The sequence below is a fragment of the Bradyrhizobium sp. S3.12.5 genome (assembly GCF_040548225.1).
GTDB classification, from domain to species: Bacteria; Pseudomonadota; Alphaproteobacteria; order Rhizobiales; family Xanthobacteraceae; genus Bradyrhizobium; species Bradyrhizobium cytisi.
Window position 1 is genome coordinate 1 of the sequence record NZ_JBEPRF010000039.1, and the last position, 52002, is coordinate 52002.

Genomic DNA, 52002 nt, shown 5'->3' on the forward strand with positions numbered 1-52002 from the left:
GCTGTCCAATCCCATCCCAAACCTCCGTCCAAGCCGGAGGCTTCTTCGCACGTTCATTCGGATTCTGAAGCAAGGGTATCGGCTTCGCGCTTACGATTTGCGCGCCCAAATTCAAACTTCAGTTCCGCCATCATTCGAGTGAGTAAGCAATTTGGAAAGAATCGCCGACCTGTTATTCGACGGGCCGCGGCTTGGGCACTAGATCCACACTCCGCCAGCGCGGGACGTGCGCCCGTTCGAACGCATGCGAGGGGTGACCTCCTCCAAGTGCATCTCCTCAAAAGCAGCGCGATTGATGCGGAATGTCTCCTCGCAGCCGCGCGTTTCGGGCCACTTCCACCAACCGATCAAGTCGACAGGGCGTGCCGGGAACCTACCGGTCACGCTTTGCCCAACCAATTAACGTCGGAACCACCCACGCTAGATCCATTGTTGGACAATCGTAGCAGCCGTGAGCGACGACCAACCGTAAGCGCTTGGGCGGGACCCTTATTGGGGCTGGCTTGACGATTTGCGGAATCGCCGGGGCATGAGGTCTTCGATCCTGCTAAGAGGATGGCCGTCGATGATCGCCTCGAGTGTTTCGGCGATGTAGGCAGCCGGGTTGACGTCGTTGAGCTTGCGGGTGGCGACGATCGACGCGAGCAAGGCCCAGTTTTCGGCTCCGACCTCATGACCGGCGAAGAGCGCATTTTTCCTGGTCAGGCAGACTGGCCGGATGGCGTTCTCGACCGGGTTGGTGTCGAGGTCGAGGCGCCCGTCTTCGAGGAAGCGGGTCAGCCCTTGCAGTGATTGAGCGCGTAGCGGATGTCCTCGGCGAGCGTCGAACCGCTGGAGATCATCGACAGCTGCTTCTCGAACCAAGGCTTTAAGGCGGCGACCATGGGCAGCGAGTGCTCCCTGCGCGCAGCCAGCCGGATGTCCGGCGATGAACCGCGTACCATGGCTTCGATGGCGTAAAGCTGTGCGATGTGCCGAACGGCAATCGCGAGCTTGAAAGATTTATCGCGGCAGATTCCAGCGCCAAAGGTGCCACGAAATGACTGATCGACCGGTTGGCCTTGGGGCCCTTCCCGCCAACTTGAATCGGCGGGACTCGCGCATTGGTCCCTGGCTTTGGAGCTAGTGAAGGCAACGGGGTCACAACCAAGGGACCGAAGATTGTGTTGAGCAGCATCCCCGGCACCGAGATCGCGCTCTTGAGCGCATTCACTGCGCTATCCGTCAGATTGATCATGGCTATCCTTTTTGCCTGGGTTGTTTGCATAGGAATTGGCAGGTCGCATGCCAGCGCGCCCGAGCTTGACATTGCTCACCTTTTCGAGATCGCCCCTGTTGGCTTTGCGGCGCGTGTAGGGTTGCTGACAAAGGTCTTCGAAGGATTGCGGCGGCTTTGCGTGTCTTCTTTATGGATTCCGCCGATGAAGCATAAGGAACGCGGCGGCAAGCAATTTGCAATAGCGTGTCTAAGCCGGCCGAAGTGTCCGGTGATGAGCTTAGATCGGAAACCACTTGCATGACGAAAACTGCCGAACAACTAGAACACGCATCGGGGGTCTTTGTGGACAACATCTGCGCAGGCAGTGCGCCCATTCAGCTTCTTTTGCACAATGACGGCAAGACGACTCTCGGTTTCGTGGTACGCCTGCTGCGCGAGGTATTCGACAAACAGGAGCGGGATGCCATTGCGCTCGCCAAACTCGTCTTGCAGCATGGCAAGGCCGTCTGCGGACGCTATCCTCCCTCAGTCGCAAAGGCGCTCCTCGAGACGGCGCAAGAGCGTATCCGAGCTGAAGGATGTCCCCTGCTGATCACGGGCGAAGCCGCGGGCGAAGCCGACGGCCCCGACCTGTCCGACGTGCAATTCGAATATGCCTTCGAAGCGCTTGAGTGGCACTTCACCAATATACCGCCGAGCGAACTCGCCACTACTGTGCGGCAATTCCCGGGCCACATGCAGGCCGATGTTCAGGTCGCGATCGATAAGCTATTCGCCGATCCGGTCCGCTTCTTCGGCGCCTATGCAGAAGATAGGTACGAGACGCTTTCATTCGCTCGGATGAAACGGCGTGGACAGGATGCGATTTCGCTGGTGCCGCCGCAATATCACCAGGTTGATACTGGCGAGACGGCGCCGGTCAAATGCCTGTACAATGGACTGTGGCTTTGCCGGGCGAACGAATTGTTCTATGCCGTCGTGCTCTCTACTGAATTAGTGTTCAAGCAAGAGCCGAGGATCTGGATTGAAATCGTTGCCCCTGCGGGGTCTGGCGGCGAAGCCTTGGTTCAGCGCTGCTTTGACGAACTGGAACGGGCGGTACGCGAGGCACGTTCTTATCGCGGCAAGATCCTCTCATTCGAGAAAGGTGCGGATTACAGCGGCCGCTCAAGAGGCATTATGGTGCATCGATTGGCACCAGTGAGGCGCGAGGACGTGATCCTGCGGGAACAGGCTATCAAATTGCTCGATCGCAACGTGTTGAGTTTTGTCGCCACGCGCGGCGCACTCCGCCGATGCGGCCAGTCGACCCGCAAGGGCATCTTGCTCTATGGCCCGCCCGGCACCGGTAAGACCCACACCATCCGCTATCTCGCCACCAATCTACCGGGACACACCACGCTAATCCTCACCGCCGAAGAGGTCGGTGAGCTGAGCGCCTATATGGCGCTCGCGCGCCTGCTGCAGCCTACCATGGTGGTGATCGAGGATGTCGATCTGATCGCCAGCAAGCGCGAAGACTTGACAACATGTGAGGAGGCCGTGCTGAACAAGCTCCTAAATGAAATGGACGGCTTGAAGGACGACGCTGATATCCTCTTCGTGCTCACCACCAACCGCCCCGAGCAACTCGAGAGCGCCCTGGCCGGTCGCCCCGGCCGCATCGACCAGGCGATCGAGATGCCGCTGCCTGATACGACGGGCCGCGACAAGCTGATCCGGCTTTATGGCAAGGGCCTGCTGCTTGAGGCGGAGATCGTAGCCGAGACGGTACGCCGCACTGAGGGCGTCAGCGCCGCTTTCATTAAGGAGCTGATGCGACGCATTGCTCAATCATGCATCACTCGTGACGGCGGAAACTCAGTGACCACAGCTGACATCGAGGAAGCGCTCGACGACATGCTTTTCAGCGGCGGCCGCCTCAACGTAAAGCTCTTGGGTGGGGCCGGAGCGATGGCTGCGGGGTCTGAATGAAGGCGAAGGGAGGAAGATCACCCGCCAAGGGCTGCGCCAACTCCCGCATGCGCCGGGTGTCGACGAAGCGTCTATGATTGATGAGCGGCGAGGCGGTTCGTGAACGCGAACCGCCTCGACAATCGCCCGCTCAACCGTCGCTCGCAATTCCTGTTCCATGCCGGCCTGCCCCCTAAAGGCGGGCTTCGATATCACGAAGGCAACGCCTGCCACAGCCGACATGCAATGAGCAGAGCAGATATGCGGGAGCATGGAACTCTTATCGGAAGAGTAGACTGGAATGGCGCACTTGTCGGACGATCAATTGGAGCTTCGCCATCCGTCAAGGAACGAGAACGGCTGCGGGATTGCGGGCGAAAAGTCCCTCTGCGAAAGCGTCCACCTGGTAGTACATGCGCATGCAGTTTTCTCCGGCCGATGGCATCAGCCGACTCATACCTCATGATGGGTCCGACGAGCCGACAAGACGCGATAACAACTCCTTAGTTGAAGGATCGGCGTTTTCGGGATTAGTGACGTCAATTCGCGGTACGCCGTGCGCCTTGGCAGCTTCAGCCAAGGCTGTGTTTTCGCGCAGCGAGCGTTCCACGAACTTCTCTATTGCGGCTTTCACTTGTTCGCCTTGCTCCGAATACCGGCTCCCATGCACGATACGCTCGCGCAGGACGGGATCTTCAACGTGGACACACAACCAGAGCATCGCCGGTCTCCCAGTCACCTAGGTATTCAGGGCGAAGCGCAGCACTTTCAAATATAAAACCATCTTCCATTTGGGTTGCGCTCTGATCTTCTCCCGAATGATTGGCCGCGTATTCTCATGATGCACCCGGAGAACCGAATGGATCGTGTCATTCGATAGACGATGATAGAATTCTACTACGGCGTCAGGCACGCCGGTCCAAGGTCGCCCTGGGATGAAGCCCTAACATGTCGGTCGAAATCACTGGCAAGCCGGTGGCCAGGCCGATGCGATGCGCACAGGTCGACTTCCCGACATGCGAGGTACCAATCAGGAATAAGCTATTCGGTTGGAGTGTCATTGAACTGTGTCGCTAGTGTCACGAGAGCAGAACCACTGTTTTGGCAAGCCATCGCTTGTCACGAGGAGACCTCGCCAGCTGGAAGAGCCCTCTGTGGGGGCGGCTCGACCACGGCGCACTCCCAACCACGGCAAACGTCAAGTCCCTTCCCCGACAAGTCCACCGCCATCTGGAAGCGATCGAACGGCCTGTCAGATTGTTGATCCGGCTCGAACAGTTCCGCTCGACTGGATTGAACCCTCAAACATGAATTTTGAAAACAACCATGCCGCGTCTCATGATGAGGAATGACTGTACGATACGATATTCGATCCGAGACGAATGGCTGGACGGTCTACGACATCCGCACTGGTTTTGCTGCGCTGATCAATGACGTCGCCCAAAATGGCCTTCCCCTGGAAGACGCCGACGACCTGGCCGATCTGTTGAATCACCTACAATCAGAGCAAGGCTACGTCAGCAGTCATTAAGAGTTTCGCGGGCGCCGCGATTTTCGCTGTGGTCGCCGCCCTTTGGTGTGGGGGAGGATAAACGTGTATCGACGGGAGCTTCCACGGGTTTTCGAACTTCGCGACTTGGTCCAGTATTCATCATCGCGAGACGCGTATTTCCAGAATTTTGAGAAATCGCTGTCGGAGATCCCTCAAAAACTGAAGCAGTTCCCGCGGCATCAAGCGGGACTTGCGATGTCGACGAAGGCCTTGGCCATGCCGTGAAGGCCGAGCGCGTTGAGCTGATCAGCGGTCAAGCCGCCAAGCGGGGCGATTGGCGATGGTGGGGGCATATGATCTGCACCCGCCGACGGTGACAACTGCTGACTCTAGTAGGTTTGTTGTTCCCACGCATGGGCTAGTGACTAGGTCGTTTTGACAGACACGCCTCGCGCACCAACAGTGCAGACCCTGCACAGGAGAACCTCTATGTCGTCGACCGCACTGCGCAGCACCTCTCTTGCGTTGATCCTTTTTGCCTGCGGGATCATGGAGAGCGCGCGGGCAGACAATCCGCCGCCGCGCGCCAATGCCACAACGCCGGCCGGCCAGAACGGCGGCCCCGGCGAACGCGCCGGCCAAGCGCCGAGTACGCCGTCGGCGGCCGAGCAGCATCGCCTGCCGCCGGACTCCAGCACCAGGCAAACGCTTGATCTTCCTGGGCGAACGCTCTCTTTCATCGCGACGGCCGGCTCCATCCGCCTGTTCGACGAGAAGGGCGAGCCGGAGGCCGACATCGTCTATACCTCCTATCAGCTTGACGGCACCGATCGCGGCACGCGCCCGGTAACGTTCTTCTTCAACGGAGGACCGGGCTCATCATCGGCCTGGCTGCAGCTCGGCAATGCCGGACCGTGGCGGCTGCCGATCAATGCAGACGAGGTCACGCCATCCACTTTTCCGGAGGTGAGGCCAAACGCGGAGACTTGGCTCGATTTCACCGATTTGGTGTTTATCGACCCCGTAGGCACAGGCTATAGCCGCTTCGTGGGGACCGGCGATGATGTGCGCAAGCGGCTCTTTTCCGTTGAGGGCGACGTGAACGCGCTCGCGCTGGTGGTCCGTCGCTGGCTCGAAAAGCATGACCGGCTGTTGTCGCCGAAATACATCGTGGGTGAAAGCTATGGGGGCATTCGCGGGCCAAAGGTTGTGCACCAGTTGCAGATGCGGCAGGGCATAGGCGTCAAGGGCCTGATAATGGTCTCGCCAATCTTCGACTACGGCCAATATGCCCGCACTGGCCTGCTGCAATACATCGCAACACTGCCGAGCTATGTCGCGACCCAGCGTGAAGCCGAGGGTCCGGTAAAGCGAGCCGATCTCGCCGACGTGGAAGCTTATGCACGCGGAGAGTTTCTGATCGACCTCATCAAAGGTCAGGCGGACAAGGAAGCGACCACGCGTCTGGCCGACAAGGTCGCGGCGCTGACCGGCATCGATCAGGCGGTGAGTCGCAGGCTCGCGGGCCGCTTCGACCTCGCGGCGTTTCGCCGTGAGTTCGATCGTAAGAACGGCAACTTAATCGGCAGGTATGACGCTTCAGTGCGCGGCCTCGATCCGTATCCGGACTCGGATTTCTATCTTTCCGGCGATCCGTCGAGCGACAGGCTGCTCGCACCTCTGGCCAGCGCCACTGTCGATCTCCTTACGCGCAAGCTAAACTGGCGACCGGACGGCTCCTATGAGCTAGTCAACGGCGCGGTCGGGCAGGCTTGGGATTACGGCCGCGGGCCTCTGGAGTCGCTGTCGGAGCTGCGCCAGATTCTCGCAACGGACCCGAAGATGAAATTACTAGTCGGGCACGGCCTGTTTGACCTCGCCACGCCTTATCTCGGGTCACAGATTGTGCTCGACCAATTGCCGCCATTTGCCTCAGCACCGCGCGTCAAACTCGTAGTCTTTCCAGGCGGCCACATGTTCTATTCACGAGATGGCTCGCGCGACGCGTTTCGTGCAGAGGCCGAAGCGATTATGAAGTAACCCGCACCGCGAACTAGGTCACAAGCAATACCGAGAGGTTCGCGTTGCGCGAGGCAGCTTTACCCTTACGCGGTATTCCGCCGATAGTTCTGGCTACGCCAGCGCCGATCACGCACCGTACCGCCGAGGAAAATTTGGGGCTCGGTTACCTGGCGAGTATTCTCAGAAGCAAGGGGGCGAATGTCCAAATCATCGACGGTTGGCTGGGCGGTCTGACGAGTGACGAGATCACAGATTCGATAGCCCGGCTGCCGGTTCCGCTGTGGATCGGATTTTCCTGCTACCGATCCAATATGGCTCGGGCAATCGAAGTCATGCAGCTGCTTCGTCAGCGTGGTCTACAAACCCCGACGATCGCCGGCGGCTACGGGCCGACCTTTCACCCTGATGAGTTCCTGAACGCTGGGTTCGACGTCGTGGCCCTCGGCGAGGCCGAAGAAACTGTCTGCGAGTTGAGCGAGCACTTCGCATTCGGTAAACTGGACCTCTCCGACATTTCAGGCATCAGCTACAAACACGGCGGAAAGATCGTTCGTAACGGGCTCAGGCCAGCGGCCGCGAACCTTGACGCCATACCTTTTCCTAGCCGCGACACGATCCGCGCCTCACTTGAGCGGCGGAGCGCTGTGCACGTGCTTTCGTCACGCGGCTGCGCGGCCCACTGCACGTTCTGCTCGATCGTTGCCTTTGCGAAGGTATCGGATGGTTCGCATTGGAGGCAGCGTTCGATCGAAAACTTCGTCGACGAGTTGGAGCAGGTTAGCCGCCTTGGGGCGACGTGTTTCAAAGTCATCGACGACAGCCTTATTGAGCCGCCTCGAGACGAGCTGTGGTGCCGTGAACTTGCCGACGATATTCAATCGCGAGGCCTGCGCGTGCGCTTGCGAGGTTCGATCAGAGCGGATCGCGTGACCGACGAGGCAATTAGGCAGCTCAAGCGGGCGGGCTTCTTCGCGTTTTCGTGCGGTATCGAGAATTATTCGGAATCCGCATTGAAGAGGATGGCGAAGAGTGCAAGCGTTGATCAAAACCTGCAAGCCCTTGATGTCTTCAAGAGACACGGCATCTACGTGCAAGCCGGGCACATTCTCTTTGATCACGGCACGACGATGGAAGAGTTGCGGGAAAATCACCGTCGCATGTCGGACTACGTTTGGACGATCAGCAAGGGAATTTTCTCCGAGATGTATGCGGCCGAAGGAACGCCGTTCACGAGGCTGCTGCGAAAACGAAATCTGATCGGCGCCAACGAGGATGGGACTGGCAACCGAAACTATCGTCTGGCCGCCGAAGAAGTGGTTCAGGCCTATACGGGCCTAAAGCGGTGGCACAAGAGCCATCTTCGCCTTTACGACAAAGCGATCGACGCCATCAGTGCGCCAAAGGCACTCGAGGACGAGGAACTGGTCGAATTCCACGCGCTTGCGACCGAACTGCGGCGGCACGACCTCGCCTTCATGGAACTCCTCCTGGACGCCGTTGAGTCGGGTGAGCATGACGTCGATGGCCTTGTTGACGCTCAGGTCGCAGGGAACAAGATCAAATACCAGACGCTGGCGACACGGGTTGACCACGCCTACGCGTCGGCCGGGCTGGTGTATGACGCCGACGCCAATCCTTTCTTCGGATGAGAAGTCTAAAAATGTCAAAGCCATTCGCGATCAGCTTCGACCGGCTCGAACACTATAAGCTCAACGTGGGCCCGGTGCAGGAGTTCGGCGACCTGCCCGAGTGCGAGGTTGCGATCAAGAATATCGGCTGGACGCTGGGGAACGATTGTCCATATCGCTGTACGCACTGCTACAGCATGAATGCTAGGGAGAAGGGGAGCGACCTTACCGTCGAGATGATCGATCGGATAGTCGATCAATTGAAGAAGCACAGCGTTGAAACGGTCAATCTCGGCGGAAATGAACCGCTCTTCACCAACGGGTCGAACCCCAAGGCGACCTTGCTGCCCTACATCATCAGGAGGCTCGCGGACGAGGACATCCTGGTGGGCCTCACGACCAGCGGCATATCGTTGGTGCGGTTGTACAAGGATCACTATCGGGAATTTCGCCTGTTGAACGATTGCGACATCTCGTTCGACTCGCCGTTCGAAGACGAACACAATGAAAATCGGGGAGCTAGCATCTTTCGGCAAGCTGTGGAGGCGCTCGATATCTGCCGCCGCGAGGGCATCTCGCGGGCTTGCATCATGGCGGCGATGAACTGGAACTTCTCCATCGGGCACATTGAAGCACTCGTCAAGTTGGCGAAATCGCACGACGCCAACGTCCGGATCAACCCGATCAAGCCGACCGAGCCCGCGCATATGAGGATCGCGCTTCCGCCGAGCATGTACTATGCCGGTTTCGCCCGGCTGATGGAGTTGTGCGATCCCGTCGACCTGGGCGAACCACCCATCGCGGCGGTGACCAACACCTCGGAGGCTCGGCGATGTCCCTGCGGACGAACGTCATTCAGAATCCACTCGATCTCGCCAGACGGCAAGGTGCATGTGAGTCCTTGCGTCTATCTACATGACTACAAATCGGAATTCGATCTGCTGACGAATGAGCTGTCGGAGATCATTTCCAGCCCGCAATTTCGGGTGTTCAGGCAGCGCAACGCAAATCCGGACCTAGTCGAGGGATGCAGCGGGTGCTCGTTGCTCGCCAAATGCGGCGGGGGATGCGTGGCCAGGTCATATCTGTATCGTCGGCACAACACGGGCGGCACGACCATGCTTGCGCGCGATCCGTATTGCCCGGCGGAGCAAAGGCCACAGCAAACCTTTCCACAATCGCCAGCTCTGAAGAGAGAGGAGCGATTGGTTCACATGGACTACCTTTGTACCTGGATCGGCCAGCCACACTAGCATCTTCTTGACGACATCAAGGGCGGGTTGATGTCTGAGAAACTTGGCAACCAAAGGAGCTGACTATGGGTGACGCACAAGGTGAGCGCGGCAAACCGCTGATCCTCGTTCACGGCGAGGAAAAGCCGCTTCAGGATTGCAAGATCGAGTCCTTCATTCTTGAGAGCGAAGGTGAGATGTCCCTCAAGCGTCGCGTCCGGCGCATGGCGTGGCGTATAGATGCGCCATCCCCCTTGCTCAATGATCCGGTGCTTTGTTCCGATGGCCGAAAGCATGCGCGGGACGGGGACGGATAGGTTGTAGGCGTCAATCAGCGCAGCATAGCCAACAGGAGTTGCCACCTCCGGCAGCCTCCGGTCATGAAAAACACTCACGGGCCCTGAAAACTCTATTTCCATTGTCCCAAATCCGTGAAAAACGTTCTCGGTCGTGAATTTCACTCTCAATTTAGCCCTTCCAGCCGAAAACACCTCATATACAGCGAAAAACACTCGCGCCATACGATAAACGTGAAAAGTCTTCACGCACATAGCGTTGATGTTCCCTCAACCCCGCCTCAACCCGAGTGGATAAGCAGCAACCCAAGTGGGGCGGCCGGCCCTCTTTGAACCGTCCAACGCAGGGCCCCGCGACCACAAGTCGGGGTGGAATTCTTAACAAGATGCAGGATTCTTAACGGAACACGACGTAGATTTTGGAATAAAAAGCGGCGCGATCGCAAATGTTCTCCTTTTGTTCTATGGTGGTGAATGGCCTTCCTTACTGAGCAGGAACTCGAAAGCCTGCGCATTGATCAGAGCGTTTTTCATATTGTCGGCCCGGGAGAGGAACATTTTCAGCTACTAACGGCGTTCGACGCCGGTCGACACGCATCTTTTTTCCTGGGCCGCGTCCGATCGGTCAACAGCGGAAACCGATACGAATTCCTCGCGGACGCGGCGGTGCGGGCGCAACTGGCTCGGATCAGCCGGGACAGGGCAACTTTCCAGGAAGAGAGCGAGAAACTCGCAACAGCGTTCAATGAAGCTCATGGAGGCAGCACGGCTGTCGGCGCCTTCTTGATCTTCTCGCTGTCTTGTTCAGGTGGCCGGTTGTTTGCGCTTCTGAAATTCGAGGACGAAAAGGTTCTCAGTTACGACTACGACGTCAGTCGCGGGCGTTCGGGGAAGCCGAAGCCGACCTTCGGCGAGATTGAGCGGACTTTTGTCCAGAACCGCAACGCCCTGCAGAAAGCCGCGCTCATCAAGTTGGGCAAAGAGCGCGACGAAATCTGCGTTGTCGATCGTCAAAATCCGCAGCGGCCTGCAGCCTATTTCGAACAGTTCTTGCTCGTGCGACGCCAGCGAACGGAAGAGGAGTTGACAAGGACAATCGTCGAGATCACGCGCAACATTGCGCACAAGCACAAAGACATACTTCCGCAGGACGCGATGAAAAATCTGGCGCAACGCCTCTACGACGCCAGCCAGTCCGGCGGTTCCGTCGACGGCGAAAGTGCTGAAAATTGGCTGAAGAGCATTTTCGGGCCGCTGCCTGATGATAGCCCCGTGCTGACAGACTTCAAGGCAAAGCTGAAGCGCGAAGGAATGGCGGGCGAATCGTTCGTGCTCCAAAAGAACGCAATTCAGGCGCCCAAGAACCGTCGCGTCGAGACGGCAAGCGGGGTCAAATTGACCTTCCCTGTCGGTTTGATGTCTTCAGTCATTTCGGTGAACCGCGACAAGGGCGAGATCATCATTAGGGACAAGATCACACTCGATGACTTCGAGCTCAACACATCTGGTCGAACGCGTACGTGAGCTTGTCGCGAACGGCGCCGTGGCGGACGAACGTATTGACGCCCTTGTGTTGCGAGGGCGGCTGCCGTCTGTCGATGCGCAGGTCGCCTGGCTCGGGTTCGTCGACGACGTCCCACCGCCGTTCTCGTCATTGCAAGTCTATAATCCAGCTCTCGGTGGTGATCTCGTTACGGGTGATATCTTTGATTCGACGCGCGAGATCGTGATCACGCTCGGAAAGCCAACTGCCGACGGCTGCGCCTTCTTTATCTTCCAGTCCGACATCCCACATTATTTGGTGCAACGGACTGTGCTCCCGCGCCTCGCGATCGCCGACTTGAATTCCACTCAGGCATTTCGCGCACGAGGATTGGAGTTCGTTTCATGGGATTTCGCGCAAACGCCACCGCCAACGGAGCCTTTGCTTGGGCCTATCGACCCGACTCGCTATGTTCGTGACTTTGTCCCCGACCGTGAAATCGTTACCGATCTCAGTCCCTGGCTGTTATTGGCCGCGCCAGCGGTTTCATCGCCGGCGTATCAAGCTTGGGAAACGGTTTCTGCCCGCAGATTGTTGGGTGGTCTCGTCTCCCGCGCCTGGCTCGAGGATGGCCAGGTCTGGCTGCAAGCGGCAGCGACGCCTCCGATCTATCGCATTAGAGCCGATGATCCTGCCCTGCCCGGCGCTCGTTCTCGATTGACTGAATCCGCCAACTGGGTATTTCTTTCGGGGACAGATGTCGAGGCACGCCACCTGCTCTTTTCCGGCGAGTTGGCTCGGGCGAGCCGTCCTCAGCAAGATCTCGCCACGACATTGGAGCAGGCGCTTGAGGCGGCCAAAGCTGCCTATGAAGCTCACGTCCAATCATCGAGCCGCGAGACTCTGAAGGCACTCGCCGATCTCCGCAAGACCGTGATTGATGAAACTCAGAAGGTAGCACAACGGGCGCAGGATCTTGCGGCTACGCTCTGGCGTGACCTGGCCGTCTCGGCAGCGCCTTTTATACTGAAGATCCTGGGTGATGCGGCCAAGACACCGGGTTCTCTCATCTCTTCCTTATTCTACTTTGCGGCCGCCGTATTCATCGGTCTGTCGTTCGCGTTGCAGTGGCGGATCAATGGCGCGTTCTTCCAAAGCCAAGCCTCGTCCCGACGGAGCTGGATGCAAAGTCTTTTTAGTTACATCTCCGTTCGCGAGCGGGAAGAAATCGCTGAAACGCCGATCGAACAAGCGATGAAGAACTATCGGGAGACCCGCGGCGTACTGGTTGTTGTCTATGGACTATTGATCGGAGCTCTCGTTGCCGCCGGTGTCCACACTCTGCACGATGTAACGCCTTCACCTTCGAGCCCCGCTACAGGCGTCGCGCCCAGCCCAGCACCAATTCCGCCGCCTCCGGCAAAGCCGCCGTAAATTCGAGCCGTTTCAAGATTTCTATTAGCCGCGTATCCGCGATCGAGATCCAACAGGGCTTGATAATAGTCGAATGCAACTGCGATACCGTCAAGATTGCTTAGGTCGACATATCGATTCTACTTACGGACAACCTAGCCGCAAGATAGTAATTCAATCGCTTTCAACAATTTGCGTTACGCCGTTGCGGCATGGTGGATCCAGGCGAGCGATTTCGAACGCCCGCTCGCGGGCGTGCGGATCTGCGCGGCCCCGCATCCAGCCGTGGTCCTCAAGGAAGGCGAGACGACCAACGACATCTTCGCGTTCCTCACGACAGAGCCGAATGCAGAGATCGGCGCCATCCATCCGAAGGCGATGCCGGTGATCCTGACGACGCCGGACGAAGTGGAGACCTGGATGGCGGCTCCTCCAGACGAGGCCTTGAAGCTGCAGTGGCCGCTTTTGGACGGGTCGCTCAAAATCGTCGCCCGCGGCGTCAAGGAAGATCCGGCCGGGTTTGCGCCGTGACCATGTAACCCGAACGGTTGACCTGCTCCCAGATTTGCTCTTGGCGCGTATGATCGGCAGTCACCGAGAACGCCATGAGTTGCTCGAGCGTCATGCCGTCCTCGGCATAGATCTCGTGCAGCTTGTTTGAAACCGAGGCCAGTCGAAGTCGCTGCTTCACGACAGCCGGCGCCATGAAGTGCCTCGCAGCAATCTCTTCTTCTCATGCCACCCCGGTGAGCCCGATGCGGCGGAAGCCGCACGGGCGCAAGCGGAAGAAGCCGCCAAGGCTTGAGCTCGTGGATCTAGATTTCCTCGCGCGCATGCGTTCGCGCCTCATAGATCCTGATCTGAAGCATGGGAAACGCCTCTTGAGTTCTTCTCCACCAGCTCTTGCGCCCTCTCTGTTGCAAATTCGCACTTGAGTCGGCCGTCCACTTCAAGCGCATAACCAGAAGCCGGCAGTTCACGGATAGCTGCAACCATTTCATTCCCAATGTGCATTGAGGCGGTTGGGAATGAAGGGGTAGCGTGAGTCGCCCAAACCGCGCCAGGCCCGAATGCCAAAGGCGGTGATCGGCTATCACACTTGTGGATTGACTAGACGGGGTTGGTTGCTTTCGCCCAAGGCCCGATGCCTTCCACGATGTCGTGATCGAGAAACGTCCTATCACGTCTCTCCAGGGTCCTGTCCATCGCGCGCTTTAATTCCGCCCGGTTGAGCTGCACGTGTGCGAGTTTAAGGGCAACGAAGCCGTCACTGCTGGCTTGTCGTTGCGCGCCATCACGCATCCAAGTCCAGGCACGCGCGTCCGCCGAGCGCAGAAACAGGACCCAAGCGGCATAAGCCTCCACCGCATCCTGAGCTGCGAGATAAATCTGCCACCAATGATGGGCGCAGGCTTCACGCCAGCGCAGTCGCGCGGCCTTGGCGCGCAGATCGGCACTATCCGTGCGCATCTGGCCTTCGGGCCAGGCGTCCGGGACAGGGAGCGCATAACCGGTGCCGAGCCCGTCCAGGAGGGCGCCACGTCGCTGCCGCCAAGCCAGCGACGAGGCATGATCTGCAGCCGCAATATGGGCGATCCAGGCGGCCTTGCCATTGTACGACGCCGCCAAAGCGACATCGAAGAGATTTTGATCTGAATGGCAGCACGGCAGGCTTACAAGTTCCTCCCGAAGCGCGGCGACGGGCGCCGAATCGGGAACGCGAAACACGACATGCAGTATCTCGTCCACACCAGCCGGACCGATGTAGCGTGTTGTCACGGTCCTGCGCAGTGCGCGCCACAGCGCGACACCGCGCGTGGGATCTTGAATGAGCAGCGCCTCACAGAGCGCAAGGAACGCAGTCTCCGCAAGGCGCACGCGTCTGCGGAAATCCGTATCGATGTCGTCCGAGCCTTCCAGCCAGCGATCGATCATGTCGGATGCATGCTGCATCACAGGAACCAGATCGACGGCATCAATATTGGTGAGATAGAGGCTCGCTCCTGATTGCCTTGCTTCCTCGATGCGGGCTGTTGCGGTCTCTACCGCACGTTGGTGAGCCTTGATGCGCGCATCGGCATCGAGCGCAGCGCGGATCGCTGCTGGGCTACTTCGGTCCTGCGGATCTGGCCTCAGCTGCACGAAAACGAAGAACGGTGTGAATCTCTTCTCCGTCCGGTCGACCGTGAGTGTCGAACCAGGGTCCGGTTCTGCGACTTTATTGGCGGCAAGCACGTGACCGAAGATCTCGGCAGCAAGCCGCACCTCAGTAGGATCGGCGCCGCGGACGCGAGCCGCTTCCAGCAGGCGCCACGGCGCAAGCCGCGGCCCCAACTGGTCAAAAGGCAAAGCCGATTCGGCCCTGATAAGTGCGCCAGAGCCATAGTGGTTGACCCAGACATCAGCCGACGGGCTCCAGCCCCAGGCCTTTGCGGCAAGATATCGCCCAAACCGAGCGGCATCGGCCAGCGTCAGCATGCGAAACAGCACGCCTTCCAGCTCATGATCGGGCTGGTCGATCAAACTTATCAGCCACGACCAAGCGCTGTCGCTAAAGCCGCCCGGGTGAACCGACAAGAGTACGACGAGATCACGCCGCTGCTTGGCAGGCGCCGCGCCGTACCGCGCAATCAGGGTGTCAACGTCCGCCGAGGACGGAGTTCGCATGACCTCGGCAAAATCGGCAGGAATGAATTTGAGATCGGCCGCAATGAGCCTATCGTACTGAGTTTGTACATCATCAAGGGACTGCAGTTCGATCTTGAGCAGCTCGCTGGCCGCGATCGCATCATTATTCTCGTCTGTCTCGTGCGCGCTCAGGCGCAAGGCCTGAGCTGCCTGCGCCTCCGCCGTCCCCGCCAGGATGAAAGCCTCGGTGGCGTGAATGGCGCTCCAATAGCGTGACTCCGCCGGACAGGACGCGAAGCTTTCCATTTTGCGGCGTAGCAAATCGGCGAGAGCGTCCGGAGCGCATCGCGCGAGTGCCGGTTGGAGTTGTTCGAAGAACAATTCTTCCGGCATACGTCCCATCTGGCGGTGGAGCTTCGCCACGTCGAAGTCGGCAGCGGCGGAACGCAATTCCTCGACGAATCCGGTTGACGGCTGAAAGGTTGGATCAAGCCACAGCTCGCCCGTACGCTGCAACCGGGTATGGAGAGGCAGCTCCTTGTCCTCAAGCGCAACATGCGCGTGCCGCCGTTCAAGCGCAAAGAAACTCCGGCTCGGGTTCGGCAAGTAGTCTTTCTCGTAGGTGTAGTGCCGGTCGATGTCCGGGTCGAGACTAGCGGCGCATTCCTCGTCAGCTTCCTGTCCGCTGAGCCAGAGCAGGAGCGCCGCGGCCCGTGCAGGAAGCTGCGGATGAATGCCGGATTCGGGCACGCGCGAGCGGATATCTCCGGACAGGCCGCGCAGGGCAACAGCTGTGGGTTCGGGATCGAGCTCATTCAAGTAGCAAAGCCATTTCAGGCCCTGCCAGCCATCGGCGTGTCCGCGAACCGCCGAAGCAACCGTGATGGTTTCGAAACACGGCATGATCTTCGATAGAGGGAACCCTTCGAGAATCGAAGGCGCCGCGGCCTGCAGCCTGCCATCGTCGCGGTCGACAAAACGAAGCGTAACGCCCAGCACCGTCAATGGCCCGGATGAATCGATCCCGACACGGCCGCGGTAACGCTCCGAACGACGCCGTTCGAAATCGGCGTTTGCGTCCGGCCTGTTGTCAATTTCGCGCGATACGATCAAGAACCAGGCACGGACCCGCGCCACGATCGCGCTCAATTGCGCGCCTTCGGTTCGCGGGATGGCACGAAGCGCGTTGACCGCCCACATTCGCGCGGATGCCTGTGCGTGCGCGTCCGATTGTTCCACGGCATCGAGAAGGGCGGCTGGAATGCTCGGTGCCAGGCTCGCAAGCTCTCGGCGGTGGCTATCGGTGACGTTCTGGGTTTGCAGCCACGCCGCGACAAGAACACCTCCGATGCGCGTTGTGAACGGGCCTCCCCGTTCGACAAGGATCGAGACGGCCGCGCGGAGAATTTCTGCGCGCTGATCAAGGCCGGCGATCGGATCCAGCCATTGCGTGACCTCGGCTTCGGCCGCAGCGAAGGTCGCACCATCCATTGCATCGAGATGTGCAAGCAGCGCGGCCCCGAGCGCGTGAGCAACGACGGTCGGACTGAGCTGCATTGCGCCCGAGGGTCCCGGCCGTGCAAAGCGACCGTCAATGATGTCGCTCAGCCGGGCATACACCTCCCGCTCGGAGAGATCGGGCCGGCTTGCCGTTTCGCCGAGACTCTTGAGCGAGAATTCCTGAATACCGCCGCGGTAGCGTCCGGCGACTTCAGCTAGCCATGCACGCCACTCATTTTCGCTGAAGGATTTGCCGGCGCGATCACCGAAGGTGTCGCGCCCATATTCCCACAACAGCCGATGGACGGTGACCTGGCCTGCCTCCACGAGCCGATCGCGAAAGCGGATGACAAGCTTGAACAAGCGCGGGGTGCGGGCAAGTTCGATGAGGTCGGGATGTAAATCTGTCTGAGCAAGTTTCTCGAAAGCGAGCATCTGGTCGAGCTCGCCGCCTGAAGCAGTATCATAGACGTCGACGGCGACGGGTGCTGCCGCAACGACAAGCCCGCGAAGACCCGAGAGCTTGTCTTCAAAATGATATCTGCGCGTGCTGATGATCACGCGTACCCGCCCCTCGAAGGCCACGCCCTGGATGGCCTTGAGGAGCGTCAGCCAAGGAACCGAGGGCTCCTGATTGAGGCCGTCGAACAGCACGGTAAGAACGGGCCCCTCTTCCCTCGGCCGTTTGAGCAGATAGGCAAGACGACGCAACCAATGCTCGGGATCGCGCGTTCCGGTAAGCTCGCAGAGCCGCTCGGCCAAAAAACGCTTGATGGTCGATTCCGAGATCCCGGTCAGACCGGCAAGCGCGGAGGAGGGAACGGTGAGGACAATCGGCTGTTCGCGAACCCGGTCGGTCAGCCAATCGAGCGCGGCCCACGTCTTCCCGACGCCGTCCCACCCGATAATCGCCGCCGGCGCGTCGCTAACGGCAGCACCCCGCCACCAGGCATCCAGCGCATCATGAACCCGCTGGCGCCGAACCCTCTTTTGCTGAGCACCTCCTGCTGCATCCTGCCCCAGTTCGGCGTTCGAAACGCGATGCGAGGTCCAGATGTCCCGCAGCTTGCGGTGCGATTCGGATCGCAGGCTTTCGAAGCCCAGGGACCAGACCTGCAGATTTCGGCGCAGGCTAGCGATGGCCTCACCCATGGTAGGTTGCAGGTGACGTGCATGATTGCCAGCTTCTTGGGAGAACTCGGCTTGCACGAGATCCGGGCCAAATGCGCACAAGGCAGCGAGCGGCGCGGGCTCATGGTCGTTCCAGTCGATGACGATAACGGGAATGCCAAGCCGTTCGCCCTTTTGCACCAGGTCCTGGGCGAGCTGCTCGGGAACGCTGCGCGTCGCAATCAGGACCCATGCTTCCAGCGCCTCGTCGCGTGCCAGCGCGTGATCGATTTCGCCAAGGAGTTCGCGATCGCTCAGGCTGGTATCGTCGCCATATTTCTTGCACTCCAAGCGGAACCGGCGATCCTGCTGGCCGACCGCGCCCGCATCGCCACCATGTTGAAAACCTGACTTGGCCACCGCAATCGAAATGCCGAGCAGCCGGCCCACAAGTCCGGCCGCGAGATTTTCCAGCTTGTGCGCGTTCTTCTCGGCCTGAAGCGCAGATTTCAGTTGGCTCTGATGGGAAAGCTCTTCGGGGGTGAGTGGCATGAGTGATCGGTTGCAACGAATGGGACTTGCGAGACGCGCACTTGGAAATTGTGCTCAGGGCGCGATTAAATTCTAAGCGCCAGGGCAGACCTGAGCCCCGTCGAAGGTAGTAAGTGTTGGCGGCGAGGACACGCTAACTTTCCTCGACGGCCGATGTCATACCAAGTCGCGCCACGATGATTTTACGGCCGGCTCGAGCCACCCTACCATTCTCACATCCTTTGGCTAAGAGACCGGTAGTAGCGGTATTGGCTCGAGCCTGCCGGATGCTCGAACTGAAAGCAACCCGCGAAATTCTCGATCGCCTGCATGACCCCTTTCAGGGACGGTGCCGTGAAGGCATGGGTCTGTCCGGTCGACCAATGCGAGAGGTAATTGCTCACAATGGTTGCTACTGAGGTGTTAAGGCCGGCGAGTTGGGCAGGCTCCAGCACCAGGCGGCCAGCCGCATCGTGGAGATCGACGGCTGCCCTGATGGCGTCTATCAGGTTTTTCGCCATGTGCTTGTCGTCGTTGAAGGCAATGCTGATAGGCACCGGGATGCCGACTTTGGAGATGACCTCCTCGAGCTTGAACTCGAGGTACTGTCTGATACGGGGAGCGGCATCGTCGGTGTTTCCGGTATCCAGAAAGGCGTGAGTCGCATCGCGGATCTTATGGATTGCGCCCGACTGTGGCAGGACCGATGTTCGTGCCGTGCCCTGAACGCACTGATGCCACCAGCCGCCCTCGTTCGCATTTGTGTTGAACAACTTCTCGAGGACAGTGTCGTGGCTGAGAAGCATGACCTGTGGGCCATTGGGGACGCCGGGCCGGGCGAATTGTCCTTTGATCACGTTCATCAGATGGAACTGATGCCCGGAATCAAAGCTCGATGTGACGTCATCGAGAATCAGAAACTTGGCGGCCCCGCCATAGAGCGAGGCGGCGGCCAGGTAGACGCTGATCGCGAAGGCGTTGCGATAGCTTTCGGAGAGAACGGCTTGGGCTGAGATGTCCGGCAGCGTCCAGAACTGAGCAAGCGAGATGGAAAGATCCTCGCTGCCGGCGCGCTTCCTCAGAGCCGGCACGACATCGGTGTACATGATCGCTGCGAAGATATTCCGGCTGACCGGTTCGATCGCGGCGAGCCGACGCGCGCTTGCCGCGGACTCGGCGCTTGCGAAGCAAGAACTGGCCATGTCAAGGAAGGTCTTGACTCGGGCAATTCGCGCAAGCTCCGCAGCGGTGGCGGATTGCTCCCTCAGCGCGGCGCGCAGGTCCGACAAATTGCTTTGGAAACGACGTGCGGCTTCAGCCTTCTCCACCACGGCGGTGAGCTTGTCGGGAAGGCTCCTCTCCAGGGCAAGCTTCCTCTCGGTCAGATCTTTGACATTCGCGACCGCGCGATCGGTAAGCGTCTTCAGCCATTCGGCAAGCGCGCGTGCGCGCGCCCCGTCCAGCGCCCCCTTCAGCCCGACGTCCTTTGTCTCGGCGAGCTGGGCCTGCTCATCTTCCTGGCGGCCCAACCGCTCCAGCTCGTCAAGCTGATTCCAGCCTTGTTCGGTCCACTCGCGAGCCAGATTGGCAGAAGCAGTTTCCACGGCCTCAAACGCCGCGATCTTGTCGCGAACGTGGTCGAGAATTGAACCGGGACCGGATTGATCACATGTCGGGCAGAGGCACTTCTCCACCCAACTGTTATCCTCAAGGATCGTTTCGCTGAGGCCGTAGAGCTGGCGAAACAGATCTCCTTGCGTAAGTTTTAAGGCCGTGTCGCGAGCATCGGCCAGTTCCAAGAGGCGCTTGGCATGCTGTTCGGTTGGCGCGGCTTTCACGGCCTCTGACCACCTCGCTTCGTCGCGCAGGATTTTCGCGAGTTCTGTCCTTGCCTCACCTCCCTCGGCAGCTTTCGCTGCATCGACGCAACTTGAAGGATTGATCTCCTCGAACCTCCGCCCCTCGCAGAGGGGCTTGAGCAGTTCGATGCCACTGAGGGCGGAATGCGCCTTCGCGAGCATCGTCGCCTCGGCTTCGGCTGGATCGTACTCGTCGCCGACGAGCGCCGTGAAGGCCTCCTTGATATTGCCTCGGGCTCGCTGGACGGATACGGCCGCACTATTTTGCTTGGCTTCCTTGCCGGCGACGCCGAAGTGATTATTGAATGCCCTCGTGTTTGTCAGCGAGGCCAACCCTTGTCGCAGCGACGAGTAACGCTTCAGCCCCAGCAGCCCCGCGAAGGACCGGCCGCGCTTCTGGGGCGCAAGATCGATAAAGTCCTGAAATGTCTTTCCATCGAGAAGGACAAACTCGCGATTGAGGTCCGCCAGGATCGCATTTCCGTCTGCACCTGCGCTAGCCGCAACGGTTCGCCCGCCGGCGGCATCGCGCCGGACGGTCACATCGACCTCGGCGCCGCCGCCGGCAGGCACAAGGGTCAGGGTGATCGTTCCCACACCACCAGCATGGAAGCGGTTCAGATAATAAGACGAGCCCTTTTCGGCCGCGGGCAGATCATCGAGCTTGGGAATTCGGCCGGTGATCGCGTAGACCACCGCATCGAAGATCGATGTTTTTCCTACCCCGTTGGGCGCGGAGATGGAATTGACGCAATCCGTCTTGAGTTTGATGACGAGAGGGGCACCCTCGTTGTTGATGCCACGAAAGCCTTCGATGGAGACCTTTTGAAGATACCAGCCGCTCATCGTGCATGGCTTTCCTCAGAGGAGGTCAGCTGGGGTTCGACAGGCGTCGTTGCGATATACAACGTCTCCAGGAGCGCATCGTGATCGAGAGCCACTTCCAGGCTGAGGTTTGACAGTGCCCCCGACAGGACGTCTGCCAGCGGATCATCGATCCGCCTGAGCGCGGTCGAGAGCGCCGACATATTTTCATCAACGGTTTTGCTGTCATCGATTTCGAACGTAATTTCAGTATTCGCCATTATGCTCCCCAAGCACATAGTCGTCCGTCGTCGCCACTCAATGCGGAAACGCAAAATGATCGTTTTGCAACTGCTTTCGCGCACGCAAGTGGTACGGATTCGGCCTCACATTCAACACGCCTAACGCGTTATCCACCTCGCAGGCAGCTTGTCCGTGGTACGTTCCGTCCAGAACTGATTCTAAGCAACCTCCTCAGTCCTGCGACCCGCGCGTCGCAATTCTGTCAAATGCGGCAATCGGCTGAGAACACCGCGCTCCAAACCGAAAGCGGCAAGCCCGGCGCAGCGCCTTGCTCACGTGACGGCGATGCCCCCCTTTGTCTCCCCTTCCGGCCGATGAATGGCGTGGCGCAGCTCGATCACCGCCTCGCCCTCGGCATCTGACAGAAAACTGCAGGTGCGGGAGCTCATTCGGCTAGAATCCCCCGTCGGCACCGCTAGACCGGGCGCCGTCTGCATAAGCTTATCCTGTCGTGAACGAGAAAATCAGCCAAGGCTTGGCTTTGGCGCGCACAGATAAGGCGAATTTTCTAACCTTGACGCAGGACTTCATCGTGAAAATCGACCCCACCGGATCCGCGATGCACGGCAGATGCATAGCCTACGACCCACTCAGCCAATCGGTCATCGCTTTGATGTGCACGGCGAAATCCCTGGCCTCGCTCGGTCCGCCCTTATGATTTATTCCGGCGACCGCGCCGTCGTCGTCGAGCAGCGGCCCGCCAGACATGCCTTGCGAGAGCTTTTGAGTCACTTCGATCAACGGGACGGCGCTCTTCGTGGGCAGCGACGTTATCGATCCGGATCGGACGTTGATCTTGTCGCCCGGCCCGAAGCTCGGAAATCCGAGCGCCGTCGTGTTATCGCCAGCCTTGAACGTACGCTTCGATACATCGAACTCGTAGTACTCGGTGGCGGGTATTTCGTGCGCGAGAACGGCCAGGTCGCGATGCGTGTCATTCTTGGCGACTGTCACCTTGAATTTATTCGAAGGCTTGCTGGGGTGATAGACCGCGATCTCGGTCGCTCCCTCCACGCAGTGCCATGCCGTAACGAGACCTACCGGTTCCAAGAAGAAAGCCGTGCCCTGCGTACTGCCTTCCGTCGTGGCATCGCCCCAATGCTCGACCACCCACACCGCCCGTTCCCTGATCTCGAAAATCGTGGGCAGAATTTCGAGTTTCTCGGAGGGGAAGAGCTTGTTGTAGCGCGAGGCCAGACCACGAAAGATCGGATCCGAAGGTCCTTTAATGTGCCCTACCCAGGATACCCGTCCGCGAAGATGCGATGCGAGGGCTGCTTCGCGACCATACTTGTCCTTGAGAATCTTCTGAGCGACCACAACGCCCTGCGTTTCGGTCACGAATAACGCTGCGCGGATGTTTCGCACGAATTTTCGGTCGACGTTGACGAGCTCGTTGATCTTGAGGCCAGTTACCGTTCGGCGCGAATGCTTGTCGGCGTAGTGGACCTTCTGCGGATTGATCGCGAAGCCGTTGGACCGGAATACTCCGCGAAGCCCATCCTCGAGGAGATCGGGCGAGAAGTTCCCGGCCGGCGGCGGAGGTCCTTCGAACAGCAAGGTCAACGGCTGGTAGCTGGAGAACGTGATGTCGTCGGCGTACCTGGTGTAGATGCAGCGGCTCTCCTTCGCGATCGTTTGCAATTCCTTGTCCATCCGGAAGCAGATCATGTTGGAGATTATGGGACTGCTAGGCGCACTACGCGCCGAGCGCGTGGTCCTGACGGACGGCGGGATCTACGATAATCTCGGTCTCGGCTGCCTCTGGCCAGACCGCTCGCCGGACGTCAGCTTGAACGTGACGCCGGTAGATACGATCATCTGCTGCTCGGCGGGATACGGCCTGCGGCAGGAGCCTCCGAGCCAGTTCATGCTCGCGCGGATGTCGAGTGTCTTCGGCGCGCTTTTCGATCGCGCGCAGAATGCCTCGATCCGCCGACTGCATGAGGCGCAACGCTCCGGGCAGATCAAGCACTTCATTTTTCCCTACCTCGGCCAACTCGATAAAACCTTACCGGACCCACCTTCCGACTTGGTACGCCGGGAGGAGGCTCATTCGTATCCGACCGATTTCAACGCGATGCCGACGGAGTGGATCGACCGGCTTAGTATTCGCGGAGAACAACTGACGTTATGTTTGGCTCGTGCTTATATTCCTCATCTGATCGACAAACCCGCAAGCTGCTGAAATGAGGCCACGTAGGTCAGTAGATAGCTTCCGCCGGTTTCTTCTTTGTGCATCACGCTTCAGCCGGAGGACGCGATCGGCTTATACTCTTGCCAGAAGACGACCTTCATAGCGTCCTTGACCTTCCGAAGCTCCAACCCCTCGTGAGCATCGGGCTTGAGCAATCCAGCGACAATCGAGCCATATCGTGATGCACGCTCGTACTCGATGGCGGCGCTTTCCCGCGTGATATCGCTCGGCGAATTCTTAACCCGGCAGCTTTTGTCGACGTCAATGTAGATCGCGTCCTGTTTTGCTCTGTCCCTCTCGCCGATAGCGACCGCAAGCACGTCCGGCTCATACTCGTTATCATCGAAGAAATTGCCGCGTCGGATCATCTCGAAATAGAGAATATTGAGAGCGCTGCTGATGCGCGACGGGAAACGGTCCCCGAGATCGTATTCTGCCCTAAGCTTGGCTTGGAGTTCCTCGATGGTCTCCCAGTCCGGACTGACGTACTCCATGACGATCGCAAGCAAATGTTTGCAAGCATGGCTTCTCATGATGCGCAACAGGTCCGTATCCCACGGCAGAAGCTCTTCACGCACTATGTAAAGAAGGAAAGCCTTTGCGTACTCCTCCTGCGCCAGCATGCAGATAGCAAGGCGGCCGCCGCCCCGTTCTTGGAATTCGAGCATCAGCGCGTCGTCCATCAAGCGCGATGCATTTGCGAGGCAAGCATCGATCGTGGCTTCCACGTCCGACTTGCGAGGAGTTTTCAAGAGTTTTGCCTTCCGCATTCGTCACACCTCCGGCCAATAAGCCGGGCTAGCTATTGCTTCTCACGATACGTTGGGCTTCCGGCATCGTCGCACAGAATCTAAGCAGATCAACTTGAAGCGCGGTGCTTCACAATGCAAGGCACCCCGCCAAGCGGGCTTCGCCCCCAATCACGCAGCTCGCACCCTGACTAGCGGAGCGACGTAGCTCAGAACCTCATGCCGCTGCCCATCTTGGAAGAGAAAGTGATTGGAGCCTCCCTGGCTGAGCTTCTCGCGGAGCGCCTTGCTTACCCGAAGCTGTGTCGGCTCCATCCACGCGTACATCCCAGCATCAATGACCTCGTCTGAGAGGATATCGATGAACTGATTGTGCCGACTGCCGACCGCGAGCTCGCTTTTCTGGCTAAGGCCCTCAGCAAGGCTGTCGAACGTCATGATCTTGAAATCATCCGTTTCAGCGGCTCTCACAAGCCGCCGGCGATCCGCGTTACCTTCGTATTCCGCGCGTCGCCCAAAGACGAGCACGTACTTGTAATAAGTCGGATTGCTGGCCATATGCCGCGGCACCTGGACGGCGCTGACGGACGCCCAAAAGCCCGCCTTGTTCTGGTCCGAGAGAAACCACGCCTTCCACTGATTAATCTGCTGCAACGCGCGCGAAAAATCGCCGTGATACTCGTTCGTGTTGCCCTTGAAAAAGCTCGACCACGGCTTTTCCAGCTCGATAAAGACGGCGTTCCAGTCATCCGTGCTCTTCGAGAAATAGAAGAAATCGGTTTTGTAGTCGGCGCCGAAAGAGAGCTTGCGAAGAACTAGGCTAAGCCCGATACCGTGGTTCTGTACGAACTCCCGCGGGATGAAGCGCGTGTGCTGCTCAAGGTAAGCTTGGTACGCTTGCTCCTCGCGTTTTTCGTCGAGGAGCTGCATGAACCGCGCGGCTTCTTCATCCAAATTCATCGTGGCTCCAAAGGCTGGGCGCTAGTTTTAACCTACTATCCCGGCGCCCCCCGGCTTGCGCAAGGATTTTGACAACCGGAAAGCCCTACGAAAACAGGCACGGTTCGTCCTATTTGTACGCCACAGCTGCCCAGCAGCCATACCTGCTCGCTCGATTTCTGTATTGCTGCTGAGGTCTGCGATCTTATTGCCTCAAACCGATCAGGGTTTGGGCTGAGGCATGAACGGCAAAGACAAAAAGCCTCCGACCGAGGCAATAGGGTCGCCAAATAGTGGTGAAATGCCGCCTGCCACAAAGCGGCGTCGCAAGAACCGTGGCATGCCGCCACCGGCGACATTTGATATCGATACACTGCCGAGCAGCTCAAATTTGACGGCATTAGAGACGGCCGCAGTCATCCGGCGCACGCCCGGAGCGCTGGAACAGTGGCGGCGCGATCCAAACCACCCGCTGAAATGGCGCTACGTCGATGGCCGGCCCCTCTATCGTGTCGATGCGGTGCGCGACTATCTGGCCAAGTGCGATAGGACCACTAGGGCGCCTCAGCCGCATAATGCTCACGGAGACGGCCGAGGAGCTCGGCCTTGATCGGGTCAAGCGGATTCGTCCGCTGAAGGCGCACGATTTTGCCGACCCGTTTCGCGCCGACCAATTCCGCAATGTAGTGGTGGGCCGCTTCGAACGCCATCTTGCGGATGATCCACTGTTCGTCGTGATTGTAGACCTGATCAATTCCGCCCGGCTTTTGCCCAACACACAGCCGCTGGATTTCATTGTCGTAGCCACAGCGTGACATGATGGTGCGCAAGCTCCGCCTTAAGTCATGCATGGTGAACTTGGCGACAGCCGCTTCCTTGATCAGACGGTTGACCATCTTGGTGAAGCCCGACATCTGGCCGCCGGTCTTCGGTGACGGGAAGACATAGTCGGACGTTGCGCGCTGGAAGTGTTTCGCGGCGGTATGGCGCCTATGCGGTGGACAGGACCGACAATCCCGAAATTGCACGGGCCTTTTGCCGCTGGCTTGTCCGGCTTTGCAAGAAATCTGCACTTTCGGAAGCAGCCTGATGACCTGCGGGGCTATGCCATCATGGACATGAAAGGTCTGGATTTTCTTCCGAACGATCTGGCAGGACTTTTCGCGATACGCGACGACATTGTCGTAAGCCAAACAGCGCCTCTGGGTGGAACGATCAAGTCCGTCTTAGGCGAAAGCATCGTGCCGGTTGGACCAGCGTTGATCGCAGGTTTTACGACCCTCTATGGGTCCGATACGCCAACGCGAGGATCGTCTGCCCGCACGGAAGTCTGAAACTGAGCCGGATCAACTTTCTTGCGCTGCGCCCACTCGACAAGATTGGCCGGACGATACGTGGAGTCGGCGCGCCACCGCTTGAACACGTTGGCATCTATCGTCTCGTTTACATTAACGTGACTTCCGTCGTCTCGAATGTCGGGCTGTTCGCCAATGGTGCGATAAAGCGGCGGAAAAATCCAAGCGTACACTCCCGATCCAAACGACTTATATGAATCGGAAATTTTTCCTGTCATGTCATCGCCATCAAGGTCCACTTCGGAACGGAACGAAAGCCCCTGGGATTCGGCCTTCTTCATCATCCAGCGCAGGGGTGCTTGCGCAAGTAGATCGGTCTCGTAGCCTCCACCAACGTTTGCGTGAGCGCCCACGAACCACCGCTGCTCCACACCTGAGAGCGGGCGGACCTGCGAAAGATTCTTCGGGTCTTTATGATGAACATCCCAGAGCGTGGGAGCAAAGTCTTTGCGGTGCTCGTCAATAGCAAGAGCATGATAACCGTTCAGAATGTGGATGCGAAGTCCGGTTTGCAGATAATCAAACGAAGAACGGCTAATGCCGGGAATATTCCCAGCAGCCAATCCCACCGACCCTACCGTGTCCCAAACTCCGACGACCTTTATTTTTGTCGGCAATGAGTATTTGAGCAGCCATCTCTCCTGCTCCGTCATCGTGCTTACTTCCCCAGCCGCTTCCTTGTCTCTTAAATCCCAGATGCTCTCTTCGTTTCCCTTCTTATAGCGCTCAAACAGCTCAGCCACGCCAATCGGCGCTCCAGCTTTCAGAATGCCATCAATGGCGATCAATCCCGCAAAGCTTCTAGCCGTGAAGGCTCCTCGGCTAAATCCGAAGATGAAGATTTCATCCCCGTCGTTGTAGTTTTCAATAAGCCATTCGTAAGCGAGTCGAATGTTATCATCGAGCCCTTGGCCGAATACTCCGCCTAGGAACCCGTTGACACCAACGGAATAGTAAACGAGCTGGGATTTTCCATCCTTGCTCTTCGCTGCGCACAGCGCCCGCATGCGCCATACGTTCGTGTTGCTATCGACGCTGTTCCAGGTGCCATCGAAGAAGACCACAAGGCGCTTTTGCTGTTGCTCCACGTTTGTAAAGTTTGGCTGATAGCCGCTCTTCTCTGCGGGTCGACCAATGATCACCCCAACCGCTACAATGGCCACGATGGCTATCAACAGGCCAACCCAGTGCGCAAAACGCTCGAATATCCGCCAAGCTGTTCTCATGATGATGCCCCCATGATATCCGCCCCAAGCAGAAGCGAATCGACCCAAGCCCGAGGGTAGTCTGTTTGGTGGCCAGACGCACGCGATACGCTTATTTGGATTCCACGCTACTTTTGCGAGCCCACATATCGGCCCATGGGACCGTGCGGACATCCATGGCGACCCTGTTTCGAGTCCCTCGGGTTGAGGCCAAGGTAGACCGCTTCATCATCCTGCGTCGCGAGGTCGTAAACGAGGGCCGAAACTACGCGTCCAACCAAGCCAGACCGACCTCGGAGCGCCATCTTCGCCAGCACGATGTGGAACCGACGCACGATCCGTCCTGCGTTACGCAGTCGCCAAGCGCGAGGCGGAAGAACAGACCCGCGCGCGAGCGGCACGACCAGAAACGGGCGCCTAGTCGGACTCGATCGGCCGACACAACTGCCTCGCGAACTTCTATTATGTGCCGTACCATAGGGAGAACGGCGAACGTGACGGCCGACCGAGGGGGGCGCCTGCATGGACAAGATCATCAAGGATTTTCAGGGCGGCGCGCTCCAGATCGATTTCATCGAGCTCGTGCTGGTTCAGAACACGGCGACAGATCCCGTCGAGTACTGCGGCACGGGTTACATCCGGCAGACGGAAGCCGAGGGACTCACCCTCCAGCTCTATTCGGTTGAGACCAAGAACAACGATTTCATGAAGGACCTCAACAGCGTCGCTCGCGTCAAGTCGGGCACACTCTACAAGGAAGCGGACTACTTCACGCTTACGGGCAAAACACTGGACGGGTCCGTCTGGACGGCGAGAAATATTTTGCCGCACGGCAATTGGCATGCGGATCACCCGAATCCGATCATCCATGCCTCGATCGGCCATTGTGAGCGCGGTGAACGCAGCAAGGCCGCCTCAGGGATGCGCCTGCATTATTTCGATAAGGTTGACATCCCCTGTTTGATCAATCAAGTGAACTTCGCAGTCTGCGGTTTCGATTTCGAGGTCAAGAAGGCAGAGACCTGTTTCGCTATTCAGGTGAAGTCTAAGGACCCGCTGCCCGACCATCTCGAAGTCAAGATCGAGGAGAGTATTCGCTTCCTGCTTGCTAAAACCGTCAGCGTCCGTGTTATCGAAGGCCCGAACCGGCACCTTCAACTTTACTCGCGTTACCCATCATCCCATCGCACCTATCTGCCGCCGCCGATATCGCGCTGGGGCCCTGCCTTTAATAGCCATTCGTGGCAGCTCTTCGAAGCATACCTTGCGTTCGTGCTCCCTGACGCCGGTGCCTATTGGCACGCTTGCTCAAACCATCTGCACAACGCGTGCGAGGCTAGCGCCAACGCGCTTGACGCCTGGGCGATCGGTCTCGGTGTCGCCGTGGAGGGACTGGCTGGTCTGCTGCCAAAAGAACTCGATCCAGCGCTGAAAACGAAACTGGAAGCGCTGCAACAATTCGTCAACGCTCAGGTCTCGGGCAACGCGGACCACAGCGAATTCGCGCCGCGCATCCGCGGAATGATGAATGGCCTGACGACCATTCGTGCCTTCGATCGCTTGAACGCGCTTGCCGCAAACGGCGGCACGCTGCCGGCGCTCGTGAAGGATTGGACTGCGTTGCGCAATCGCGGCGTCCATCCGACAAAAAGCGGGGTCGATCCCTCGCAGATCGACCATCAAAAATTGGTCGATCAGGTCCATAATGTTACCGCGATGATGTATCATATCGTCTTCGCGCTCATTGGGTACAAAGGTCCTTGTACCAACTACGCGGAGCACGAGTTTCCCGAGCGGGCGTATCCTCCCGAGCCGCTCAAAACCGCGGAGACGACGAGCGCCACCTCGCCGGCACTGCCAGCGAGCCCCGGAGCGCCGGCCAAAACAAAGCCCCAGCCAAAGGGAGGAAAACATCTCCAAAGGGGCCACGAGTAACACCCAAGCCGCGAGCCACGGCAGCAAAACGATCGCACGGATCGTCTGCAAAGAAGTCCAAGGCCAAGACCGTCAAAGCACGCAAGCGAAAAAGCGACGACTAGTCTGGAACTGATTTTACCGAACCTCAGCAAATAATTCCCATGAAGTTGAGATTTGCCTCGAATGCAAAGGCAACCATCAGAGCGCAGGCCATGCCGTCGAAGGCAATCGCGTCTCTGCTTCCGTTTTTCAGCTTATCCTGAATGTTATCGCTGAAGTACGTGGCGCCCTGTGACAGGTCGTCGTGTATGTAGAGCGTCTTGTCTGTCTGGACCCTCGCCTTAACAATGTCCACGGTCGTCGCCTTTTCTTATGCTTTGCGCCGCTTGGCGCGGGCTCTTCTGCCCGTCTGGCGTCACGACTGCCGCTAAGTAAAGAAAGCGGATATAATGACGCTCAGAATCTTCGTCGGAGCAGCGCGGCATGTTCGATATCGTCAACTCACGAGACTTCTACCAGAAGCTGCTAGAGGATTTCGATGATTTTATGCAGCAGCCAGATTCCGCTCGCCACGCCATGAATTGCGCGATCACGGCGCATCACATGGCAGATTGGGTCTGGGGCGATTTTGTCAAGTCTGACGCCGCGCTGAAGACTAGGCTTGGCGTCAGGGATATACATGACTTTTTGCGGTGGATCGATACACAGACGGTCTGGTACGGGCTTGTGCAGTCGCTGTCGAACGGCAGCAAGCACTTCATCAGGAAGGCAGCGGAAGGTACGCAAAAGATCGAGGGCTATGGAATGGGCGGCTACGGTCAGGGACCGTTTGGGAGGTCCTACCTTGCGATTGAGGTGAGTCCGACCGATGCGAAGTTTTTGCCGATGGACCAGTTGTTTGAGGTCGTGATCCGGTTCTGGCGCGATTTTCTTCGGGACAATGGCCCCTACGCGCCCTTGCCGGAGGGAAAAACCAAGCTTCAGGGCGCTCTAACAGTACAACAGTAAGAGCATGACCAACAAAGACGACGAGCCTTCTGATTTTTTTTCGGCTGTACAGGCCGCGATCGACTTTGGCGGTCCGGGATACGGCGACGACCCGGTCTTGGGTTTCAATACAGCCGGCCAGCATGTGCTGGTGCTGCTTGGGGACAGCGTGGCCGCATTCGAGCGCGGTTCCTACGGCACAAGTGTGTTCTTGGCGATAACGGCGCTTGAGGAAACAGCCAAAGCCGAACTTCTCGCTTTCCGGGTGCAGAAACCCGAAGGCACTCAAAAAAAGTGGGGCGACCCGCTTCGCAATCATATGAAAAAGCATGCCATGGCGGTTCGCCCTGCAACATTCATGGGCCGTCTGCCGAAGATCTTGGGTGCGGAGACTTGTGAGAGGCTGCAACGGGAGGCTACGGACGGTTCGATCAATCGTCTCCGGGAAACCGCAATCTATGTGAGCTGCTCCGCCGATGGCACAATTTCAACGCCCGCCATGGCGCTCGATAGAAACCGTGCCCGCGAAATCGTTCTGCTCGCACTCGAAAGTGCAGATGATATACTGGTTGGCTCGACGAACGAGTCGTATCAATTGGGACACTCGATAGAATCGTTCATTGCCCAGATCTCATAGCCGCATAAAGCCAGCCGTCGCTATCGCTGGAGAAGAGGAACGAAAAGATTTTTCAACGCCTCGTCGTCGAACGTATCTTTCTCCGGAGGCCCGCCGCTCTGAAATGACGGAGATTTTGAGACCTCTATCTCCCTTTCAAGCTCAGTGATGCGATCCCTCACGGTTTCCACCGCATTGGAAACGACGTCCGCGCCGATGCCAACGCGCTTCGAAAGTTTCTCAATCGTATCGATGTGGCTGTTAAGGGTAGACTGCGAATCCATTTCCTCGACGACAGTACCGACAGTATCGATCTCATGCCTAATCGCATCATTGACAGCGTTAAGTATCTTATCTGTTAAATGGTGGCTCCATTGATCAGCCGCATCCGAAATTCTTTCAAGCTCCTCCGAGGTCATGTGTTGTTCGACCATCGCGACAGCCGCGGTTTCAAGAAAATCGGCGATTTCGAACGCGTGTGGAAGTTCGTAAAAATAATCGCCATCCCGAAGCCTGCCGATTAATCCGATCACTTCGTTGCCATCGCGCCAGGGATCAAGACCATCGACGGGAGATCGGGCCAGCTCCAGCGCAATGTCAGCCAACCGATGATCTTTGGTCGCGTCCCACCATTCGAGCACCATTTCAATGCGATCTGTATTGGAAAGGCCCTTCGGGTAACGAACGGAACCGTGTTCGCCAGGAACGATGAACCAGACTGGAAGCTGGGGAAGTCGCTGTGCTAGTTCGATGAATGAGAGAGCCAAATGTGTCCGCAGCTCATCAGACAGCTTCAGACGCTTCGCAAACCTCCAGACTTCTTTCGCCCAATCGGTTTGCCGCGCGCAACGCGCAATTTCCAGCAGCATATTCTCGTCAGCAAGATATTCCGTCAAATAGTCCCTCAGTGAAGGATTGACGAAGCCTACCTGCGTGCCTCTGATTGTGATGAAGTCTCCTTCCAATATTCGGAGAGATTCTTCGAAATCCTTTGGGCCGTGGCTTTCGCCGTATTTGGCGCAAAGACGTGGATGCAATCCTTCATAAGCATCCCGCAAATTGCCGATGCTGACACCGTACTCGGAGCTAAAAAACAGCGCGATGAGCAGATGCTGACGCGTTTTTGAGATATGGGTCCGGAAAGCGATATCCCACAGCTGACCCGGATGGTCGAGCGCGTGAAGAAAGGATGCGGGATAGGTTCCAGCGCCGCCGTCGGCGATGCGCGCTGTATCAGTCATCCACTCGATGATGCGCGGATTGTAATTCTTATGATCGACGATCTTGGTGATAGCGCCGCTTTCGATGAGCGCCGCGATGTGGCGCGCCGGCGTACCCGCGACAAGAAGGTGATTGTAGACGATGCGCGCTCTGATGCGGCGGGTGTATATTCCGACATCAAGAACATATTTGCTGATATCGAGCCGTCGGTCCGCCAAGTACTCGGAAACCTGACGGGCCTCCGCAAAGATGTAGGCTCTTGTAGTCAGGATGAAGCGGGCGTTCGGCGAATTGCGAACACGCTTGATGAATCGTGCCAGCTCAGAATCTTTGTGAGCGAGAGCGCTTCGGTCCAGCGCAACTTTTCCAAGAAAATCGTCAAACAGGAAAATCTGCTTATCCTTATCCTCAATTACGGCCAGCCCATCTTCAAGGCTGCGGATCGCGAAGAGGTTCCAGCCCTCGGCGATGTACGCATAGGAAAGCATTTCTGCCAGCGTCGTTTTACCGACGCCCGGAGGCCCCGAGATAATGACAACGTGGTTGGCCTCAAGTGTATCGCGCGCGCCGTCGAAGCTTGGGTTCGGTGCATACACTTTGACCTTGGCTTCAATCTCCCCTTTGGTGATCTTGTTGAATGCGTGGGCTGCGGAGTGCACGACGCGATCCAGGACCGCGGCATCGGACAACCAGAGTTTGATGTGCGATTTGACGATTTCAGGATATTTCCTGAGCAGGGTGTTCAGGTCACCAGGCCCCAAAATATCCGCTTCGCTTAGAAGTGCGGGGCCAATGAGTCCGGCAAGCTCGGACTTGTTGGCAGGCGTAAGCGGGCAAGACGTTGCCAACAGGTACCGGGAGGGCGCCAGCTTGTCAATCGACGCACGCTCCCGCTTCATCTGGGACTTGAGCGATGCGTATGCGGACCTCGCATAGTGCTTTGCCTGAAGTATCGTTTTCGATGTCCCTTTAACGTGACGGCCGTCCATGCCGCCGTCGGGACCTGGCGCAAAAGCTTCGAACCGAACCGCGAATTCGCGGCCGATAAGGTCGCGGACGAGGTCTTCAAAATCGGCTGGGGAGAGATTACCGAACTCATAAGCCATGCTAGAGCTCGCTGTAAATTGGTATCGACGCAGCATGCGCGTCAATCATCTCGACGACCTTTTTCTCCAACGGAAGTTTGGTCTTCTGTTCGCCCCATACCTGGTTGAAGCGCGCGACGGTTTCGGCAGCGGTATCGAGTACGAGCTTCTCGGAAATCCTCGCTTTAGCCGCAAGGTGCTTCAGCTCGTCCTTCGAAAACTCCGCCATTTTCTTGTTACGAGAATATTTAAGCGCCATCGTTTCGTCAGCGATGTAAGGGATGGTCGAAAGCAAGTCATACGCGGGTGACAACGTTGGCGTCCGCTCGTCTGCGTAGATCAGGGACCAGTTTTTGAGATGCATATCCGCATTTCCGATCAATGTGCTGAACACGAGCCGGCGGATGAATTCAGCCACATCAGCGTCGCCGGTCTCGATGCCGAGGACCCCGGCTATGCGGCGGTACGTGGCGTGCCTGTACTTATCATCGGGGTAGACGCTGAACACCTGCGCGAAGTCTTCAATATGCACCGGGCCTTTATCGCGGCGGTCGAACCGCTTGATGGCCATCGCCTGCCCTTTAAGTTCACCGATGCCCTCAGGGAGGCCGTCGATCGTATCCAGATCCAGAAGCTGGAGGTCAGGCACGTCCATGCCCATCCCTCTCGCGATGGTCATCATCGAATATTCGTTTTCCGGCACGCCCGCATATTGCTGCGACGGCAGCTTGACGATCCATGATCCGCCGACGCCTTCCACGGGAATGACGAGACCGCCCGCTTTGGTGCCGTCTGTAAGCGCGGAGAACTTCAATTGCACCCCTGCCAGGGAGAAGCGCAGCATGTTGCGGCGCTCTTCCGGCGTTATCTCCGCTTCCACTTGAGGAGGCAATTCCTCGCCTTCAGCGGGGTGTACGGAAAGCGCCCCAGGAAGGTCGCGGCCAAGCATCCAGATCAGAAAGAACTCGCGCTGCGCGTTCACGCCAGCCCGCTCGGCCAGGTATTTGCGCAAAGGCCCTTCCGGCAGCAGGTTTGAAAAGAACGGCGGGACAACTTGCTGGACGGGTTTGAGAGCGGTGATGAGCTCCCCGAATTGATCTTTGAAGGACAGGCTCAACGTCGCACGGTCGGCATCGTCGATATACTCCTGATTGAACGCAAAGAGCGTTCTGTCGCCCTGGATGTGTGTGAGCGTACCGATGGGCTTGCCGTGGAGATGAACATTCAGGACTGATACCTCAGGCATCGTCGTCCTCATCATCTATGGCGTAAGCCGAACGTGGCGCTTCCGATGGGCTGTGCGCGATCCGGTTGCGAAGCTGTTGCAGGTCTGCCGCGATGGCCGCCACGGTGTCTTTCGATTGCGGACTGGCCTGAAAGCGCTTCAGCGTATTGATCGCGTGACTGACGATCTGAAGGTCCTGTTTGCGGAGAGGAACCTGCCTCAGAAAACGGAGGGCGTCAGCGATCCGGTCAAGATCGGCCGAACTGCCGTACAATAGTTTTTGCTTGATGACCAAACGTTCGCCGCGGGCAATCTCCCGGAGCGCCGCGCCCCCCCCTTCAGGGGACAATGGTTCAGCCTGTGTTTGACGAAGGATACCCTGTATCGCTGGCAGGAATTTCTTCGGCACCAGCACGACCTCAAGATCAAGCGCCCGCGCCATGTCGATAAAGCTGGAGAGGCCTGGCTCTAGCGTTCCCGTCTCGATCTGGGAGATATGGCCTTGCGTCAGACCTGAGCGTGCGCTCAGCGCGCGCTGACTGACGCCCGCTTCGGTCCTGCGGTCTCGTATCTCCTGGATCAGGTCTTCAGTTTTGTAGCCCACGACACAATATCCTAATCAAAGCTAGCGGTTGATTAGGATAATGTATCAATTTCCTGCACGTTGTCAAGCTATGATTAGACTACTAATCATATCTCGATGCTGATAAGTATAGCGTATCGAAATCCAGCATCAGATATGAATTTTAAGAAAGAACAATGCGAGAAGATTTATTCAGAGACCATTTTAGCCTTCGAAAGGCGATGCTGCTTAATTTCGGCTGGTTTATTCACACCAGTCCCGAGGTGAACATTGACTCTATAAGTAAGCAAGGTCTCAAGCCCAATCGCGATGCCCCGATCCCGGAGGATCTGCGGGACTTGGTGGTCAGCGATCATATTTTGTGCCTTCACCCGCTCGGAGCAAAAGGAATGTCCGGCTGGAGTGTGCAATTCGTTGCCGGATAATCCGCTAACGACGTGAAGCTGGCAAGCTTCGCTATACGTGCAGAAGACCTTCCGCAAATTCTGCATATTGACTGGTCGAACGCCTGGAATCTCGTCCGTGGTAGAATCGCAGACCGCGGCGATATGAGTGCGGAACAGCTGATGCGATATCTCGCATTCGAATTCGGATCGGTCGTTGTCTACGAAGCCATTGATCCGAGCAAGCTCCGGGTTTTCTCAACCGGAAGCGGTCCCGCCAATCCCAAAACATGGCCAAGCCTGAGGGACATTTCTGTCGATCTCATCGTCAGGCACGATTGAACCTCCGGCTTGCCACGCATTTGCCGCGCTCATTCGACAGAGCGGCTGACGATGTCCAACCACCACTTAACCACCGATACACCGTGAACGAACGTGGAAGATCGTCAGGCGACGCCACGAAAAACCACAATGTCCGTGATCTTCGAGCAGGCAGGGCCGCTCATCACGGCCTGGTTGCTGGTTCGAGTCCTGCAGCACATATGGGGAAATCGTCCACACTAGATTTTTGACTGTCTCGTTTGCCTGCGGTTCTGGAGGCGCCATTACTTCGTACGTTTGAACGCCGCGTGATAGCTCGCCACTAGGCGTACTTCTTTTCTGCTCAGCCTGCCAAGATGTTCTTCTAGTCAACCGCAACTGCGGCTGCCCAGCTGAAGTCATAGTGAGCGCTCAACAACTTCATTGTGACAACAGCGACAAGAACGCAGATGATTTGCAACAACGTTCTGGTCGAGAACACTTTATTGAAGCGCGTCATGATGCCGCCTTCTAGCGCTGATGACCGAGCCGGATTCCAAGCTTGAGCGCCTTTTGGCGGAGTGAGCCTTCGGAGCGCTTTGTGAGCTTCGCAATTTTCGCAACCGGAGTCTTCGCTTTCGAATGAGCGCGCAGCTCCTTCACGTCAGCCTTTGTGTATTCGCGACGCACAGGTCTCTTCTTCGCAGCCGTCTTCTTCACCTTCTTCGCCACTTTTCGCTCCTCGATTCGCGAGTGGGCGTACTAGCACAGCCGCATTGAGGCGCAACTCTCCATCAGTTGACCCTATCCGCTTGTCCGATGCGTGAACTCGCTCATGATGTCAGTTTTGCCGGCGATTTGATGCCGGAGAGATTCGGTCTGTGCCCGAAGTTCAAGCAAGAATTAAAAGCGCTGCTCGCGGCGGGTATGACCACCGGTGCTGCCAATTTCATCCACGACGAGCGCGGCATCGAGACGTTTGGAAACTCCCCGGGCCGGACGCTGGCGCGCCTTCACGCCGACCTTCGTCTTTTCTTTGCACACGGGGCCAAGTGAGCACGGGCACGGCGTGTTACGAGCTTGCCAACAGCGCATCCGATCTGTCCGATTTGCACACTACAACGCACAGGAGTTAGCCGCGGCGCATCTGAACGGCTCGGCTACAACTGGAAGCGCCAAAGCGGCAGCGCCTTGCTGGCAGAGCGAGCCCTGATGAGCGGCTCGCACCATCGCGGCCTGTGCGGCGCCCGAAGCTGAACGATTTGGCCGTCGCGGAGGGTCAACTGTGTTTCGGCATGGAAATAAGTAAGGACTCTGACGCAATTTTGGTGCAGCACTGGTCATGTGGCGCCGATTAGCCGAGCCTGCAGCGAGTCGAGCTTGGCGCGTCCGTACATTTGGCGCTTGACCCGTTTGAGCTTGGTGATCTGACCCTCGGTCTGTCCGTTGGAACAGGACGTCGTGATCGCTGCGCTGACGGCGGCCTTGTCCTTGATTACGCCGTTGGCAAAAGACATGACGAGGCTTGCGCATGCTCGTTCCAACCATGGCTCAAGCTCTCCGTGAGCCTTCTTGCGGATCATCGCATGAAAAGCGGCTATGATCTCTCGAGCTTCCGCCAGGAGAGGAACGCCTTGCTCAATCGCCGCAATGGTGACGGTCTCTGACTTTGATAACGTATCGCGGCCATTGGTCATCAGGCGGGCGATAGTTCTCGCGGACGGCACGCGCTGCAGGCTCTGAGCATCGGGCATTTCGGCACGCCGACGGCGTGTCGCCCATTCGGCAACGACTCGCACCGAGCCTCTAAATCCCTGCGCCTTGAGGCAACGCCACAGGTCGGCGCCATTCCAACAGCCAGCGGCCCACTGAACATCGAGCCATGGAGGTAGTGCTCGAGCGAGCTCTCGCGCAGCCTAAACACGTCGGATCGGTGACCTCGCAATAGCCTGCGGATAAGGCCCCGCAGGCTGGGCGCTTGTTCTAACCTACTATCCCGACGCCCCCGAGCTTGGGCAAGGATTTTGATTAATCGGGAACCCCTCCGAGAACAGGCACGATTCGCCCTATTTGTACGCCACACCTACCCAGCAGCCATACCCGCGCCCTCGATTTCTGTATTGCTGCTGACGTCTGCGATCTCATTGCCTCAACCGGATCAGGGTTTGGGGCGGAGGCATGAACGGTGAAAACGAAAAGCCTCCGACTGAGGCGATAGGGCCGCCAAGTAGTGGTGAGATGCCGCCTGCCACAAAGCGGCGTCGCAAGAATCGTGGCGTGCCGCCGCCCGCGACGTTCGATATCGATGCGCTGCCGGCCAGCTCCAATTTAACGGCATTAGAGGGGGCCGCCGTTATCCGGCGCACGCCTGGCGCACTGGAGCAGTGGCGGCGTGATCCGAACCACCCGCTGAAATGGCGCTACGTCGATGGCCGGCCGCTCTATCGTGTAGACGCGTGCGCGACTATCTGGCCAAGCGCCATAAAACCACTAAGACGCCTCAGCCGCATAATGCTCACGGAGACGGCCGAGGAGCTCGGCCTTGATCGGGTCAAGCGGGTTCGTCCGCTGCAGGCGTACGATTTTGCCGACCCGTTTGGCGCCGACCAACTCCGCAATGTAGTCGTGAGCCGCTTCGAACGCCATCTTGCGGATGATCCACTGTTCGTCATGATTGTAGACCTGATCGATTCCGCTTGGCTTTTGTCCGACACACAAGCGCTGGATTTCGTTGTCGTAGCCACAGCGTGACATGATGGTGCGCAGGCTGCGCCTTAGATCATGCATGGTGAACTTGGCGACGCTCGCTTCCTTGACCAGGCGGTTGACCATCTTGGTGAAGCCGGACATCTGCCCGCCGGTCTTCGGTGACGGGAAGACATAGTCGGAGGTTGCCCGCTGGAAATGTTTCGCGGCCGTGAGCACCTCGTCCACCAGGTGAGTGCGCGGCACATCGTGGTGCAGCCCCATCTTGGTCCATGCCGCATCAAAGGTAATGCGCTCATCCATGATATGCTTTCGCCACTCGATCATGGTAGGCTCGCTGCGGCGCGGGCCACCGAGCAGGCACATGCGCGCCAGGAGGCCGAAAGCTCCGAGCTTGCCGGATGCATGCCAGACCTTGATGATTTCCTCATCGGTCAGTGCGCGGCCCTTTGTTCGGCGCCCGACTCTCTGCGCGCGGGTTTCCTTGGGCGCGCGATAGCCGGCGAGCACGTTGTGCTCGACATAGCCCTCGCCGACGCACCATTCGAGCAAGGTATGCACGTGCTTGCGCAGGTCCTTGGCTGCACCGCGCTTGCCGGTCTTGGCAATCTTGTCGACCGCAGCCATGATTTGTCGTCGCGTCAGGTCCCCCACGCCGCTCTCGGCGTGATCCTTGAGCCCGCGCCTGAGCGCCGACATTGCTGGCTTCCAGTTGACGACTTGACGTTCGGTCAAGGACGTCTGATAGGGACCTTCTTCAACAATGAGGGTCGCGAGCGTGGTGTGCTGCTTCTCGGCTGCCATCAGCCGCCTCGCCTCGCGCTTCGCGTCGTTCGGGTCCAAGCCCTTGACGACCTCGCCTGCGGCGATGGTGGCAGCCTTGCGCGCGGCCTTCTCATTATATTTGGGCCACGCGCCGAGGGTCTTGCGCTGGGTCCCCCTTACCCCCGGCTTGGAGAAGAGGTAAACCCAGGTCCGGCCGCCGGTGGCGCGCATGCGCAAGGCCAGGCCGGGCAGCTTGTCGTCGTGGAGATAATGCTGCGCCTTACCCGGCGGCAGCGTTGCCTTGCGGATCACCGCATCGGTGAGTGTCAGCTGGTTGGCCGGCGCCGTCATGATCCCTTCCCTCTCTCTATGGCCCGGTGTGCCCCCGCAAGAAGGACGTCAGCCCTCGAACAGAACCGGGCCTCAGACCTTCCCCTTGCCGTGTGCCCGCGCAGGAAGGATCCAATAATCCAAACAGAACCGGGTCTCAGACCCCCCTCGTTTTTTGTGCCCCAAGGGAAAATCCACGGCGGGCACAACGGGGGCATACAGAATGTAGCGAGGCCACCTATGGGCTCTTATGGCCAAACAAGCCCATAACCACACCAATCAAAGAGGTTTTTACATTTCAACTATGGCCGGATTTGGTTGGCTCGGGTCTACAGATTGTGGTTCACACGGGAGAGGTCCAAGGTTCGATCCCTTGTGCGCCCACCATTCATCATCCTGAAACCTGCTGGTTGCGGACGATCCCCGACACGGGCGGCTTTCGTCACCGTCCCGTTAAAATGTCGAAAACAACCCCATGCACAGTAGCCGATGTCAGTCGGATCAGCGGATTACGACTTTTCCGAAACACCACTTGCTCCGTCGGGCAAAACAGGGGCATGATGGCACCATTCGACAACAGCCTATCGGACGATGAGACCGATGCCGTGGCCCGATCGTGTCATTGGTTTGCGAGCTCATGGCAAATCAGGAAGGCATTCATTTGACAGCAAAACAGCATTCACGAGAGAGAACAATATGACGCTCGTGGTAGCACATGCCAGTCCAGGTATTTGCTTCATGGTGGGGGACACACTCCTGAGCCACGCTCATTTCCAGCTCGAAGGCGACATCGGCCCCGTCAACGGCGAATTTCACAGCCTCAAGATCCAAATACTCTCCGGGGAACTTGCAGTTGCTTTTGCCGGAAACTTCGATGCCGCGTACTCCGCGGTCACCGCCCTGAAGCTGGAAATTCTGAATGATCCTACAATCGACTCGGTCGCATGGCTCGCATCCAAGAAGCTCGCCAATATGGACTTCTTTGTCCTAAAAAACGAACAGAAGAAGCAGCTGTTTGTAATTGAAAACGGCGAAGTAAGACAGGCAAGTAACGCACACATTGGAGATGGAGAAGAATGGACTCGGTTGTTGCAGCTAAAGCAAGCCTATAAGGGCGCACTCGAGCGACATACGATCGATGAGAACGGAAGAACAGTAAGATCTGACCCCATCAGTCCGGAAGAGCAAGAATTCTCCGTCATTTCAGATGCGATGGAAGCACTCTCGCGAGATCGTGTAGGTCGAAAACAACCGACCGTTGGAGCGATCAGTGGTTGCGTCATTCGCATTGTTGACGCCCGGATTTCGCGGCAGCTCGAATACCTTCAGGATGCGATGGTGTCGCATTTTCCTTGGGAGCCGGCCGGCGGATTCACCCTGCTGGCGTCGAACGAACCATCGCGCGGGGTCGGGATTTTCTTCAGGGTAGGAAGGAAGGGCTTCATTATGCCGGTTGGAGGTAAGCCGCCTTGCGTGGCAAGCACCGCGGAGACATTGCCGGCTTTCATTGAAGATGCTCGCGTCAGGTTTGGGATGAAGCTCACCGGCGGCATTTGGGCCGATCCGGGATAGTTTCAGCGATTGCGGCACGATCGCTCAACGAACCCCTACTCGAGCTACAAGATCGCAGAGGTGACGTTCCCGTGGGCGCACCGCCCGTCGTCATTGCGAGCGCAGCGAAGCAATCCAGAGTGCGCCCGCGGAGGCAGACTGGATTGCTTCGCTGCGCTCGCAATGACGGAGCAAGGGGTGAGACCGCGCCCGTCAGCGGCCACGCCGTCCGCGCGATGCGAACGGCGCCACCACCAACATCACGCCGCTGGAAACGGATTCGCGGCCTTGGTGTATTTCAGCGCGCCGATGCCAAAGCCTTCCTGGCTGCGGTTTTGAATGAATTCCTTGTGCTCGTAGAACGGCGACAATTCGCGCCATAGCTGCGGGACGCCGCCGGCCCAGGCGCTGGTGTTGCCGCTGGACTCGCAGATGTCGTGGAACAGGATGATGCCGCCTTCGCGAACGAAATGCCGGTAGCAGAGAAAGTCCTGCTTGACGCCTTCGTAGCGGTGATCGCCGTCGATGAACAATGTGTCGATCAACCTGCCGTTGAGAAACTTCTCGATCCGCTTGACGCTTTCATCCGCGTAGGACGGCATGTCGAAGAAGGTCCATTGCTGCTTCGGCGTCGCAAGCAGCTTCAGCATTTCCTTGTTCTTCACGTGCAGATCGATGCAGATCATCGTCTCCATCGTCGGAAGAAATCGTCCGAACAGGAGCGACGTTCCGCCGTTCAGGGTGCCGATTTCAACGACGAGCTTCGGAGCGGACTCCGCGATGTAGTCGAGGGCCGACGAGATCTCCGTCTCGATCTGGCAGGAGCCGGTGCCCATATGCTGCTTGGTGAAATCGATGACGTCCTGCACGCTCGACCCGCGCTTGTATTCCCCGATGATCTCGTCGCGCTTCTGGGTATTGAATTTGAGGCGCAGTGCCGGTCCGCTATCGGCCAGCCGTTTCTTGATTTGTCTGACCGCGAGAACGGCGGGATGAAACTTCAGTTCCGTTAGACGCTCATTGAAGGCCTTGCTCATCGACATGATCGAACCTCACTTCATGCAGAGTTGCCCGACAGTTCCAAAGCCCAGGATTGCTTCAAATTATGATCGACTTAAGGTTTTTGCTTGACGGCGAGATGAAACGGGGAGCCCGGATCGCTCCGTAATCTCGTTACGCGATCTCGATAAGCTCGATCTCCTGTGTTCCCGAGCCGACGACGTCACCGACGGCCTTCCCCATCAGCGACTTCGCGACCGGCGACACGAACGAGATCGAGCCGGCCTTCGGATCGGCTTCATCTTCCCCGACGATACGGTAGGTCTGCACGCGGCCGTCGGTGCGGCTGAACGTCACTCTGCTGCCAAAGGCGACCGTCTCGTTCGACGCCGGATTGGAGACCAGTTGCGCGGTGCGCAGCCGTTCCGCGAAGTAGCGGACATCGCGCAGGGGCGCAGCCGACTGCCGGCGCTTTTCGTTGACATCATCGATGGCTTGCGCGGCTTCATAGGCCTCGCGCGCGTCCTGGAACTGCTTCTGCAGCGCCTGCAAACCTGTCTCGGTCACGAGGTTCGGATGCGGCGAGATCGGGCGATCCGGCAGCAGTGTCTCGGAGGCGGTCTCGGCACTTTCTTCCTTGGTAAAGGCGACGCTCAATTCGAATATCCTGTCGAACAGTTTCGGGTCACGGCTGTACCAGACCTATATCTCAAGTTCGACGAAACGACGGAGCTTGAACACGAGATCTGGCAATGCCTGACGGAACCGGGTCGCGTTCTGGAACGTGGTCGAGAACGGCGCGAAAGTGATCATCGCGTTCCAGTGCCGATAGCCGTAGACCGTCACCGAGACGCCGGACGCCGGAAAACCCTCGATCTTGCGCAATTCGCCGAGCACGAGACCGGCAATCGCGTCCGCCGGCAAAAGCCGCTTGCCGTCCGGTGTCAGGGGTGGACCGGGCGCAACCGGCCTCGGAGCCGCCACCGCTTGATCGGATGCATCCTGGAGCTTCGGAGACTCCGCTTCCGGGATTTGCGTTACGTCCGCTAACGGTGCGGCCGCCGGCGCGACCGGCATGAAGTCAGCAAGCGGCGGCGGGCTGGCGGCCTCTGCGCGCTTGTTGCCTCCCAGGATGCTGCTGATCATGGCCACAAGGCCAGCATCCCTCGCATCGTCACTCATCACGGCTCCCCCCGGCTTGGCCTACTTTAACACCGGCACCGTAGACCGCCACAGGGGTCGGCTGATCGAGCCATCGCTGCTACTTGGCTCCTGCTTGGCTCCTGCGTGGCTGTTGTCCGGTTCCACCACGTCGGGGAGCCCCTCGTGCCGCGGTGCGATCGGTCACTGCTTCTCGAACGGAATATATTGCTGGTACTGCTTCGGCACGGAGCTGCGATAGCGCGCCGGAACGGTGCCGCTGTCGACCGAATGGTCGATCTCCTGCTGCCGCGTCATCTTCTTCTTCGCCGGCTTCTTGTCGGCGCTCTTCTTCGGGCCGGCTGGCGCCGTCGAAGTGTCGGTGGTCGCAGCCGGCGTGGTGGTTGCCGCCGGTGCAGTGGTCGCTGCAGGCGCCGTCGTGGTGGCCGCGGCGGCCGGCGGCGTGCCGCCTGCGGCGGGCGCGCTCTGCGCGAGCGCGAGCGGTGTCTGCATGATGAGCGCCAGTGCCGCAGTCGCAGCCAGCAAATATGATTTTTGCATCAGAACCTCCAAAATGCCTGATCCCCAATGACGGAAGCCTAGTCCCGCGGGATCGACGCGTGCAAGTCCGCGGAGGATAGGCGGGAGCCGGGCTGCAAACTGTGGCCGAGATCACAGTGTCCACGAGGCGGCGTGTGCGCGCCAATGCAATTTTTACGCGAACACGATGTTCGCGATGGCAAAACACCTGCCGATTAGGTCGGTGAAGCTGACATTGCTTCGGGTCGAGATTTTCGATGACGAGAATGTTATTCGGCATTGCTGCGGGAAAAATTTGCAAAGCGCATCCGCGGCTTGACCGCAACGCGCGCTCGTCGAACGCCATCGACGTCGCGCGATGTGTGAAGCAGCGCATTGCGACGCCGAATTCCGCGATCTAGCCTCACATGCATAGTGTATAACGTACAACTTTAACTTTAGTTGCTTGCCGTCGTAACTTTTCATGGAGGTACTTTATGAGCAGTCGTCACGCCATTACGCCGCGCGGTCTCAACGCCACCCGTTCGCCGCTGTCACAAGGCCGCTTCGGCCGCATGTTCCGCAATCTGACGCCGGCGAAATTCGGCCCGAGCGAGGCCGACAACATCGCAAATCTCGCGGCGCTCGCCGACAACATGGTCGGCGATTTCGACCCTCCCAAAGACGGCCCCGATGCCGAGGAGAGCGGAATTCCCGCGCTCTACACTTATTTCGGCCAGTTCATCGATCACGACATCACCTTCGATCCCGTGAGCTCGCTGACCAAGCAGCAGGATCCGGACGGGCTCGTCGATTTCCGCACGCCGGCGCTCGATCTCGACAATCTCTACGGCCGCGGTCCGAACGACCAGCCCTACATGTACGACAGCAGCGGCAAGTTTCTGCTCGGCGAAACCTTGACCGGCACCGGCGTGTCCAACGCCAGCGACCTGCCGCGCTTCAAGGGCCGCGCATTGATCGGCGATCCCCGCAACGACGAGAACAGCATCGTCTCGCAGTTTCAGGGACTGATGCTGCGCTTCCACAACCGCATGGTCGACGACAATGAGGGGCTGTCCTTCGAGGCCGTGCAGCAGCGCGTGCGCTTCCACTATCAATACGTCGTGCTGAACGACTTCCTGCCGCGCATCGTCAATGCCGGCGTGCTGAACGATCTCAGGACCGGCGGCCATTACGACCGCAGCAGGCTCGCCTACTATCACTGGAAGAATTTTCCATTCATGCCGGTCGAGTTTTCGGTCGCAGCCTACCGGCTCGGCCACTCGATGATCCGGCCCGGCTATCGGCTGAACGACGCCGACAACATGCTGCTGCAGATCTTCCCCGATCCCAACAACCCCGACAACAATGCGCTGACCGGCTTCCGCGCCATGGGTCCGGGACGCGCCATCGACTGGGGGCGGTTCATCGACATCGACACGCGCGCCTATGGCGTCGAGGACGACAGCACCAATCCGGACAACAAGCGGCGGCTCCAACTCGCCTACCGCATCGACACCTCGTTGGTCGATCCGCTGCGCAAGCTGCCGCCGGAGGTCGCCTCCAATCCGTCATCGCTGGCGCTTCGCAATCTCGAACGCAGCTGGCGGCTCGGGCTGCCTTCGGGCCAGGCGGTGGCCAGGGCGATGCACCTGACGCCGCTGACCGACGAGCAGATCGTCATCGGCCGGGCCGTCGACAACCCCGACCCGACCGGCGATCCGCAGGTTCCGATCTCCTCGATTGCGAACGGCGTATTCAAGGGCAACTGCCCGCTCTGGACCTACATCCTCGCAGAAGCGCGCCAGTTCTCGACCCCGGTCACGATCACTGCCACCGGCGCGCCGGCGAGCGGCATCAACACACCGCAACTCGGTCCGGTCGGCGGACGTGTCGTCGCCGAAGTCTTCCTCGGCCTGATGTTCGGCGACGCCTCCTCGATGCTGTCACTCGACCCGAACTGGGCGCCGGTGACCGGCCCCGATTTCCGGCTGAGGGATCTCGTGACCTACGCGCTGGGCCAGGGCGCTGCGCTGCATTGAGCTGGTGACGGTTGACGACGCGAAGGCCGCTCGCATCGCGCGGGCGGCTTTGTGTGGTTCATCGCTCCCCGACGGGGAGAGGTGAATCGAGTCCCGAGCGCATCGCTTCAACCAAAACTCATCCGTCTCCAGCGCGTGGACTCACAAGCGCGTCGCGTCCGGTGTGCGCTCAGAGGGCGACATTGAAACCGACATGCCGCCATATCGGCCTTGTCACAACAACGGATTCACGCAGGCGCCCTGCCGGCATCACAGCTCCAAAACACCGCGCCCGACATAAACCTTTGGTTGAACTTTCATCCAGAAAGGAGAAGGGTATCCGGGAGCCGAGAGAACCGGCTCGAAACAAACAAGGGAGCGAAGCAATGCTTGGACACCGAACATTGTTGTGCACCGCTGTCAGCATCATCGTGGCAGTGATGTTTGCAACCGACGCATTCTCGATGGAGGGTCAGGGAAGGGACGGGGCGGTCCGTTTGCTGACGACCGTTCCCATCCCTGGAACGAAGGCGAACATGACCGGCGGCAACATGTACGTGTTCGACATCAGCTTCGTCGATCAGACGACGCAGACGTATTATCTTGCCGATCGCTCCAACGCCGTCGTCGATGTCGTCGATGCAAGAACAAACGCGCTGATTTCGCAGATAAGTGCCAAGCCGGCGTTCAAGGGCTTTACCGGCGACAACGGCACCTCCGGGCCCAACGGAGTGGTTGCGGCGTTTCCGTGGCTCTTCGTGACCGACGCCAACAGCCGCGTGGTCTCGATCAATCTCAGGACCGGCAATACAGTGGGCGACGTATCTACCGGCGGCGCACCGGGCCTCCGTGCGGACGAACTGGCATATGACGCCAACGACGGACTGCTGCTTGTCATCAACAACGCCGACACGCCACCCTTTGTGACGTTGATCCACGTCAGCAAGACGACCGGTGCCCTCACGGTCGGAAAGCGAATAACGTTTGACACGTCGCATACCGGGGTCGACGCGACCAATGGTGCCGAACAGCCGGTGTGGGAGCCGGTGACGGGCAAGTTCTATCTGTCGATTCCGCAGGTAGGCCCGAATGCCAAGGATGGGGCCGTCATTCGGATATCACCTGCCGGCACCGTGGAAGTGCAATATCCGATCGAGTTCTGCCAACCGGCAGGCCTTACCGTAGGTCCCAACGTCGATCTGCTCGCTGGCTGCAATACGGTTTTTGATACCGCGGGCAATCTCTGGAATTCGACCAAGAACGTGACGGCGGCGCCGATTCAGGTAATTCTCGACGCCAGGACGGGTGCAATTGACAAGATCGTGCCCGGCGTCGGTGTTGGCGACGAGGTATGGTTCAACAAGGGTGACGGAAACTACTACACGGCCTCCTCGACCAGCCCGTTGCGTCCGACCGAGGTCATCGGCGCACCCCCCCTGACCGCTCAGGGAGCTGCGATACTCGGCGTCATCGATGCGCGCGATAAGACCCTGAAGCAGCTGGTGCCTACCTTCAACGTGCCTGCGGTGACCACGGGCCCGCTCGTTCACGCAGCGAGCACCGCCCATTCGGTTGCTGCCAATGCGGAAAACAATCATGTGTTCGTTCCGCTTGGCGCCAATAATGTGTTTCCCAACTGCTTGACCGGATGCATTGCGGTATACGGAACAGGGGCACGCGCGGACGAAAGAGCCGAGAGATAGCCTTAGAAAGCCAACGATGAGGTCGCGGGTTAGCGCGCCCGCGACCTCTTGCTGGTACGGAATATCTGACGTTTAGGAGTACACGCGCTAATGCGCGCCCGCGAGACCGCTCTCTTTTAACCGCTCCGCGAACCAGAGCGACAGCGGTTGATCGAGAAGGCCGCTGACATAAACCTCCGACATCGTCACGTTGTGCCGGTCCAGCACCAGCAGCACGCCGATCCAATAGGCGAACCAGACATGCGGATCGGTCAGCGCTCTCAGCTTGTGCTGATCGTGCTCCAGCGGCGTGTGATTGCTCGCCTTGCGGATCTCGACGGTGAGCAGATTGTTCGGAATCTCGCGCTGGTGCACGACGACGTCGGGGTAGATCGACTTGCCGAGATGATCGTCGGTCGAGATGATCGTGCCGTGCGGCAGATGCAGCGTGCGCTCGCCGAGCCGGTCATAGTTGCAGTCGACCGCCCAGCCTGAAAACTGCCGCTCGAGATAGACGGCGAAGCGGTGCGTGACGGCACGCTCGCCGATATCCTTCTCGAACAAAAATCCTTCCTGGGCGTAGAAGTCCCGGAGCGCCGCGATCACCTTGTTCAGCTCGGTCTGCATCGTGCCTCCGGGCTCTCGGCGCTCCGTTGTACGTGCGCCTCCCCTACATCTGGACTTCGATCAGCCGCGGCCCCGGCTCGGCGACGGCTTCAGTCAGCGCCTTGTTGAACTCGTCGGCATTGGCGACGGCGCGGCCGGGCACGCCCATGCCCTTTGCCAGTGCGACGAAATCGAGCGTCGGGCGGTCGAGGCGGAGCATGTCGTTGGCGCGCTGGCCGGGTTCGCCGGCGCCGACATTGTCGAACTCGCCGCGCAGGATTTGGTAAATGCGGTTGGCGAAAACGATGGTAACGATGTTGAGATTTTCGCGGGCCTGCGTCCACAGCGACTGGATCGTGTACATCGCGCTGCCGTCGCCGACCATGGTGATGACCTTGCGGTCCGGACAGGCGATCGCGGCGCCGATCGAGAGCGGCGTCGAGAAGCCGATCGAGCCGCCCATGTTCTGGAGCCAGTCGTGCGGCGCGGCGGCCGCCGTCGGCGGGAAGAAGCCGCGGCCGGTGGTCAGCGACTCGTCGACCATGATCGCGTTCTCGGGGATCGCGCATGCGATCGCCTGCGCGATCGAGGCGAAGGTGAGCGCGCCGGTCGGCTTGATCAGCTCAGCCACGGCCTGCGGCTTGACGTCCTTGGCGCTGGCCTTCACCGCGCCAGCCAGCGCTTCGAGCGCTGCGACCGAATTCTCGCCCCATGAGGTCATGCGATGGACGTCGCAGCCCTCCGGCTTGAGCATGCTCGGCTTGTTCGGATAGGCGAAGAACGCCACGGGATCGTCGGACTCGACCAGCACGATGTGACGGAATTTCGCCAGCATCGGCAGCGCGTTCTCGATCACGTAGTGAATGCGGTCGATCGAGTAGCGGCCGCGGCCACGCGCCATTTTCGGGCGGAAGGTCGGGCCCATCACGGTGCACCCGGTCTTGGCCGCGATCCGCTCGGCCAGCGCCAGGCCCTTTGCGCTCAGCGCGCTGCCGGTCATCAGCAGCAGCGTGCCCTCGCCGTCGCCGTGCAGGATCCTTGCGGCCTGCTCGACCGCCTGCGGCGAATAGCCGGCGCGCTGCTGCTCGGCCGGCACCTCGGCGATGCCGTCGGCCTCGTTCCAGGCGGTGTCGGCGGGCAGGATCAGGGTCGCGATCTGCGGCGGGGCGCTCTTGGCGGCGGCGATCGCCGCGGCACCGTCAGCGGCGACCGATTTGGAATCCGGCGAGGTACGGACCCAGGACGACATCGGCCGGGCCAGCCCCTCGATGTCGGAGGTCAGCGGCGCGTTGTAGCCGATGTGGTAGACGGCGTGCTGGCCGACGATGTTGACGATGCCGGAATTGGCCTTCTTGGCGTTGTGCAGGTTGGCAAGGCCATTGGCGAGGCCGGGGCCGAGATGCAGCAGGGTCGAGGCAGGCGTGCCCTTCATGCGGAAATAGCCGTCGGCCGCGCCCGTCACCACGCCTTCGAACAGGCCGAGCACGCAACGCATGCCCGGCACGCGGTCGAGCGCCGCGACAAAATGCATTTCGGAGGTGCCGGGGTTGGTGAAGCAGACGTCCACCCCGCCCTTGACCATCGTCCGCACCAGGCTTTCCGCACCGTTCATTCTGTCTGCTCCCGCAACCGGCTATTCCAGCGATCCATATCCCAAGGATCCATGGGATCAATCATTGTTCGCGGGCCCCGTCAAAGCAAGAGCCGGCGTTGCGGCCCTGCCCCGCACCGGCAAGTTGGCGTGGTTGCCGATTTGCTAACGCCAATCGCAGCAGACGACGTCCCTCACGGCCCCGTGGCTTGCAGAATGCGCGCGAATATGGCCTCTGGCTTTGGTTGAATCGATTTTTTTCTGGGGGAAACAATGATCCGGTTTTTTGCCGCGCAGATCACCGCAATGGCACTCTTGCTGGCTGGCGCGGCCGACGCGTCCGCGGCGGGGATGATCGACTTCACAGGCACCAGCTCCACCGGCTTTCTCGGCGGCGGCTCGAGCCCGATCCCCCGCACCACCGTCATGTATAACGGCAATTATGCCCCCGGCACGGTCGTGATAAACACCGCCGAGCGCCGGCTCTATCTGGTGCTCCAGGACGGCCAGGCGCTGCGCTACGGCATCGGCGTCGGCCGCGACGGCTTCCGCTGGGGCGGTGTGCACAGAATCACCGCCAAGAAGGAATGGCCGGATTGGACGCCGCCCTCGCAGATGATCGCCCGCCGGCCCGACCTGCCGCGCCACATGAAGGGCGGCATCGAGAACCCGCTCGGCGCGCGCGCGATGTATCTGGGATCGACGCTCTACCGCATCCACGGCTCCAACGAGCCGGAGACGATCGGCCAGGCGGTGTCCTCCGGTTGCTTCCGCATGACCAATGACGACGTCACCGACCTCTACGGCCGCGTCGGGGTCGGCACCACCGTGGTCGTGATCAACAACTAGGCCGGCAGCGACTGCAGCCGGAACCCGCGGCGCTTGAATATGCGGACTTGTGCGCAGCCACCGAATACGGCAGCGTTGCGCAACGATGAGCGCATTGGTCCCGCCCTCGGCTGCCCTTCGCTTCGCCCTGCTGGCGTTTGCAGCGCTCACATGTGCGCCTGACATCGCACCCAGGGCGACCGCCGGCGAGCTGCCCGCGATCGCCGCGCGCCAGCGTGCGGAGAAGAAAAGCTTTACCGACGCCGAGATCGTCGACGGCTTTCTGAAGACCGCCTTCGGCGCCGAATACCACCTCGCCGGCCGTGTCGACCGCATCCGCAAGTTCGACGGGCCGGTGCGCGTGTTCGTCGAGAGCGACCGCGCCGACCGCAAGGTGCAGCTCGCGAAGGTCGTGGCCGACATCGGCACCCGCGTGCAGCATCTCGACATCGCGATGACCGCGACCGCAGAGGCGGCGAATGTACGGGTGAAGCTCGTGCGCGACCGCGACCTCAATCGCACCATCGCGAGCTTCTACGGCGCGGAGAAGGCGCGCGAGATCCGCACCTCGCTCGATCCGCAATGCCTGTCCGGCTTCCGCAAGAACGACAATTTCGAGATCGAGCATTCCGACGTCATCCTTACCGTCGACAATGGCGACTTCACCTTTCTCGATTGCGCCTATGAGGAGCTGCTGCAGTCACTCGGCCCCATCAACGACACCGCCAGCGTGCCGTGGACGATGTTCAACGACAATGTGTCGATGGGCTATTTCGACGTCTACGACCAGTACATCCTCAACCTGCTCTACGATCCCCGCATCAAGCCCGGCATGACCGTGCTGGAGGTGAGGTCGGTGCTGCCCGAAGTGCTCGCCGACGTGCGGGCGTGGGTGAAGAGGGTGAACGATCTGAAGGAATGAGGACGGCGCTTTCGTCATTGCGAGCGCAGCGAAGATTCCATGGGGGGTGGATAGCGACCGAGTCTGGAGCCAGACTGGAGTTGCAAAACCACCCAACCTGGAGACAC

Annotated in this window: 43 protein-coding genes and 4 pseudogenes; 21 read left to right on the plus strand and 26 right to left on the minus strand. The window is 59.0% G+C overall.

Annotated elements, in window-relative coordinates:
* Positions 1 to 489: 489 nt before the first annotated feature.
* Both ABIC09_RS35830 and ABIC09_RS35835 read right to left on the minus strand, forming a co-directional pair.
* Complete coding sequence (locus ABIC09_RS35830) at positions 490 to 789, minus strand: IS66 family transposase (RefSeq protein ID WP_354112237.1); 300 nt, start codon at positions 787 to 789, stop codon at positions 490 to 492.
* Positions 777 to 944 (minus strand): IS66 family transposase, encoded by a 168-nt coding sequence (locus ABIC09_RS35835; protein WP_354112197.1) that lies wholly within the window; start codon positions 942 to 944, stop codon positions 777 to 779. Before ABIC09_RS35835 ends, ABIC09_RS35830 begins: the two co-directional genes overlap by 13 nt.
* 222 nt (positions 945 to 1166) lie before the next feature.
* Here ABIC09_RS35835 and ABIC09_RS35840 point away from each other — a divergent pair, with 222 nt between their 5' ends.
* Both ABIC09_RS35840 and ABIC09_RS35845 read left to right on the plus strand, forming a co-directional pair.
* Positions 1167 to 1520 (plus strand): hypothetical protein, encoded by a 354-nt coding sequence (locus tag ABIC09_RS35840; RefSeq protein WP_354112198.1) that lies wholly within the window; start codon positions 1167 to 1169, stop codon positions 1518 to 1520.
* Positions 1517 to 3193, plus strand: coding sequence for an ATP-dependent Clp protease adaptor ClpS (locus ABIC09_RS35845; RefSeq protein WP_354112199.1), 1677 nt, complete (start codon positions 1517 to 1519; stop codon positions 3191 to 3193). Before ABIC09_RS35840 ends, ABIC09_RS35845 begins: the two co-directional genes overlap by 4 nt.
* Positions 3194 to 3632: 439 nt before the next feature.
* On the opposite strand, the gene ABIC09_RS35850 is transcribed toward ABIC09_RS35845, so the two are convergent.
* Complete coding sequence (locus ABIC09_RS35850) at positions 3633 to 3893, minus strand: hypothetical protein (RefSeq protein WP_354112200.1); 261 nt, start codon at positions 3891 to 3893, stop codon at positions 3633 to 3635.
* A 627-nt stretch (positions 3894 to 4520) separates the two neighbouring features.
* Between ABIC09_RS35850 and ABIC09_RS35855 the strand changes: the two genes are divergently transcribed.
* The 4 genes from ABIC09_RS35855 (at position 4521) to ABIC09_RS35870 (ending at position 9567) form a co-directional block, all read left to right on the plus strand.
* The gene (locus tag ABIC09_RS35855; protein WP_354112201.1) at positions 4521 to 4703 is read left to right on the plus strand and encodes a hypothetical protein; all 183 of its coding nucleotides are present in this window, start codon (positions 4521 to 4523) and stop codon (positions 4701 to 4703) included.
* A 450-nt stretch (positions 4704 to 5153) separates the two neighbouring features.
* On the plus strand, positions 5154 to 6704 hold the full coding sequence (locus ABIC09_RS35860) for a S10 family peptidase (RefSeq protein WP_502917733.1): 1551 nt from the start codon (positions 5154 to 5156) through the stop codon (positions 6702 to 6704).
* Positions 6705 to 6748: 44 nt separating this feature from the next.
* Positions 6749 to 8335, plus strand: coding sequence for a B12-binding domain-containing radical SAM protein (locus tag ABIC09_RS35865; protein WP_354112202.1), 1587 nt, complete (start codon positions 6749 to 6751; stop codon positions 8333 to 8335).
* Between the two features lie 11 nt (positions 8336 to 8346).
* On the plus strand, positions 8347 to 9567 hold the full coding sequence (locus tag ABIC09_RS35870) for a radical SAM/SPASM domain-containing protein (protein WP_354112203.1): 1221 nt from the start codon (positions 8347 to 8349) through the stop codon (positions 9565 to 9567).
* On the opposite strand, the gene ABIC09_RS35875 is transcribed toward ABIC09_RS35870, so the two are convergent.
* The gene (locus tag ABIC09_RS35875) at positions 9564 to 10007 is read right to left on the minus strand and encodes a hypothetical protein (protein ID WP_354112204.1); all 444 of its coding nucleotides are present in this window, start codon (positions 10005 to 10007) and stop codon (positions 9564 to 9566) included. The genes ABIC09_RS35870 and ABIC09_RS35875 overlap by 4 nt on opposite strands.
* Before the next feature lie 309 nt (positions 10008 to 10316).
* Here ABIC09_RS35875 and ABIC09_RS35880 point away from each other — a divergent pair, with 309 nt between their 5' ends.
* The 3 genes and pseudogenes from ABIC09_RS35880 to ABIC09_RS35890 form a co-directional block, all read left to right on the plus strand.
* Complete coding sequence (locus ABIC09_RS35880; protein WP_354112205.1) at positions 10317 to 11366, plus strand: nucleoid-associated protein; 1050 nt, start codon at positions 10317 to 10319, stop codon at positions 11364 to 11366.
* Positions 11326 to 12759 carry a hypothetical protein gene (locus ABIC09_RS35885; RefSeq protein WP_354112206.1) on the plus strand — a complete coding sequence of 478 codons (1434 nt, stop codon included), beginning with the start codon at positions 11326 to 11328 and terminating at the stop codon, positions 12757 to 12759. The genes ABIC09_RS35880 and ABIC09_RS35885 overlap by 41 nt, the downstream gene beginning before the upstream one ends.
* 270 nt (positions 12760 to 13029) lie before the next feature.
* Positions 13030 to 13269: pseudogene (locus ABIC09_RS35890) on the plus strand (SOS response-associated peptidase); the annotation flags it as partial.
* Here ABIC09_RS35890 and ABIC09_RS35895 read toward each other — a convergent pair.
* The 5 genes and pseudogenes from ABIC09_RS35895 to ABIC09_RS35915 form a co-directional block, all read right to left on the minus strand.
* Positions 13253 to 13471, minus strand: a pseudogene (locus ABIC09_RS35895) (DNA-binding protein); the annotation flags it as partial. The pseudogenes ABIC09_RS35890 and ABIC09_RS35895 sit on opposite strands and share 17 nt — an antisense overlap.
* 377 nt (positions 13472 to 13848) lie before the next feature.
* Positions 13849 to 18528: a hypothetical protein gene (locus tag ABIC09_RS35900; protein WP_354112208.1), complete on the minus strand. Its 4680-nt coding sequence runs from the start codon at positions 18526 to 18528 to the stop codon at positions 13849 to 13851.
* A gap of 212 nt (positions 18529 to 18740) precedes the next feature.
* Positions 18741 to 21212, minus strand: coding sequence for an AAA family ATPase (locus tag ABIC09_RS35905; protein WP_354112209.1), 2472 nt, complete (start codon positions 21210 to 21212; stop codon positions 18741 to 18743).
* Positions 21209 to 21451 (minus strand): hypothetical protein, encoded by a 243-nt coding sequence (locus ABIC09_RS35910; protein ID WP_354112210.1) that lies wholly within the window; start codon positions 21449 to 21451, stop codon positions 21209 to 21211. The genes ABIC09_RS35905 and ABIC09_RS35910 overlap by 4 nt, the downstream gene beginning before the upstream one ends.
* Positions 21452 to 22052: 601 nt before the next feature.
* Positions 22053 to 23129 (minus strand): trypsin-like peptidase domain-containing protein, encoded by a 1077-nt coding sequence (locus ABIC09_RS35915; RefSeq protein ID WP_354112211.1) that lies wholly within the window; start codon positions 23127 to 23129, stop codon positions 22053 to 22055.
* Between the two features lie 13 nt (positions 23130 to 23142).
* Here ABIC09_RS35915 and ABIC09_RS35920 point away from each other — a divergent pair, with 13 nt between their 5' ends.
* On the plus strand, positions 23143 to 23661 hold the full coding sequence (locus ABIC09_RS35920) for a hypothetical protein (RefSeq protein ID WP_354112212.1): 519 nt from the start codon (positions 23143 to 23145) through the stop codon (positions 23659 to 23661).
* 59 nt (positions 23662 to 23720) lie between these two features.
* Here the strand turns inward: ABIC09_RS35920 and ABIC09_RS35925 are convergent, their stop codons facing one another.
* The 5 genes and pseudogenes from ABIC09_RS35925 to ABIC09_RS35945 all read right to left on the minus strand — a co-directional run bounded on the left by ABIC09_RS35925 (position 23721) and on the right by ABIC09_RS35945 (position 27939).
* Entirely contained in the window at positions 23721 to 24440 is a 720-nt protein-coding gene (locus tag ABIC09_RS35925) for an AbiV family abortive infection protein (protein WP_354112213.1), read from the minus strand.
* 150 nt (positions 24441 to 24590) lie between these two features.
* Entirely contained in the window at positions 24591 to 25379 is a 789-nt protein-coding gene (locus ABIC09_RS35930) for a Shedu immune nuclease family protein (RefSeq protein ID WP_354112214.1), read from the minus strand.
* Positions 25380 to 25580: 201 nt separating this feature from the next.
* Positions 25581 to 25778: a hypothetical protein gene (locus ABIC09_RS35935; RefSeq protein WP_354112215.1), complete on the minus strand. Its 198-nt coding sequence runs from the start codon at positions 25776 to 25778 to the stop codon at positions 25581 to 25583.
* 134 nt (positions 25779 to 25912) lie between these two features.
* Positions 25913 to 26338 (minus strand): annotated as a pseudogene (locus ABIC09_RS35940) (site-specific integrase); the annotation flags it as partial.
* A gap of 302 nt (positions 26339 to 26640) precedes the next feature.
* A complete protein-coding gene (locus tag ABIC09_RS35945) occupies positions 26641 to 27939 on the minus strand; it encodes a T6SS phospholipase effector Tle1-like catalytic domain-containing protein (RefSeq protein ID WP_354112216.1) in 1299 nt (432 codons plus the stop codon).
* Positions 27940 to 28440: 501 nt separating this feature from the next.
* Here ABIC09_RS35945 and ABIC09_RS35950 point away from each other — a divergent pair.
* Positions 28441 to 29853 (plus strand): hypothetical protein, encoded by a 1413-nt coding sequence (locus ABIC09_RS35950; protein WP_354112217.1) that lies wholly within the window; start codon positions 28441 to 28443, stop codon positions 29851 to 29853.
* 127 nt (positions 29854 to 29980) lie between these two features.
* On the opposite strand, the gene ABIC09_RS35955 is transcribed toward ABIC09_RS35950, so the two are convergent.
* Positions 29981 to 30190 (minus strand): hypothetical protein, encoded by a 210-nt coding sequence (locus ABIC09_RS35955; protein WP_354112218.1) that lies wholly within the window; start codon positions 30188 to 30190, stop codon positions 29981 to 29983.
* Positions 30191 to 30318: 128 nt separating this feature from the next.
* Here ABIC09_RS35955 and ABIC09_RS35960 point away from each other — a divergent pair, with 128 nt between their 5' ends.
* Positions 30319 to 30843: a hypothetical protein gene (locus ABIC09_RS35960; protein WP_354112219.1), complete on the plus strand. Its 525-nt coding sequence runs from the start codon at positions 30319 to 30321 to the stop codon at positions 30841 to 30843.
* Between the two features lie 4 nt (positions 30844 to 30847).
* Complete coding sequence (locus tag ABIC09_RS35965; RefSeq protein ID WP_354112220.1) at positions 30848 to 31459, plus strand: AbiV family abortive infection protein; 612 nt, start codon at positions 30848 to 30850, stop codon at positions 31457 to 31459.
* 20 nt (positions 31460 to 31479) lie between these two features.
* On the opposite strand, the gene ABIC09_RS35970 is transcribed toward ABIC09_RS35965, so the two are convergent.
* Genes ABIC09_RS35970 through ABIC09_RS35980 form a run of 3 tightly spaced genes read right to left on the minus strand, consistent with a single transcriptional unit; the run spans position 31480 to position 35573 of the window.
* Positions 31480 to 33765 (minus strand): nSTAND3 domain-containing NTPase, encoded by a 2286-nt coding sequence (locus ABIC09_RS35970; protein ID WP_354112221.1) that lies wholly within the window; start codon positions 33763 to 33765, stop codon positions 31480 to 31482.
* Between the two features lies 1 nt (position 33766).
* The gene (locus ABIC09_RS35975) at positions 33767 to 34990 is read right to left on the minus strand and encodes a type II toxin-antitoxin system HipA family toxin (RefSeq protein WP_354112222.1); all 1224 of its coding nucleotides are present in this window, start codon (positions 34988 to 34990) and stop codon (positions 33767 to 33769) included.
* Positions 34983 to 35573 (minus strand): helix-turn-helix domain-containing protein, encoded by a 591-nt coding sequence (locus ABIC09_RS35980; protein ID WP_354112223.1) that lies wholly within the window; start codon positions 35571 to 35573, stop codon positions 34983 to 34985. Before ABIC09_RS35980 ends, ABIC09_RS35975 begins: the two co-directional genes overlap by 8 nt.
* A gap of 416 nt (positions 35574 to 35989) precedes the next feature.
* Here ABIC09_RS35980 and ABIC09_RS35985 point away from each other — a divergent pair, with 416 nt between their 5' ends.
* Positions 35990 to 36277, plus strand: a complete 288-nt coding sequence (locus ABIC09_RS35985) for a hypothetical protein (protein WP_354112224.1) — start codon at positions 35990 to 35992, stop codon at positions 36275 to 36277.
* Positions 36278 to 37054: 777 nt separating this feature from the next.
* Positions 37055 to 37291, plus strand: a complete 237-nt coding sequence (locus ABIC09_RS35995; RefSeq protein ID WP_354112225.1) for a hypothetical protein — start codon at positions 37055 to 37057, stop codon at positions 37289 to 37291.
* 284 nt (positions 37292 to 37575) lie between these two features.
* On the opposite strand, the pseudogene ABIC09_RS36000 reads toward ABIC09_RS35995, so the two are convergent.
* Positions 37576 to 38201 (minus strand): annotated as a pseudogene (locus ABIC09_RS36000) (transposase); the annotation flags it as partial.
* Between the two features lie 524 nt (positions 38202 to 38725).
* Entirely contained in the window at positions 38726 to 40057 is a 1332-nt protein-coding gene (locus ABIC09_RS36005) for a tyrosine-type recombinase/integrase (RefSeq protein WP_354112226.1), read from the minus strand.
* A 579-nt stretch (positions 40058 to 40636) separates the two neighbouring features.
* Between ABIC09_RS36005 and ABIC09_RS36010 the strand changes: the two genes are divergently transcribed.
* A complete protein-coding gene (locus ABIC09_RS36010) occupies positions 40637 to 41608 on the plus strand; it encodes a hypothetical protein (protein WP_354112227.1) in 972 nt (323 codons plus the stop codon).
* Positions 41609 to 41847: 239 nt separating this feature from the next.
* On the opposite strand, the gene ABIC09_RS36015 is transcribed toward ABIC09_RS36010, so the two are convergent.
* The 4 genes from ABIC09_RS36015 to ABIC09_RS36030 all read right to left on the minus strand — a co-directional run bounded on the left by ABIC09_RS36015 (position 41848) and on the right by ABIC09_RS36030 (position 44287).
* A complete protein-coding gene (locus tag ABIC09_RS36015; RefSeq protein ID WP_354112228.1) occupies positions 41848 to 42630 on the minus strand; it encodes a class I SAM-dependent methyltransferase in 783 nt (260 codons plus the stop codon).
* A gap of 130 nt (positions 42631 to 42760) precedes the next feature.
* A complete protein-coding gene (gene greA, locus ABIC09_RS36020; RefSeq protein ID WP_354112229.1) occupies positions 42761 to 43243 on the minus strand; it encodes a transcription elongation factor GreA in 483 nt (160 codons plus the stop codon).
* A 45-nt stretch (positions 43244 to 43288) separates the two neighbouring features.
* Entirely contained in the window at positions 43289 to 43768 is a 480-nt protein-coding gene (locus ABIC09_RS36025; protein ID WP_354112230.1) for a hypothetical protein, read from the minus strand.
* 162 nt (positions 43769 to 43930) lie between these two features.
* Complete coding sequence (locus ABIC09_RS36030; protein WP_148755704.1) at positions 43931 to 44287, minus strand: hypothetical protein; 357 nt, start codon at positions 44285 to 44287, stop codon at positions 43931 to 43933.
* 236 nt (positions 44288 to 44523) lie between these two features.
* Here ABIC09_RS36030 and ABIC09_RS36035 point away from each other — a divergent pair, with 236 nt between their 5' ends.
* The 3 genes from ABIC09_RS36035 to ABIC09_RS36045 all read left to right on the plus strand — a co-directional run bounded on the left by ABIC09_RS36035 (position 44524) and on the right by ABIC09_RS36045 (position 47969).
* Positions 44524 to 44667 carry a hypothetical protein gene (locus tag ABIC09_RS36035; protein WP_354112231.1) on the plus strand — a complete coding sequence of 48 codons (144 nt, stop codon included), beginning with the start codon at positions 44524 to 44526 and terminating at the stop codon, positions 44665 to 44667.
* 75 nt (positions 44668 to 44742) lie between these two features.
* Complete coding sequence (locus ABIC09_RS36040) at positions 44743 to 46287, plus strand: peroxidase family protein (protein WP_354112232.1); 1545 nt, start codon at positions 44743 to 44745, stop codon at positions 46285 to 46287.
* Between the two features lie 365 nt (positions 46288 to 46652).
* Positions 46653 to 47969, plus strand: a complete 1317-nt coding sequence (locus ABIC09_RS36045; protein WP_354112233.1) for a YncE family protein — start codon at positions 46653 to 46655, stop codon at positions 47967 to 47969.
* A gap of 87 nt (positions 47970 to 48056) precedes the next feature.
* On the opposite strand, the gene ABIC09_RS36050 is transcribed toward ABIC09_RS36045, so the two are convergent.
* Positions 48057 to 48575 carry a hypothetical protein gene (locus ABIC09_RS36050; protein WP_354112234.1) on the minus strand — a complete coding sequence of 173 codons (519 nt, stop codon included), beginning with the start codon at positions 48573 to 48575 and terminating at the stop codon, positions 48057 to 48059.
* Between the two features lie 43 nt (positions 48576 to 48618).
* Positions 48619 to 50166 carry an acetolactate synthase large subunit gene (locus ABIC09_RS36055; protein WP_354112235.1) on the minus strand — a complete coding sequence of 516 codons (1548 nt, stop codon included), beginning with the start codon at positions 50164 to 50166 and terminating at the stop codon, positions 48619 to 48621.
* A gap of 252 nt (positions 50167 to 50418) precedes the next feature.
* Here ABIC09_RS36055 and ABIC09_RS36060 point away from each other — a divergent pair, with 252 nt between their 5' ends.
* On the plus strand, positions 50419 to 50994 hold the full coding sequence (locus ABIC09_RS36060) for a L,D-transpeptidase (RefSeq protein WP_148755709.1): 576 nt from the start codon (positions 50419 to 50421) through the stop codon (positions 50992 to 50994).
* Positions 50995 to 51079: 85 nt separating this feature from the next.
* Complete coding sequence (locus ABIC09_RS36065; protein ID WP_354112236.1) at positions 51080 to 51895, plus strand: DUF2927 domain-containing protein; 816 nt, start codon at positions 51080 to 51082, stop codon at positions 51893 to 51895.
* The last annotated feature ends 107 nt before the right edge of the window (positions 51896 to 52002 follow it).

Excerpts from the sequence above, each read along its gene's own strand:
- ABIC09_RS35925 (WP_354112213.1), bottom strand. The coding sequence starts at position 24,440 with ATGCGGAAGGCAAAACTCTTGAAAACTCCTCGCAAGTCGGACGTGGAA.
- ABIC09_RS35860 (WP_502917733.1), top strand. The coding sequence starts at position 5,154 with ATGTCGTCGACCGCACTGCGCAGCACCTCTCTTGCGTTGATCCTTTTT.
- ABIC09_RS35870 (WP_354112203.1), top strand. The coding sequence starts at position 8,347 with ATGTCAAAGCCATTCGCGATCAGCTTCGACCGGCTCGAACACTATAAG.
- ABIC09_RS35880 (WP_354112205.1), top strand. The coding sequence starts at position 10,317 with ATGGCCTTCCTTACTGAGCAGGAACTCGAAAGCCTGCGCATTGATCAG.
- ABIC09_RS35945 (WP_354112216.1), bottom strand. The coding sequence starts at position 27,939 with ATGAGAACAGCTTGGCGGATATTCGAGCGTTTTGCGCACTGGGTTGGC.
- ABIC09_RS35885 (WP_354112206.1), top strand. The coding sequence starts at position 11,326 with ATGACTTCGAGCTCAACACATCTGGTCGAACGCGTACGTGAGCTTGTC.
- ABIC09_RS35960 (WP_354112219.1), top strand. The coding sequence starts at position 30,319 with ATGTTCGATATCGTCAACTCACGAGACTTCTACCAGAAGCTGCTAGAG.
- ABIC09_RS35905 (WP_354112209.1), bottom strand. The coding sequence starts at position 21,212 with ATGAGCGGCTGGTATCTTCAAAAGGTCTCCATCGAAGGCTTTCGTGGC.
- ABIC09_RS36040 (WP_354112232.1), top strand. The coding sequence starts at position 44,743 with ATGAGCAGTCGTCACGCCATTACGCCGCGCGGTCTCAACGCCACCCGT.
- ABIC09_RS35915 (WP_354112211.1), bottom strand. The coding sequence starts at position 23,129 with ATGGACAAGGAATTGCAAACGATCGCGAAGGAGAGCCGCTGCATCTAC.
- ABIC09_RS35975 (WP_354112222.1), bottom strand. The coding sequence starts at position 34,990 with ATGCCTGAGGTATCAGTCCTGAATGTTCATCTCCACGGCAAGCCCATC.
- ABIC09_RS35950 (WP_354112217.1), top strand. The coding sequence starts at position 28,441 with ATGGACAAGATCATCAAGGATTTTCAGGGCGGCGCGCTCCAGATCGAT.
- ABIC09_RS36065 (WP_354112236.1), top strand. The coding sequence starts at position 51,080 with ATGAGCGCATTGGTCCCGCCCTCGGCTGCCCTTCGCTTCGCCCTGCTG.
- ABIC09_RS35970 (WP_354112221.1), bottom strand. The coding sequence starts at position 33,765 with ATGGCTTATGAGTTCGGTAATCTCTCCCCAGCCGATTTTGAAGACCTC.
- ABIC09_RS36050 (WP_354112234.1), bottom strand. The coding sequence starts at position 48,575 with ATGCAGACCGAGCTGAACAAGGTGATCGCGGCGCTCCGGGACTTCTAC.
- ABIC09_RS36035 (WP_354112231.1), top strand. The coding sequence starts at position 44,524 with ATGACGAGAATGTTATTCGGCATTGCTGCGGGAAAAATTTGCAAAGCG.
- ABIC09_RS35855 (WP_354112201.1), top strand. The coding sequence starts at position 4,521 with ATGACTGTACGATACGATATTCGATCCGAGACGAATGGCTGGACGGTC.
- ABIC09_RS35995 (WP_354112225.1), top strand. The coding sequence starts at position 37,055 with ATGCGTGAACTCGCTCATGATGTCAGTTTTGCCGGCGATTTGATGCCG.
- ABIC09_RS35910 (WP_354112210.1), bottom strand. The coding sequence starts at position 21,451 with ATGGCGAATACTGAAATTACGTTCGAAATCGATGACAGCAAAACCGTT.
- ABIC09_RS35930 (WP_354112214.1), bottom strand. The coding sequence starts at position 25,379 with ATGAATTTGGATGAAGAAGCCGCGCGGTTCATGCAGCTCCTCGACGAA.
- ABIC09_RS35845 (WP_354112199.1), top strand. The coding sequence starts at position 1,517 with ATGACGAAAACTGCCGAACAACTAGAACACGCATCGGGGGTCTTTGTG.
- ABIC09_RS35920 (WP_354112212.1), top strand. The coding sequence starts at position 23,143 with ATGTTGGAGATTATGGGACTGCTAGGCGCACTACGCGCCGAGCGCGTG.
- ABIC09_RS35835 (WP_354112197.1), bottom strand. The coding sequence starts at position 944 with ATGGTACGCGGTTCATCGCCGGACATCCGGCTGGCTGCGCGCAGGGAG.
- ABIC09_RS36060 (WP_148755709.1), top strand. The coding sequence starts at position 50,419 with ATGATCCGGTTTTTTGCCGCGCAGATCACCGCAATGGCACTCTTGCTG.
- ABIC09_RS36045 (WP_354112233.1), top strand. The coding sequence starts at position 46,653 with ATGCTTGGACACCGAACATTGTTGTGCACCGCTGTCAGCATCATCGTG.
- ABIC09_RS36005 (WP_354112226.1), bottom strand. The coding sequence starts at position 40,057 with ATGACGGCGCCGGCCAACCAGCTGACACTCACCGATGCGGTGATCCGC.
- ABIC09_RS36030 (WP_148755704.1), bottom strand. The coding sequence starts at position 44,287 with ATGCAAAAATCATATTTGCTGGCTGCGACTGCGGCACTGGCGCTCATC.
- ABIC09_RS36010 (WP_354112227.1), top strand. The coding sequence starts at position 40,637 with ATGCCGTGGCCCGATCGTGTCATTGGTTTGCGAGCTCATGGCAAATCA.
- ABIC09_RS35965 (WP_354112220.1), top strand. The coding sequence starts at position 30,848 with ATGACCAACAAAGACGACGAGCCTTCTGATTTTTTTTCGGCTGTACAG.
- ABIC09_RS36025 (WP_354112230.1), bottom strand. The coding sequence starts at position 43,768 with ATGAGTGACGATGCGAGGGATGCTGGCCTTGTGGCCATGATCAGCAGC.
- ABIC09_RS35935 (WP_354112215.1), bottom strand. The coding sequence starts at position 25,778 with ATGACTGCGGCCGTCTCTAATGCCGTCAAATTTGAGCTGCTCGGCAGT.
- ABIC09_RS35900 (WP_354112208.1), bottom strand. The coding sequence starts at position 18,528 with ATGCCACTCACCCCCGAAGAGCTTTCCCATCAGAGCCAACTGAAATCT.
- ABIC09_RS35850 (WP_354112200.1), bottom strand. The coding sequence starts at position 3,893 with ATGCTCTGGTTGTGTGTCCACGTTGAAGATCCCGTCCTGCGCGAGCGT.
- ABIC09_RS36015 (WP_354112228.1), bottom strand. The coding sequence starts at position 42,630 with ATGTCGATGAGCAAGGCCTTCAATGAGCGTCTAACGGAACTGAAGTTT.
- ABIC09_RS36055 (WP_354112235.1), bottom strand. The coding sequence starts at position 50,166 with ATGAACGGTGCGGAAAGCCTGGTGCGGACGATGGTCAAGGGCGGGGTG.